The sequence below is a fragment of the Pelomonas caseinilytica genome (assembly GCF_021353235.1).
In the GTDB taxonomy this organism is placed as follows: domain Bacteria; phylum Pseudomonadota; class Gammaproteobacteria; order Burkholderiales; family Burkholderiaceae_C; genus Pelomonas; species Pelomonas caseinilytica.
In genome coordinates, this window is sequence record NZ_JAJTWT010000015.1 from 1 (window position 1) to 57,671 (window position 57,671).

The following is a 57,671-nucleotide window of genomic DNA, read 5'->3' on the forward strand; positions in this document are numbered from 1 at the left end:
TTCGACAGGCTGGGACTGCCTCGCCTCTCGTGACCTCAAGCTCTTGAACCGCCGGGTGCGGACCCGCATGCCCGGTGGTGTGGGAGGGGCTCGGCCAGGTAACCTGGCCGCCCCTATCCCGATCCCGGGCCACCCCTGCTTGTCGATTGCAATCGGCCCTGCGACGATGCCGCCGATGTCCAAGCCCAAAGATCCTTCCGGCGCGCCGGCCGGCAACGCCGAGCAGCGCCGCCTGCAGATGGTCGACATCGCGCGCCTGGCCGGCGTGTCCGTTTCGACCGTGTCGCGCGCCCTCAACGGCAGCGAACTCGTCAACGCCGAGACCCGCCAGCGGGTCGCCGAACTGGCCCGCTCGCTCAACTACTCCATCAACTTCGGCGCCCGCAACCTGCGGCTGCAGGAGAACAAGACGGTGGCCGTCGTCGTGCCCTACGACGCCCGCTCGCGCCAGCACATCTCCGACCCCTTCTTCCTGTCCATCGTCGGCTCCATCGCCGACGCTCTGACCGACCGCGGCTACGACATGCTGCTGTCGCGCGTGGATGCCGAGCGCCTGGACCTCGCCTCGCACTGGTTCGACTCCGGCAAGGCCATCGGCGTCATCCTCATCGGCCAGTGGCGCCACCACGACCAGCTCAACGAAATGGCCGCGCGCAAGCTGCCTCTCGTCGTCTGGGGCGGCGAGATGCCCCAGCAGCTCTACTGCAGCGTCGGCGGAGACAACGTGCTGGGCGGCACGCTGGCCGCGCGGCACCTGCTGCAGCTCGGCCGCCGCCGCATCGCCTTCGTCGGCGACGCCCGGCTGCCTGAGGTCTGGCTGCGCCGGCAGGGCTATGCCCAGGCCTTGCGCGAGGCGGGGCTCGACGTGGACCCCGCGCTGGAACTGGCGGCGCCCTTCGAGCCCGGCGTCGCCACCGGCGTCGTGCGCGACTTCTGCGTTTCGCGCCGCGACTTTGACGCCGTGGTCTGCTGCAGCGACGTGCTGGCCCTCCTCACCATCCAGGCGCTGCGCGGCGCCGGCCGCAGCGTGCCGGATGACGTGGCCTTGGTGGGTTATGACGACATGCCCCTGGCGGCCTACTGCGACCCGCCGCTCACGACGGTGCACCAGCCGGTGGCCGAAGCCGGCGCCGAGCTCGTCGAGGCGCTGCTGGGCCAGTTGCGCGGCGAACGCCCGGGGCCGCGCACCTTGCCGGTCTACCTGAAGCTGCGCGAAAGCGCCCCGGCCGCCGCCGCCTGAGCACTGTCCAACCGTCCACCCGGGCGTCCGGCCTCGCCGGGCTGACCATCGATATCAAAAGCAGATAGCAGTTTCGAAGAGATCAAAGCTATATAGGGCTTCTACTGAAATGCAATCGATTGCAAAAGTGGCGTGACCCGCGCAGAATCCGATGCCAGACAGACGCCCAAGGCGACCTGCCCATCCGCCTCGCAGAAGGCCCCGAACAACCATTCCGGAGACAACATGCCCAGCTCCCGCCTGCGCCGCGCGCGCCCCCACCTCCAGCCCCTGGCCGCCGCGGCCCTCGCCCTCGTCGGCGTCGCTGCCCAGGCCCAGACGCAGCCCGCCGCCGGCGCGGCGGACACCTCCGACGGCCTCAAGCTCGATGCCGTCGTCGTGACCGGCAGCTCCTCGGCCAAGTCCAAGATGCGCTCCAGCGTGGCCATCTCCACCATCGAGAGCGAGGGCGTCACCGCCGTGACGGCCGCCAGCGCCACCGACGTGCTGCGCGCCGTGCCGGGCATCCGCGCCGAGGCCAGCGGCGGCGAATCCAATGCGAACGTGGCCGTGCGTGGCATCCCGGTCTCGGCCGGCGGTGCCCGCTACATCCAGTTCCAGGAGGACGGGCTGCCCGTGCTGCAGTTCGGCGACATCGCCTTCGCGACGCCCGACACCTGGATGCGGGCCGACGCCGGCTTCGACCGGCTGGAGGTCGTGCGCGGCGGCTCGGCCTCGGTGCTCGCCACCGGCGCTCCGGGCGGCATCATCAACTTCATTACCAAGACCGGCGAGGAGGAGGGCGGCAGCCTGCAGCTCACCAAGGGCCTGGGCTACGACCAGACCCGGCTCGACTACGGCTATGGCGGCCGTCTCGCGCCCAAGACGCGCTTCTTCATCGGCGGCTTCTACCGCGTCGGCGACGGCGGCCGCAAGGGCGCCGACGGCACCGAGAACGGCGGCCAGATCCGCGGCAACGTGACCTTCGAGCTGGCGGGCAAGGACTTCGTGCGCTTCAGCTTCAAGCACCTGGACGACCACACGCCCACTTTCATGCCCACGCCGGTGCGCTACGTAAACGGCAGCATCCAGGAGATTCCCGGCCTCGACCCGCGGCGCACGGCCTTCTACAACGCCGGCTGGCCGTTGGACAACACCCTCACCAACACCAACGGGCGCGCGCTGAGCAACATCCGCGACGGCCTGGCCGCCAAGGGCGACGCCTTCGGCGCCGAGCTGAGCCTCGATGCCGGCGGGGGCTTTCGCCTGCAGGACAAGTTCTCATGGAGCAAGAACAGCGGACGCTTCATCGGCGTGTTCCCGGGTGACGACGTGGCCGCCGCGCCCGCCGGCACCACCATCGCCACCGGCCCGGACGCCGGCCAGGCCTACACCGGCAACAAGTTCACCGCCGTCGTCTTCAACACCCGCATCGACGACGCCGGCCTGATGGCCAACGACCTGAAGTTCTCGCGTGACTTCGTCCTTGGCGCCGGCAACCGCGTCAGCGCCGTGGCCGGCCTCTACACCTCGGTGCAGAAGCTCGACCTGACCTGGAACTTCAACCAATATTCCCTCTCCGCCGAGCAGAGCGGCGCCCGCGTCCTCAACGTGCCCGGCGTCACCAACGGCGCGCCGGGCTTCGGCGGCTGCTGCAGCAACTTCCAGGACAGCAAGTACACGACGACGGCGCCCTACCTCGTGCTCAACCTCGATGCCGGCGCCTTCTCGGGCGACATCGGCCTGCGCCGCGACAGGAACAAGGCCAGCGGCAACTACTTCCAGTCCAACGCCGGCGTCGCCTACGACCTGACCCAGCCCAACCTGATCGACTACGACTTCGGCCGGACTTCGTATTCGCTGGGCGGCAACTACCAGCTCAGCAAGGACCTCTCGGTCTTCGCCCGCTACTCCGACGGCGCGGCCTACAACGCCGACCGCATCACCTTCTTCAACAACCCCAACCTCGTCAACGGCAAGAGCTCGACCATCCCGGTCAACAAGGTCAAGCAGACCGAGGCCGGCGTGAAGCTGCGCGGCAGCGGCTACAGCCTCTTCGCCACGCTCTTCCATGCCAGCACCGACGAGATCAACGTCGACGTGACCACCACGCCCATCGTCGCCAAGGCCAACCGCTACCGCAGCAACGGCCTGGAGCTCGAAGGCTCGGCCCGCTTCGGCGTCGTCAGCCTGCTCGGCGGCCTGACCTACACCGACGCCAAGCAGGCCGACGGCCGCGCCCCCAAGCGCCAGGCCAAGTTCGTCTACCAGCTCACGCCGACGCTGAACTTCAGCGACGAGCTGACCGCCGGCGTCGGCATCGTGGGCACCACCAAGAGCCAGGACGACGGCCCCGCCGGCCCGCTGACCATCACGCTGCCGGCCTACACCGTCGTCAACGCCTTCGTCAGTTATGCCCTGACGCCCAAGGCCACGCTCTCGCTCGCGGCGAACAACCTCTTCAACGAGATCGCCTACACCGAGAGCAACGACGGCCGCGGCGCCGCGCGCGCCTACACGGGCCGCACGGTCAAGGCCAGCCTGCGCTACAGCTTCTGACCGGCCCCGCCATGCCCCGCCAAGTGCTGGTGATCGGCGAGGCCCTCGTGGACGAGTTCCACGACGGGCCGGTGGCCGGCGGCGCGCCCTTCAACGTGGCGCGCTCGCTGGCCGCCCTCGGCGCGCCGGTGCGCTTCGTCAGCCGCATCGGCGCAGGCGACGCCGCGGGCCGCGTCGTCGAGGCCAGCGCGGCGCGCTTCGGCCTCGATCCGCAGGGCCTGCAGCGGGATGCGCAGCGCGCGACGGGCCGCGTCACCGTCCACGAGGACGCCGCCGGGCACCGCTTCGAGATCCACGCCGACGCGGCCTGGGACCATCTCGACGCCGCCGACCCCGGCGACGCCGGCCTGGTCTATTTCGGCACGCTGGCCCAGCGCCATGCCGTCTCGCGCGCGGCGGTGCGCGCCACCGTCAAGCGCGCCCACGGCGTCAAGCTGCTCGACCTCAACCTGCGGCCCGGCACCGACACGCCCGAACTCGCGGCCGAGTCGCTGATGCTGGCCGACTGGGTCAAGCTCAACGAGGACGAACTGGCCCGCCTGCTCGCCTGGTTCGAGCCCGACCTGTCGGCGCTGATGGCCCGCTTCGGCCTGCGGCGCCTGGTGCTGACGCGCGGGGCGGCCGGCTATGCCCTTCACGGCATGGGCGGCGAGCTGCTGGCGCAGGGGCAGGGCGCCGCCCAACCCGCCCTGGTCGACAGCGTCGGCGCCGGCGACGCCTTCACGGCCCTGCTGCTCGCGGGCCTGGCCCTGGGGTGCGAGCTGGGCGCGACGCTGGAGCTGGCCAACCGCTATGCCGCAATGATCTGCGGCGTGCGCGGCCCGCTGCCGGCCGACCCGGTCAAGTTGTCGCCCTGGCGTGAGGCGCTGCACGCCCTGCCGCCCGGAGGACCGACATGAAACTCGAACTCGAACAAGGCCACAGAGGCACAGAGGCACAGAGAGGCCTCCATCCCGCAGCCTCTGTGCCTCTGTGCCTCTGTGGCTGTGTTCACCTGCTGCCGGTCGAGGCTGGACGATGAACAAGCCCCACCTCTCGGCCTCGCAGATCGTGAACATGAATGTCGGCTTCCTCGGCATCCAGTTCAGCTTCGGCCTGCAGCAGGCCAACATGAGTCCGATCTACCAGATGCTCGGCGCCGAGGGCAGGGACCTGCCTTACCTCTGGCTGGCCGGACCCATCACCGGCCTGCTGGTGCAGCCCTTGATCGGCGCGATGAGCGACCGCACGATCCACCGCTGGGGGCGGCGCACGCCTTACTTCCTCATCGGTGCGCTGATCTGTTCCCTGGGCCTGCTGGCCATGCCCTTCAGCCCGGCGCTGTGGTTCGCGGCGGGGCTGCTGTGGATCCTCGACGCCGCCAACAACGTGACCATGGAGCCCTACCGCGCCTACGTCAGCGACCGGCTGCGCGAGGAGCAGCATGCCGCCGGCTTCCTGACCCAGGCCTCCTTCACCGGCCTGGCCCAGACCCTGGCCTACCTCACGCCCAGCCTGCTGGTCGCCCTGGGCATGAACAAGGACGCGCTGGGGGCCAACGGCATCCCGGTCGTCACCACGCTGGCTTTCGCCGCTGGCGCCGTGTTGTCGTTCACGACCGTGTGGTGGTCGGTGCGCAAGGTGCCCGAGTTGCCGCTGCCGGCCGCGGAGGTCGCCCGGCTGCGCGCGCTGCCGCGCGGTGTCGGGCCGGCGCTGGCCGAGATCTGGAGCGCCGTGCGCGAGATGCCGCCGACGATGCGGCGGCTGTGGTGGATGGCGCTCTTCCAGTGGTACGGAATGATGTGCTACTGGATCTACGTCGTGCCCATGCTGGCCTCGACCGTCTTCGGCACGGACGACCCGCACGGCGCAGGCTTTCGCGACGCGGCCCTGCTCAACGGCCAGGTCGGCGGTTTCTACAACGCCGTGGCTTTCGTCGCCGCCTTTGCCATGGTGCCCTTCACGCGGCGCCTCGGCGCGAAATGGGTGCACGCCTTCGCGCTGCTCGCCGCTGCCGCCGGCATGTGGGCGCTGCCCGGCATCCACGGCCAGGGCTGGCTGCTCTTCCTGCCCATGGTGGGCATCGGCCTGGCCTGGGGTTCCATCATGGGCAACCCCTACGTGCTGCTCGCCGGCAGCATCCCGCCCCAGCGCGCCGGGGTCTACATGGGCATCTTCAACATGTTCATCGTCATCCCCATGCTCATCCAGGCGGTGTCCCTGCCGCTGATCTACGACGGGCTGCTGGGCGGCCGCCCCGAGAACGTCATCCGCCTGGCCGGCGTGCTGCTGGCCCTGGCTGCCCTGTGCGTGCTGCGCGTGCGCCCCGAGAAGACACCATGAAGAACCAGGTCCAGCTCATCACCTATGTCGACCGCCTCGGCGGCCAGCGCGACGGCGCCGACCTCGCCCGCCTGACCGCGCTGCTGAGCGAACCCGGCGCCCCGCTGGCGGGCGTCTTCGGCGGCGTGCACCTGCTGCCTTTCTTCCACGCCATCGACGGCGCCGATGCCGGCTTCGACCCCATCGACCACACCCGCGTCGACCCGCGCCTGGGTAGCTGGGCCGACGTCAAGGCCCTGACCGAACGTCTGGACGTCATGGCCGACGTCATCGTCAACCACATGTCCAGCGAGTCGCCGCAGTTCCTGGACTACTCCGAGAAGGGCGAGGCCTCCGCCCATGCCGGCCTCTTCCTGACCCTGGACGCCGTGTTCCCGAACGGCGCGACCGAGCGTGACCTGCTGACCGTCTACCGCCCGCGCCCCGGCCTGCCGCTGACCTACGCCACGCTTCGGTGCGGCGAGCGCCGCATCCTCTGGACCACCTTCACCGCCGCCCAGATCGACATCGCCGTGCGCCACCCGCAGGGCCGTGCCTACCTCAGCGGCATCCTGCGCACCTTCGCTGCCAACGGCATCCGCATGGTGAGGCTGGACGCCGTCGGCTACGCCATCAAGAAGGCCGGCGAGAGCTGCTTCATGATGCCCGAGACCTTCGACTTCATCGGCGAGTTCGCCCAGGAGGCGAGGGCGCTGGGCATCGAGGTGCTGGTCGAGATCCACGCCTACCACCAGCGCCAGATCGAGATCGCTGCACGTGTCGACTGGGTCTACGACTTCGCGCTGCCGCCGCTGGTGCTGCATGCCTTCGCCTTCCGCACCGCCGCGGCCCTCAAGCGCTGGATCGCCATCCGCCCGGCGAACGCCCTGACGGTGCTCGACACCCACGACGGCATCGGCATCATCGACATCGGCGCCGACGCGACCGACCGCGCCGCCTACCCGGGCCTGGTGCCGCCCGAGGAGCTGGATGCCCTCGTCGAGCGCATCCACGAGGCCAGCGGCGGCGAAAGCCGCAAGGCCACCGGCGCGGCGGCCAGCAACCTCGATCTCTACCAGGTCAACTGCAGCTTCTTCGACGCCATGGGCCGCGACGAGACGGCCTATCTGCTGGCCCGCGCCATCCAGTTCTTCCTGCCCGGCGTGCCCCAGGTCTACTACGTCGGCCTGCTGGCCGGGCACAACGACATGGCCCTGCTGGCGCGCACCCAGGTGGGCCGCGACATCAACCGCCACTTCTACGACGCCGACGAGATCGCCCGCGAGTGCCAGCGCCCCGTCGTGCGCCGCCTCATCGAGCTGATCCGCCTGCGCAACCGCCATCCGGCCTTCGGCGGCGACTTCAGCCTGCAGCCCGGCGGCGACACCGAGCTGCACCTGCGCTGGCAGAACGGCAGCGCCTGGGCCGCCCTGCGCGTCGACTTCGCCAGCCGCGACCACGCGCTCGAGTACAGCGGCGAGGCCGGCGAGGCGCAGCGCTTCGCCTTCAGTTGAGCGTCAGCCTGCCCCTCCAGAATCTCCGGCAGTTCAAGATCACCGGAGTGTGAGCATGTGGAAGTTGATCGTCGGTTTCATCGCCTTTGCCGCCCTGGCCCTGTTCATCCTGATGAAGAGCGGCGGCAACATCGACATGAGCGGCGAGAAGCACGACGTGTCCGCCGCCCACGAAGCCAGCCCCGCTGCATCGGCCGCCATCGAAGCCGCCTCGGCCGCGCTGCCCGCGGCCTCCGCCGCCTCTCAGTGAGCGCCTGATCCCTCGCCGGCGGCGCGCTGCGGCGCCACCAGGGGCAGCCTCATCAGCATCTGCGTGCCCTGGCCGGGCGTGGACCTGACCTCGATCTGGCCGCCCAGCACGTTGGTCACGATGCTGTGCACGATGTGCATGCCCAGGCCCGAGCCGCCGGTGCCGAGCTTGGTGGTGAAGAAGGGGTCGAAGATGCGCCGCCGCACCGACTCGTCCATGCCGCGGCCGTCGTCCGTCACGCTGAGCTCGACCTCGTCGTCGCTCAGCCGCGCGCAGTGCACCTTCACGTGGCCCTGCGGCACGCCGTCGAAGCCGTGCAGCAGGGCGTTCATCAGCAGGTTGGTCAGCACCTGGCCGAGGGCGCCGGGGTAGCTGTTCATGATGAGGCCGTGGCTCAGCTCGGTGTCGATGGCGTAGGGCGTGTGCTTGAAGCTGGGCTCCACCATCACCAGCACGTCCTCGATCACCTTGGCGAGGTCGAAGTCGCGGCGCAGGTCCGCCGTCTGGTCGATGGCCACCTGCTTGAAGTCGCGCACCAGGTCGGCCGCCTTCTGCACGTTGCGCTGCAGGATGTCCTGGCCCCGCCGTGTGTCGCGCGCCAGCTCCTCCAGCGTGCTGCGGCGCAGCTGCACGCTGCCGGCCAGCATGCCTTCGAGCTGCTTGTAGCGGTCCTCCAGGGCCGAGACCACCGTCAGCGCATTGCCCAGCGGCGTGTTCAGCTCATGGGCCACGCCGGCCACCAGCCGGCCGAGCGAGGCGAGCTTCTCGGACTCGACCAGCTCGCGCTGCGCCTTCTGCAGCGTCTGCAGCGCCTCTGACAGCTCGGCATTGCTGGCCGTGAGTTCGGCAGTGCGCTGGGTCACCGTCTCCTCGAGGTTGAGGTTGTGCTGGCGCAGCGCCTCGAAGGCCGACAGCAGCGCCTGGCGCATGCGCTCCATCGCCCCCCCCACGCGGGCGATCTCGTCCGCGCCGCCCACGCGCAGCGGCTGCTCCAGCCGCCCGGCCGCGAGGGCCTCGGCCGCGCCGGTCAGTTCGGTCATGGGCCGCAGCACGTAGCGCTGCAGCACCCAGAGCATCAGCACGAGGGACAGCGTCAGCGTGAGGCCGCTGCGCCAGACGGTGCGCCAGACCTCGGCCTGCTTGGCCTGCAGCAGCGGGGCGGCGCTCATGCTGACCGTGAGCTGCGCGATCTCGCGGCCGTCGCGCTGGATGGGGCGGGTCTGGCTCAGCGTCAGTGCCGCCTCGCCGGCCTCCTGCTTGCGCTCGAAGGACAGGAAGGGCGCCGACGCCGCCGGCTCCACCACCTTGACGGCGACGAAGCGCGGGTCGTCCACCTGCGCCTTGACCATGGGCTCGGCCAGGTCGGGCGAGACCTGCCAGACCGGCTCGGCCAGCGACAGCGACATGACCTCCGTGGTCCGCGCGAGGTCGCGCCTGAGGTCTTCCATCGCCGTCGCGCGGGTCTTCTGGCCGTCGTAGAGCAGCACCGCCGTCGTTGGCAGCAGCAGGCCCAACAGCAGCGCCAGCACGACGGCGAAGGTCAGCGAATTGCGCTGCCAGCCGAAAGCCTGCAAGGGCGCGCGGGGCGGGGCGGCGGGCGGTGGTGGGGCGGGTCGTTGCGGCATGGCGGCGCGGCGTGGCGCAAGGCGGCCCGAGTGTAGGTCCGGCCAAACCGGTGCAAATGCGCATCGGCGGGCCGCGGTGCCCGGGTTTTTACCGGGGCGGCGGGGCTGCTGCGGCCCGGGGGGCTGGCCCCACAATCCGCCGCCAGATTGGCCCGTCAGCACCGGGCCCCGGAGAAAGACAGTGAAGCGTTGGGTGGCCCTCGCGGCATGGTTCGTCGCCTGTTTCGGTATGGACGCTGCGCTCGCGCAGGGCGCCTTGCGCATCGGCATGGTGGCGGGGTTCTCGGGCCCCGTCGCGAGCGTGGTGCAGGAGAGCGCCGAAGGCGCGCGCCTGTACTTCGACGCGGTCAATGCCCAGGGCGGCATCAAGGGCCAGAACATCGAGCTGGTCACCCAGGACGACAAGTACGACCCCGCCACCGCCGCGGCCGCCGCCAAGTCCCTGGCCAGCCAGGGCGTGCTCGCCCTGATGCTCAGCCGTGGCACCGGCCCCACCGAATCCATGCTGCCGGTGCTCAAGGACAACCGCCTGCCGCTGATCGCGCCGGCCACGGGCGCCATCAGCCTGTACGAGCCCATCCAGCCCTACGTCTTCCACCTGCGTGCCAGCTATCAGCGCGAGGCGGAGCGCGCCGTGCGCCACCTGGCCGGCATCGGCGTCAAGCGCATCACCATCGTGCAGGTGAACGACCCGTTCGGGAACGACGCCGGCAAGGGCGCCATCAAGGGGCTGGACGAGATGAAGCTGCGGGCGATGTCGCACCTGCGCTTCGACCGCAACCGGCCCGACCTCGCGCCGACCATGCAGGCCATCGCCAAGGCCAACATCGAGGCGGTCGTGTTCATCGGCCCGGCCTATGCGGTCGTCGAAGGCGTGAACGCCCTGCGCGCGGCCGGCTCCACGGCCCACGTGGCCACGCTGTCCAACAATGCCTCGGCCGACTTCGTGAAGGCGCTGGGCGAGAACGCCCGCGGCATCATCGTGACGCAGCTCTTCCCCTACGAGCGGTCCACCTCCAACCCGCTGGTGCGCGAAGCCCTCGCCCTGGCCAAGGCGGCCGGCCGCCACGAACTGACGCCGGCCCAGCTCGAGGGCTTCGCCGCGGCCAGACTGGTCGTCGAGGCGATCAAGCGCGCCGGCAAGGACCTGAGCCGCGAGGGCCTGCTCAAGGCGCTCGACGGCGCGCGCATCGACCTGGGCGGCCTGCAGGTGCACTACACCGAGAAGGACCACACCGGCCTGGAGTTCACCGACGTGTCCATCGTCGGCCCCGACGGCAAGTTCTGGAGGTAGCTCTCCCACCCCCTACGGCCTTACGGCGCCTTGCAGGCCGCGCCGGGCCAGAGGCCCGACCCTTCGGCAGGCACAAATGGCACGCCATCTGTGTCCGGCCTCAGCCCCCTCAAGGGGGCACTGCCAGCGGCCTGGCAAAGCCAGTTCCGCGGCAGTCGCGCGATGATGCGGCGTGCTGCGCACGGCCGCAGTCTGCTTGAGGAGTCGTTATGGATCTGGGATTGAAAGGCCGCTGGGCGCTGGTTTGCGCGGCGAGCAAGGGCTTGGGGCGGGGCTGCGCCGAGGCGCTGGCGGGGGAGGGCGCGAACGTCGTCATCACGGCCCGCGGCGAGGCCGACCTGCTCGCCACGGCCGAGGCGCTGCGGGCCGCGAACCCAACGGTCGAGGTGCGCGCGGTGGCGGGCGACATCGCCACGCCCGAGGGGCGTGCCGCGGCGCTGTCTGCCTGTCCGCAGGTGGACATCCTCGTCAACAACGCCGGCGGCCCGCCGCCCGGCGACTTCCGCGACTGGGGCCGCGAGCAATGGATGGCCGCGCTGGAGGCCAACATGCTCGCGCCCATCGAGCTGATCAAGGCCACGGTCGATGCCATGGCCGCACGTGGCTTCGGCCGCATCGTCAACATCACCTCGGGCGCGGTGAAGGCGCCCATCGACGTGCTGGGCCTGTCCAACGGCGCCCGCTCGGGCCTGACCGGCTTCGTTGCCGGCGTGGCCCGCCAGCCGCGCCTGGCCGGCGCCAACGTCACCCTCAACAACCTGCTGCCCGGCGCCTTCGACACCGACCGGCTGAAGAAGACCTTCGCCGCGGGGGCCGCCAAGGCCGGCCTCAGCGCCGAGGACATGGCGGCGCGGCGGCGCGCCGCCATCCCGGCCCAGCGCTTCGGCACGGCCGCCGAGTTCGGCGCCATCTGCGCCATGCTCTGCAGCGCCCAGGCCGGCTATCTCACCGGACAGAACCTCCTGCTCGACGGCGGCAGCTACCCGGGGACCTTCTGATGGCCTGGCTCAGACGCCTTCTCCTCGCGCTGCTGGGCCTCCTGCTGCTGGCGGCCCTGGGTTTGTGGCTGGCCCTGCGCGCGAGCCTCGCGCCGCTCGACGGCGAGCGCAGCCTGCCGGCCCTGGGCGCACCGGCGGAGATCCAGCGCGACGCCCGCGGCTACGTGACCCTCGCGGCCGAGAACCGCCTGGACGTGGCGCGCGCCCTCGGCTACGTGCATGCCCAGGAGCGCTTCTTCCAGATGGACCTGATGCGCCGCAACGCCGCGGGCGAGCTGTCGGCCCTGGTCGGCCCCAAGGCGCTGCCGCTGGACCGGCAGCGGCGGCTGCACCGCTTCCGCCACCGGGCCGAAGCGGGCCTGGCCGCCATGCCGGCCGACGAGCGCGCGCTGCTGGATGCCTATGTGAGCGGCGTCAACGCCGGGCTGGCCGCGCTGTCGGCACGCCCGCCCGAGTACCTGCTGCTGCGCCAGCAGCCCAGCCCCTGGGTGGCGGCCGACACGGTGCTGGTGGCCTATGGCATGTACCTGGACCTGCAGGCCTCGCAGGGCAAGGACGACATCGCCACCGGCCTGCTGCGCGACGCCGTGCCGGCCGACTGGTATGCCTTCCTGACCCAGCACAGCGCCGACTGGCAGGCCGCCATGGACGACAGCCGCCTGCAGGCCGTGCCCGTGCCGGTGGGGCCGCTGCCGGAGGTGCTGCGCGCCGCCAGGGTGGCCTGCACCGACTGCGGCCTGCAGGACGCGCGCGACCTCGGCAGCAACAACTTCGCCGTCGCCGCCGCCCACGGCGCGGACGGGCGCGCCATCCTGGCGGACGACATGCACCTGGGCCTGCGCTCGCCCGGCATCTGGTTCAAGGCCCGCATGCAGTGGAAGGACGGCGCGGGAAGCCACGACATCGCCGGCGTGACCCTGCCTGGCGCGCCCCTGCTCGTCGTCGGCAGCAACGGCCGGGTGGCCTGGGGCTTCACCAACACGACGTCCGACTGGGCCGACGTCGTCGCGCTGCGCCTGGATGCGGCCGGCAGCCACTACCTGTCCGGCGGCCAGCTCAAGCCTTTGAACCGCGCCGTCGAGCGTATCCAGGTGGCCGGCGCGGCGCCAGTCGAGCTGGCCGTGCTGGAGAGCGAGTGGGGGCCGCTGCTGCCGCAGAAGGCGCCGGCCGGCCAGGCCTATGCCCTGCGCTGGGTGGCCCACGACGCCGAGGGCATGAACCTGCGGCTGATGCACATGGAGACGGCCGCCGACGTCGACGAGGCCGTGCGCTGGGCCGCCGGAGCCGGCATGCCGGCCCAGAACCTGCTCGTGGCCGACAGCACCGGCCGCATCGGCTGGACCGTCGCCGGGGCGATGCCGCGCCGCGCGGGCATGGGCTCGGGCGACATGGACCATCCGCAGGACTGGAGCGACGGCCGGCAGCGCTGGCAGGGCTACCTCTCCGCGGCGGAGCAGCCGCGCCTTGTCGACCCGGCCGACGGGCGGCTGTGGACGGCCAACTCGCGCATGGTCGGCGGCGAGGCCATGCAGCGCCTGGGCAACGGCGGCTGGGACCTCGGCGCCCGCGCCATGCAGATCCGCGACGACCTGCGGGCCGCGGAGCGTTTCGACGAGGCGGGCCTGCACGCCATCCAGCTCGACCATCGCGCCCTGTTCCTGCAGCACTGGCGCCAACTGCTGCTGGAGCGCGTGCTGACGCCGGAGTTCGTCGCCGCCCAGGGCCTGGCGGACTACCGCGCCGAGGTCGAGAAGAGCGCCGACGCCGCCAGGCCCGATGCCGTGGGCTATCTGCTGGTGCGGGCCTTCCGCGAGCAGGCGCTCAAGCAGGTCTTCGCGCCGCTGGCGGGCCTTGTCGAAGCCAACGGACTGACGCTGCGGGACGTGAAGATGGTGCCCGAGACGCCCGGCTGGGCGTTGATCCAGGCGGCCCGGCCCGACACCCTGCCGGCCGCCTACAGGAGCTGGCCCGAGCTGCTGCAGCAGGCGGTGCTCGCCAGCCGCAAGGAGCTGATCGCCAAGCACGGCAGCCTGGCCGGCTCGACCTGGGGCGCGGACAACCCCACCAGCATGCGCCACCCCCTGAGCCTGGCCGTGCCGGCCCTGTCGCGCTGGCTGGACCAGGCCTCGCAAGGCATGGCCGGGGACAGCCACATGCCGCGCGTGCACAACCACGGCCACGGCCAGAGCGAGCGCATGGTGGTGTCGCCCGGACACGAGGAGAAGGGCATCCTCGTCATCCCGGGCGGGCAGAGCGGCCATCCGCTCTCGCCCTTCTACCGCAGCGACCATGCGGCCTGGCTGGCGGGCGAGCCGCTGCCCTTCCTGCCTGCCGAAACGGCCCATCGGCTGGTGTTGCGCCCCTGACGACCCTGATTGAAGCGACCGCATCCGTGTGGATGCCGGTTCGCTTCGACATGGGCAAAATCGCCCCCTTACAAGATTTACCGGGGGCACCCTTGCAATGAAGAAGACGATCTACCCGCTGCTGGTGGCCGGCCTGGCCCTGTCCGCGACGGCCCGGGCCGACGACATCGGCTCCACGGTCGAGAAGTGCAACAAGAAGCTGGGCGTGCTCGCCGTCGCCGAGCCCCAGCACGGCTGGAACTACCTGTCGCAGTACGGCCTGGGCTCGCCCGCGGCCCTGCTGCGCATGATGGTGCAGCAGTCCGGCTGCTTCGACGTCGTCGAGCGCGGCCAGGCCATGCAGAACATCCAGCAGGAGCGCGCCCTTGCTGCCGCTGGCGAGATGCGCCAGGAGTCCAACATCGGCAAGGGCCAGATGCAGGCGGCCGACTTCGTCATGACCCCCAACGTCCAGATCGGTGGCAGCACCACGGGCGGCCTGGGCGGCTTCCTCGGCGGCAAGCTCGGCATCATCGGCGCCATCGCCGGCGGGTTGAAGTTCAAGGAGGCCTCCACCAGCCTGCTGCTGGCCGACGTGCGCTCCAGCATCCAGGTGGCGGGTGCCGAGGGCAAGGCCACCAAGACCGACTTCTCCATCGGCGGCTGGGGCTTCGGCGGCGGTGCCGTCGGTGGCTTGGGCGGTTACACCAGCACGCCCGAGGGCAAGCTCATCGCGGCCAGCTTCCTCGACAACTACAACAAGATCGTCCAGACCATTCGCGACCAGGACAGCCTCGTGCGCACCGGCAGCGCCTCCGGCGACGCCAATGCGGCCGCCTCGCTGCAGGCCGCCGCGCCCGTGCCTGCCGGCCAGATGCTGATGGCCAAGATCTCCAACGTGAAGGCCTATGCCGGCCCCTCGCGCGACAGCAAGGTCGTGGCCACGCTCAACCGCAGCGACGAGCTGGTCGCCACCGGCGAGGTCAAGGACGGCTTCGTCAAGGTCGATGCCGCCAACTTCAGCGGCTGGGTGCAGCGCACCCTGGTCATGCCGGTCGGCCGCTGATGGGCGGCGCGCGCATCGCCCTCGTCACGGGCGCCGGCTCGGGCATCGGCCGCGCGGTGGCGCGGGCCCTCGCGGCCGAGGGCTGGACGCTGGCCCTGATGGGCCGGCGCGAGGCGGCGCTGCGCGAGACGCTGGACGACGCCCTCGTCCTGCCCGCCGACGTGGCCGACGAGGCCCAGGTGGACGCCGCCTTCGCCCGCCTGCGCGAACGCTTCGGCCGCCTGGACCTGCTCTTCAACAACGCCGGCATCTCGGCGCCGCCGGTGCCGGTCGACGAACTGACGGTGGCGCAGTGGCGGGCGGTGGTGGACACCAACCTCACCGGCAGCTTCCTCTGCGCCCGCGCCGCCTTTGCGCTGATGAAGGCGCAGCAGCCGCGCGGCGGACGCATCATCAACAACGGCTCCATCTCGGCCCACGTGCCGCGGCCGTTCTCGGCGCCCTACACGGCCACCAAGCACGCCATCACCGGCCTGACCAAGTCGCTCAGCCTGGACGGCCGCGCCTTCGACATCGCCTGCGGGCAGATCGACATCGGCAACGCCGCGACCGACATGACGCTGCGCATGCGCCAGGGCGTGCCCCAGGCCAACGGCCAGGTCGCCGTGGAGCCGACCATGGACGTCGAGGACGTGGCCCGCGCCGTGGTCTACATGGCCTCGCTCCCCTTGTCGGCCAACGTGCTGAGCATGACCGTGATGGCGCGTGACATGCCTTTCGTCGGCCGTGGCTGAAGCGGTCCAGAATCACGGCATGAACCTGGTTCGTGTCGTGGTCCGTCTCCTGTTCGTCATCGCCGGCGCCGTCGTCGGCCTGGCCCTCTTCCTGTTCGCGGTGCTGGCCTTCGTGGCCTTCCTGATCGTCAGCCTGCTCACGGGCCGCAAGCCCGACCTGCGCTTTCGCGTCAACCAGAACCCATGGGCGCCGCGCCGGCAGCAGGCGGCCGAGGACGTGGTGGACATCGAGGCCCGCGAGGTCGACGAGCCCTCGAGGCCGGTGCAGCGGCTGGACGGGCCGCGCTGATCACCAGCTCTTGCGCTGCAGTTCCTCGAGGATCTCGCCGTAGATGCGGTAGCGGCTCGGGCTGATCAGCCCGGCGTCGAGCGCGGCGCGCACGCCGCAGCCCGGCTCGTGGATGTGGCTGCAGTTGGCGAAGCGGCACTCGGCATGCTCGCGCAGGTCGGGCATGTAGCGCCACAGCTCCGCGGCGTTGATCTGGCGCAGGCCGAATTCCTGGAAGCCCGGCGAGTCGATCAGCGCCGTCGTGCGCGCGGCATCCGTCCAGTACCACTGCGTCGTCGTGGTCGTGTGCCGGCCGGAGTTCAGCGCCTGGGAGATTTCGCCGACCTGGGCCTGGGCGTCCTGCACCAGCAGGTTGATGAGGGTGCTCTTGCCGGTGCCGCTCGGGCCGAGGACGAAGCTGCGCTGCCCGTCCAGCCAGGGCCCGAGCGTGGCGCGCGAGCCCTCGCGGTCGGCCTTGAGGGCGACCTCGAAGACGGTCAGCCCCATGGCGCGGTAAGGCGCCAGCCGCTCGCGTGCCGCGTCGGTGCCGGCCAGGTCGATCTTGTTGAGGGCGATGGCGGCACGGATGCCGGCGGATTCCGCCGCGATGAGGGCGCGCGCCAGCTGGCTTTCGCTGAAGACCGGCTCCACGGCGACCAGCACCAGCAACTGGTCGAGGTTGGCGGCAAAGCTCTTGGTCTTCCACTCGTCCTGGCGGAACAGCAGGTTGCGCCGCGGCTCGACGGCCTCGATGACGCCCTCGTCGGCGCTGGCCTCGGCGAAGCGCACCTGGTCGCCCACGACCGCATCGCTCTTCTTGCCGCGCGGATGGCAGACGAAGCGCTTGCCGTCGGCGTCTTCCACGATGTAGTGGCGGCCGTGGCCGCGCACCACCAATCCCAGGTCCAGCGCCTGGAACTTGCCCATCAGGCGGTCGCCTCGGGCAGGGCGCTCACCTGCGCCGCGCAGATCGCGTCGTTCAGCGTCAGGCCGCCGCGCGAATGGGTCGTGAAGCTGACCGTGCAGGCGTCGTAGCCGACCAGCATCTCGGGATGGTGGTCCTGGGCATGGGCGATCTCGGCCACCGCGTTCACGAAGGCCATGACCTGGTAGAAGTTGGCGAAGCCGAAGCGCCGCCCGATCAGCTTGTTCTCGGGGTCAGGGCTCCAGCCGGGCAGGGCGGCGAGCACGCGCTGGCGGGCGTCGGCGTCCAGCAGGGGCGCCTTGGGGTCGCACTGGGCGAGCAGCAGGTTCATGGGGCGAGTGCGGCCAGCCGTTCGGCGGCCGGCGGGTGGGAGTAGTAGAAGCGGGCGTAGACCGGGTCGGGCGTCAGGGTGCCGGCGTTGTCCTCATGCAGTTTGAGCAGGGCCGAGGAGAGGGCGGCGGCGCTGGCCTGCGCGCGGGCATAGGCATCGGCCTGGAACTCGTCGCGGCGCGAGAAATGGCTGGCCAGCGGCGTGACGAAGAAGCCGAACACCGGGCCCGCGAGCAGGAAGAGGATGAGGGCCAGCGCGTCGTTGGGCGCGCTCAGCGAGGGCTGCACGCCCAGGCCCAGGTAGAAAGCCGGCTGCTGGGCCAGCCAGCCCAGCAGCGCGAAGCCGGCCAGGCTCAGCGCGAACATCAGCACGATGCGCTTGGTGATGTGGCGGTGCTTGAAGTGGCCGAGCTCGTGGGCGAGCACGGCCTCCACCTCGCCGCCGTCGAGCTTGGCCAGCAGGGTGTCGAAGAAGACCACGCGCTTGGCCGGCCCGAAGCCGCTGAAGTAGGCATTGCCGTGGGCCGAGCGGCGGCTGCCGTCCATGACGAACAGGCCCTTGGCCGAGAAGCCGCAGCGCGCCATCAGCCGCTCGACCCGATCGCGCAGCGCCGTGTCGGTCAGCGGCTCGAACTTGTTGAACAGCGGCGCGATGACGCTGGGATAGATCACCATGACCAGCAGGTTGAAGCCCATCCAGGCGCCCCAGGCCCACAGCCACCAGCGCGGGCCCGCCGCGCCCATCAGCCACAGGATGAGAGCGACGATGGGCAGGCCCAGCAGCACGCCGACGGCCAGGCCCTTGAGCATGTCGCTGAAGTACAGGGCCAGCGTCGTGCGGTTGAAGCCGAAGGCCTGCTCGATGCGGAAGGTCGACCACATCTCCCAGGGCAGGTCGAGCAGGCCGCCCAAGAGGGCGAAGGCCGCGACCAGGCCGAGCTGGTAGCCCATGGCCTGCCAGCCGGCCGGCAGGCCATGGCTGGCCTCGAGTACGGCGCGGTTGAGGGCGTCCAGGCCGCCGAGCAGCGTCCAGCCCAGCAGCACGGCGGCGCTGAAGGCCAGGGACAGCAGGCCGAAGCGGGCCCGCGCGATGGTGTAGTCGGCCGCCTTCTGGTGGGCGGCCAGGCTGACGTTGCCGGCGAAGGCCGCCGGCACCTGCCCGCGGTGGATGGCGACATGGCGGATCTGTCGTGCGGACAGCCAGAACTTCAGCAGCGTGGAGGCGGCCAGCGCGATGGCGAAGGCCAGGGACAGGGGCGTGGGGGACATGGCGCGAGTGTAGGTAACCCCGGGGCTGCGAGAATCCCGCCTCTTCCGCGTGAGCCCACCATGTCCGACACCCTTGCCCCGAGCGAAAACAACCTGATCTGGATCGATCTCGAGATGACCGGCCTCTATCCCGACCGTGACCGCATCATCGAGATCGCCGTCGTCGTGACCGATGCCCACCTCGACAAGCGCGTCGAGGGCCCCGTCTTCGCCGTGCACCAGAGCGACGCGACGCTGGATGCGATGGACGCCTGGAACAAGGGCACTCACGGCAAGAGCGGCCTGATCGACCGCGTGAAGGCCTCGACCGTCGACGAGGCCGAGGCCTCCGCCCGCACCATCGAGTTCCTGAAGGCTTACGTCCCCAAGGGCAAGAGCCCGATGTGCGGCAACAGCATCTGCCAGGACCGGCGCTTCCTCGCCAACTACATGCCGGAGCTGGAGGCCTTCTTCCACTACCGCAACCTCGACGTGTCCACGCTCAAGGAACTGGCCAAGCGCTGGAAGCCGGCGGCGCTGGAGGGCTTCAAGAAGGCCCAGGCCCACACCGCCCTGGCCGACATCCACGAGTCCATCGAGGAGCTGGCCCACTACCGCACCACTTTCCTGAACCTCGCATGACCTCGCCGCGCCTGCTCGTGGCCGCGGCGCTGCTGTGCCTCCGGCCCGACGTGGGCGACGACAAGGCCTGCGAGCCCCTGACCCAGCTCGTCCCCCTCTGAAGGCTGGCGGGTGCTGCACGCCGCTTTCGACTTTCCCCGCCACCCGCTGGCCCGCGAGGACGGCGAGCGTTTGCGCGGCTGCTGGACGGCGCCGCCCGCGCGCTGGCTGCGTGCCCTGAGCCACGGCGAGGTGGCCGCCGTCGTCGGCGAGGCCGAGGCGGCGGCGCGGGCCGGCGCCTGGGTGCTGGGCGGCCTGCGCTACGAGGCCGCCGCGGCCTTCGACAAGGCCCTGGCCAGCCATCCGGCCACGGCGCCGCTGGCCGAGTTCGCCGTCTACGACACGCCGCCCGAGCCCTGGCCCGAGTCGCCGCCGGCCTTCACCGGCCTGCTGGGCTGGCAGGACGAGGCCGCGGTCGCGGACGCCGCCATCGAGCGCATCCGCGACTACATCCGTGCCGGCGACTGCTACCAGGTCAACCTGACGACGCGCCTGCGCGCCATGGCGCCAGACCTCGACCCGGCGCAGCTCTTCCTGGCCCTGCACGCCAGCCAGCCTGGCGGTTTCAGCCTCTTCCTGCGCGAGGCCGGCGCGGCCAGCGTCTCGCCCGAGCTGTTCTTCGACTGGCGGCCCGTGCCGGGCGCCAGGGCGAGCTGGCTGCTCGCCGCCCAGCCCATGAAGGGAACGGCGCCGCGTGGGCGCGACCGGGTCGAGGACGAGGCCGCCCAGGCCCACCTGCGCACCAGCGAGAAGGAGCGCGCCGAGAACCTGATGATCGTGGACCTGCTGCGCAACGACCTGAGCCGCGTGGCGGCCCTCGGCACGGTGCGGGTGCCGCGCCTGTTCGAGCTGCATGCGCTGCCGACCGTGTGGCAGATGACGTCCACGGTCACCGCCGTCAGCCGCCCGGGGCTGACGCTGGCAGACGCCTTCGCGGCCCTCTTCCCCTGCGGTTCGGTGACGGGGGCACCCAAGATCCGCGCCATGCAGGTCATCCGCGAGCTGGAGCCGGCGGCGCGGGGCTGGTACTGCGGCGCGCTCGGCCTCGTCCAGCCCGGCGGCGTCGCCACCTTCAACGTGCCCATCCGCACCGTCGAATTCCATGCCGGTCAGCTCGCCTGCGGTGTTGGCAGCGCGATCACGCTGGACAGCGAACCCGCCGCGGAGATTGCCGAATGGCAGGCGAAGGCCCGCTTCCTGGCTCGGGCCCAGGCCCCCGTGGAGGCGCTGGAGACCTTGCTGCTGCAGGACGGCGTGGCCGTCCGCGGCGAGGCCCACCTCGCGCGCATGCAGCGCACGGCGCGGCATTTCGGCCTGCGCTTCTCGCCGGCCCAGGCGCGTGAACACCTGCGGGCCGTGGCCGAGGCCCACCCGCAAGGCGCCTGGCGGCTGCGCCTGACCTGTGACGCCTCGGGCCGGTTCGCGCACACGCTGGCGCCCTTCACGCCCACGGCCGGGCCGGTGCGGCTGGCCCTGGCCGGCCGGCCCGTCGCGACGCGCGGCCCCGGCGCCGAGTTCCTGGCCCACAAGACCACGCGGCGCGAGGCCTACGCCCTCGACAAACCGGCCGAGGCCTTCGACCTCATCCTGTGGAACGAGGCGGGCGAGCTGACCGAGTGCAGCTTCGGCAACCTGGCCGTCCAACTGGACGGACAGTGGCTGACGCCGCCGCTGGCCTGCGGCCTGCTGCCGGGCGTGCTGCGAGCCGAGCTGCTGGCGCAGGGGCGCATCCGCGAGGGGCGGCTGACCGCCGACGACCTGGCCCGGGCGCAGGGCCTGGCCTTCTTCAACAGCCTGCGCGGCTGGCTGCCCGCGGTCCTGATGGCGTAGGCCGGCCCTCGCCGCCGGCGGGCCGGGGCTCGTACCGCCCGTTCGAGCGGAGATTTGGTGAAAACCCTGAGGCATGCTACAGTCGCGGCTTCGCCTGGAGGCAACTCCAGGTGTCACACGTCTCCTCTGACCTCGTTCGATCAAACCCGTCATCCGGGAGCATCGGACTCCGAACACGGATCGGTCGGCGGCGATGAAGCCGTCGCTTTGACTGACTGTTCCCCCGCGCCGCACCCGGGCTGAAGTAACGAGCCCGAGCCGCACGACGCGAGCTGATCTATCTCCCAGCGACTTTGACGATGACTCCGAAGGGCTTGCCATGCCCCTCGGCGCTGCGCGTTTGCCCGCGCGGCGTGAAGAACGAACGAAAGAACGACAGATGAGTTTCGAGACCCTGGGCCTGAGCCCCGCCGTGCTGCAGTCCATCAAGGATTCCGGTTACGAGAACGCCACCGACGTGCAGGCGCAAGCCATTCCCGCCGCCCTCGCCAACAAGGACCTGATGGTCTCGTCGCGCACGGGCTCGGGCAAGACGGCCGCCTTCATCCTGCCGGCGCTGGAGAAGATCCTCGCCGCCCGCGGCGACAACACCAAGCGCCGCGAGAAGGGCAAGATCTACGGCCCGCGCGTGCTCGTGCTGGCCCCGACCCGCGAGCTGGCCATGCAGGTGGCCAAGGCGGCCCAGACCTACGGCCGCCACATCCCCGGCCTGAAGGTCGCGACGGTGCTGGGCGGCATGCCCTATCCGCTGCAGATCCGCCAGCTCACCGGCCCGCTGGACATCCTCATCGCCACCCCGGGCCGCCTGCTGGACCACCTGGCCAGCGGCAAGTGCGTGCTCGAGAACGTCGAGATGCTGGTGCTGGACGAAGCCGACCGCATGCTGGACATGGGCTTCATCGACGACATCCACGTCGTGGCCGGCCACACGCCGCCGACCCGTCAGACGGTGATGTTCAGCGCCACCTTCGCCGGCCACGTCGGCCGCCTCGCGCAGGAGCTGCTCAAGGAGCCGATGCGCATCGAGGTCGCCAGCCACACCGACACCCACGAGAACATCACCCAGCGCCTGCACTGGGCCGACAATCCCCACCACAAGGACCAGCTGCTCGAGGCCATCCTGGCCGTGCCGGAGCTGGACCAGGCCGTCGTCTTCACCAGCACCCAGCGCGACGCCGACTGGCTCGCCGACCGCCTGGCCGAGATCGGCCATGCCGTGGCTCCGCTGCACGGCGCCATGCCCCAGGGCAAGCGCAACCGCGTGCTGCGCGCGCTGCGCGAGCGCCAGCTCAAGGTGCTGGTCGCCACCGACGTGGCGGCCCGCGGCATCGACGTGCCGACCATCAGCCACGTCATCAACTACGGCCTGCCCATGAAGGCCGAGGACTACGTGCACCGCATCGGCCGCACCGGCCGTGCCGGCCGCTCGGGCCTGGCCATCACGCTGGGCCTGCGCGACGACGTGTCGATGATCCGCCGCATCCAGCAGTTCACGACGCAGGAGATCCCGGTCGAGCGCATCGCCGGCCTGGAGCCGCGCACGCAGGAGCCGCGCATCTTCCCGCCGCGCCCGGCGGGCCAGGGCTTCGAGCGTGGCGAGCGCTTCGGCGCGGGCCGCCCGGCCTTCGGGAACAAGAACTTCCGCCGCGAGGACGGTGGCCGGCCGCAGGGCCAGGGCCATCCCGGTGGTGGCCGCTGGGAAGAGCGCCGGCCTTTCGACAACGCCGGCCCGCGCCGTGACGAGCGCGGCTTCCAGCCGCGCGACGACCGGGGCTTCGCGCCGCGTGGCGAGGGCCAGGGCTTCCAGCCCCGCCCGGACAACCGTGGCTTCCAGCCGCGCCATGACGAGCGCGCCGACCGTGGCTTCCAGCCGCGGGGCGACCGCCCCTTCCATGGCGGCGGCAAGCCGGCTTTCGGTGGCGACCGCCCGTCCTTCGGCGGTGAACGCCGCGGCCCGGGCGGCCCTCGCAAGGGCGGCTTCGGCCGCTGAAGCCGGCGCCCCTCGCCCAGTCTTGCGGCGCTGGACGCGCGCAAGCCTGGTCGGTCCCCCGAGGGGGCGGCGATGCTTGCGGCATTGAGCCGCAAGCACATCGCCAGCGGGCCGGCTCGGGAGCGGCCCAGCGCTCGGCCCGCAAATTCCCCGTTTCATCGGATGCGGGTGGCGCGCAGCACCATGAACAACTGAAATGGAAAGCGGGCCGCGGCCCGCTTTTTTACTTGTCGCCCAGAAATGGCTCCAGCCAGCGCATCTGCGGCTTGTCGCGTCCCGTGGCCTCGGGCTCCAGCGACATGAAGTAGTCGCCCCAGCTCGGGCCGCCCGCCCACCACAGCCAGCCGGCCCAGACGTCGGCATTGGCCTGCAGGTGGCGCAGGGCGCCTTGCACGGCCTGTTCGCAAACGGGATTGGAGCCGCCGCCGATCTCGCCCAGCAGGGCGCGGCGCTTGTGCTCGCGCAGCCAGGCCGTGAAGCGGCGCAGCCGCTCCTCGCCGATGTGCGGACTCAGGCAGTCGGGCGTGGTGCCTGAGCCGTCCTTGTCGAAGTACTGGTGCACCTCGAAAAGCATGCGGTCCAGCGGATCGTGCACGCGGTCCATCACGTCGGCGTTGGCGCTGCCGTACCAGGTGGTCTCGAACCAGCTCCAGGCGCCGGTGTAGCCGTTGCCCGGCACGGTCACGAGGTTCCTGGCGCCGGTGGCGCGGATGGCGTCGATGGCGGCCTGGGCGGCCTCGGCCCAGGTCTCGGTGGGCAGGCCGTGCGGTTCGTTGACGAGGCCGAACTGCACGCGCGGGTTGTTCTTGAAGGCCAGCGCCAGGCGCCGCCAGAAGTCGGCGAAGGCAGCGACGGGCACCTCCGTCGTGCCGATGCGCACCTCCTTGTAGGCGGCGTAGTTGTGCGGGTCCAGCAGCACGTGCAGGCCGCGCGCCGTCGTGCCGTCCACGAAGCCGCGCAGCCGGGCGAGTTCGGCTTCGTCCAGCTCGCCCATCAGGCGGGGCTGCAGCCGCTCCCAGCGGAAGCCGACGCGCATCAGGTTCATGCCCCTGGCCTGGTAGTAGGCCGTGCTGTCGACGCTGGGGTAGACGAAGTCCTTGCCGTGAACGCCGGGGAAGGGCAGCTTCTCGCCCCATTCGGCGCCGGACAGGCTGATGCCTCGCCATTCGAGCGGTGCGGCCTGGGCTGCGGCGGCGCAGGCCAGCAGGGCGATGCCAAGGCGTTTCTTCATGGGGTGGCCTCCCGAGCGGGCGGTTGCAAGCCGAGGGCCGCCAGCACGTCCTGGCAGGCCCCCATCGTGTGGTAGTCGGTCTTGCCGGCGGGGCTCTTCTCGTCGGTGAGCTTGCGGTTGTCGGGCCCGAGGATGCGGTACCAGGCGCCGTGCTCGTGGTCGACGAAGTGCGCCCAGGCGTAGGCCCAGAGCCGGTCGTACCACTGCCAGTAGCCCTCGTCGCCGGTGCGCACGGCCAGCCAGGCCGCGGCGGCCAGGCTTTCGGCCTGCACCCAGAAGTACTTGTCGCCGTCGCAGACGCCGCCGCCTTCGCGCTCGGGCGCAAAGCCGTAGACCAGACCGCCATGGGTGGCGTCCCAGCCCTCGCGCATGGCGGTGTCGAAGAAGTGGCGCGCGGTGGGCAGCAGCCACTGCGGCGCGCCTGCGCCCAGCCGGCGCTCCAGCATCAGCAGCAGCTTGGCCCACTCGGTGAGGTGGCCGGTCTGGAAGCCCCAGGGCCGGAAGATGTTGGTGCGGTCGTGGCGGTTGTAGTCCCAGTCGGGCGTCCAGTCAGGGTGGTAGTGCTCCCAGACCAGGCCGCCGGCCAGCGCCGCCTGACGCTGGGCGATGGCGGTCGCCAGGGTCAGCGCACGGTCGAGGTAGCGGGCCTCGCCGGTGGCGGCGTGGGCGGCCAGCATGGCCTCGCAGGCGTGCATGTTGGCGTTCTGACCGCGGTAGGCAGCCACCTGCCAGTCGGGCGTGGCCTCGTCGGCGTAGAGGCCGTGGGCCGCCTCCCAGAAGCGCGCTTCCATCAGCTCGAAGGTGGCGGCGATGCCCTCGCGGGCGCCGGGCACGCCGGCCTGCGTGGCATGGGCATGGGCCAGCAGCACGAAGGCCAGGCCGTAGCAGTGGTTGGTGCCGTCGATGACCGCGGCCCGGCCCTCGTGCCAATCCAGCACCCAGGCGTAGCCGCCCTGGGGTTGGGCATGGACCCGCTGCACGAAGGCCAGCGCATGGGCGACGTCGCCCACCGGCCCGCCGAACCAGCGCCAGGCCAGCGCGTGGTTGAAGACGAAGCGGGTACTGCTGACGAGGTGGCGGGTGCGGCGGTCGAAGACGCTGCCGTCGTCCTTGAAGAACTGGAAGCAGCCGCCGCTCGGGTCGATGACCCGCGGGGCGTAGAAGGCCAGCGTGTGACGCATGTGGGCGTACAGCGCCTCGGGGCGGCGCATGTCGGGCAGGGGGGGCGTCATTTCAGTTCTCCATGGCGCCGCGCAGTACCCGCGGCGGACGAAACGAATGCAGAAATGCAACCACAGAGGCACAGAGACACAGAGAAAGGTCTTGTCTGCATTTCCTCCGGGCCTCTGTGTCTCTGTGGTTGCCTTTGGTTTTCACTTGAGTACCTCGTCTTTCAAGAAACGGACCAGCTCGTCGGCCATCAGCTCGTGCACGTCGATGCGCGGGTGGGCCCAGGCGAAGGCCTCGAAGCGGTAGAGCCAGACCTTGTCGTCGCCCTCGGATCGCAACTGCTGCACCGCCTGCTGCACGGCGTGCGGGATGGCCGGCTGCTCGCGCGGGGCCGACATGCCGCCCATCAGCAGCACCAGCCGCGCCTTGGGGTAGCGGCCACGCAGCTGGCGCACGAAGGCGAGGTAGCGGGTACCGAAGTCCGGCGCGATGGACTGGCCCTTGGAGGCCGGGAAGCCGTGGTCGTTCTGGCCCAGGTTGAGCAGGACGACGTCCGGCGCGCGCCGGTCCGGCGGCGCGACGGCGGCGTTCTTGCGCGGGGCGACACGGTCCCAGACCTCGGGCATCAGCAGGTCGTGCCAGGTGGCGGTGATGCCGATGCCGCTGACGGCGATGCCGACGTAGTCGGCCCCCAGGCGCGCGGCGGTCAGGGCGCCGTAGGCCCGCGTGCCGTCGTGGGGATAGAGGTCCTCGTACTGGTCCTCGGCCACGTCGCCGTCGCAGGCGCCGGCGGTGATGGAGTCGCCGTAGAACTCCAGCCTCAGGGGGCGCGCGGGCGGCGGGTCCAGCAGCCGGCCGTTGGCGGCCAGGCGCAGGCTGGTGAAGACGGCCTCGGCCATGGAGCCCTCGGTGCGCTTGACCAGGCGCAGCTCGTGGGGGCCGTCGGAAAGAGGCTCGCGCAGCCGCCAGTCGCCGGCGCTGCCGGCGGGCACGGCCAGCACGTGGCGGCGGCCGTCGACTTCGACGGTGAAGTAGCTGGTGGCGCCGTGCGTGGACGCCAGGCCCAGGCCCAGCTCTCGGCCGCTGAAGCGGGCGCGCAGCTCGCTGCCGCTCCAGGCCAGCAGCTTGCCCGCGGGCAGCTCGCCGATGCGGCCGACCCAGCGCAGCCGCGGATCGCTGGGGGCGATGCGGTCCCCGGAGGCGGGTTCGGGAGCGAAGTCGTCGGGGCGCAGGGCCGGCGGGTAGAGGCCGGCCGACATGACCGCCAGCAGGCTGGCCGGCCGGCCGCTGCCGGCCCATTCGTCGCGCTTCACGCGCACGTGCAGCAGGTGGGCCGTGGGTTCCAGGTCGCGCCCCACGACGGTGTAGTGCCAGCCGAGATAGCCCTGGCGCTCCGGCACCTGGCCGCGCAGCGTCACCCAGGGGCCGTCGTCCACGCGGGCCTCGAGGTTGCGGTAGCGGTCGCTCTCGGCGTGGAAGACGGCGATCTCGCTGCCGTAGGCGAGGAAGCTGGCCTCGGCGTCGTCGGCCGTCGTGACCCAGCCGGGCTGCTGGCCGGTCCACTCGGGATGCACCTCGCCGCCGCGGGCGAAGCCGTGCTGCCGGTAGGGCTTGAGGGTGTCGCCGGCCAGCATGCGCGTGAATTCGTGGGCACGCCCGAAGCGCGGTTCCGGCAGGGGTGGCGGCACAGGCTGAGGCGAGCCGGCCGGCTGGCGCGTCGCGGCATGCAGGGCTTCGGCCACGGCCAGGGCGATGCGTTGGTGGCCGATGGCGTTCGGGTGCACGGGCTCGTCGTAGAGCGTGGCCCAGCGGTCGGCGCCGGACTCGACGCGGGCCTGCATCCAGCGGCCGAAGTCCACTGCCGTGAGGCCGTAGTGCGCGGCCAGCGCGAGCTGCAGGTCGACGGCGTCGCGCGGCTGGTTGCCTTGCTGGGTCAGGCCCAGCACGACGACGGCCGGTGGGCGCGGCGCCGTCAGCAGCCGGCGCAGCAAGGCCTCGTAGCTGCTGCCGCGCACGGCTGGGTCCAGCCACTGGTCGTTGACGCCGAACTCGACGACGACGAGGTCGGGCTGCGTGTCCAGCACCTGGGACTGCAGACGCTGCACCGCGGCGGCGGAGTCGGTGCCGCTGACGCCGGCGTTGACGAGCCTGACCTTCGGGCCGAGGGACTTGGCCAGCAGGGCCGCCCAGCCGCGTTCACGCGGCGGCTGCGCGGCATAGCCGGTGGTGATCGAGCCGCCGATCGTCGCCAGCGTGATGGACTGGCCCGCGGCCAGCTTCTGCATGACGGCCTGCAGCCGCTCGTCCGCCTGGGCCAGGCCCGGCAACATCATCGACAAGGCCAACGCAAATCCTTTCAACAACTTCATCTTCATCCCTTGGTGGCTCCGGCCTGAAGGCCCGCGACGAATTGGCGTTGCAGGCGCAGGAAGAGCAGCACGGCCGGGAGCGAGGCCAGCAGCGAACCGGCCATCAGCACGGCGGCCGACTGCGGGTTGAAGCTGAGGTCGCCGGCCATCTTGCCGAGCTGCAGCGGCAGGGTCAGCATGGCCGCGTCGTTGACGACGAGCAGCGGCCACAGGAAGTTGTTCCACTCGCCCACGGCCACCGGGATGGCGATGGCCGCCAGCGCGGGGCGCAGCAGGGGCAGCACCACACGCCACCAGATGGCCAGCGTGCCGGCGCCGTCCAGCGTCGCCGCGGCCACGAGTTCGTCCGGCACGGCGCGCATGGCCTGGTGGAAGTAGAAGACGACGAAGGGCTTGGCCAGGCCCGGCACCAGCAGGGCGGCGTAGTGGTTGATCCAGCCCAGCCGCGCGACGGTGACGAAGTTGGGCACGATGGTCACCTCCCAGGGCAGCATCATCGACAGAAGCAGGGCGCGGAACAGCCAGCGGCTGCCGGGGAAGGGGCGCTTGGTCAGCACGAAGGCGACGAAGGAGGCGGCCAGCAGGCTCGCCGCCGTGACGACCAGGGTGACCAGCAGGCTGTTGGCGTAGAAGCGCAGGAAGCCATGGCCTTCGACCTGCAACTGCAGGATGCCGGCCAGGCGATCGGGGTCGGCCGTGGTGCCGGCCCAGTCGGGGTTGAAGAAGTTGCGGCCCGTGGGTGCCTGTGGCCACAGGGTGGGCGGCTGGCGCAGCAGCTCACCCACCGTCTTGAAGGCGCCGATGGCCATCCAGTAGTAGGGCAGCAGCATGGCCGGCACCAGCAGCCACAGCGGGGCGCGCAGCCAGGCTGTCCACCTCATCGTCCGCTTCATGGCCGCGCCTCCCGGCCCACCAGCCTGAGGTTGAGCCAGGTCAGGCCGAAGAGCAGCGTCGTCAGCACCCACGCGGCGGCCGAGGCCAGGCCCAGGTCGAGCTGGCGAAAGCCCCGGTCGAAGAGGTAGGTCACCAGCATCAACGCCGAGTCCAGCGGGCCCCCGAGCGTGTCCACCGCGCCGTAGAGCAGGTAAGGCTCGTAGAAGACCTGGAAGCTGGCGACCATGCCGGTGACGCTGACGTAGGCCAGCGTCGGGCGCAGCTGGGGCAGGGTCACGTGCCACAGCTGCTGCATGGGCGAGGCGCCGTCCAGCCGCGCGGCCTGGTAGAGCTCCTCGGGAATGGCGCGCAGCGCGGCGACGAAGACGACGAGGTTGTAGCCCAGCACCGACCACACCCCCACCAGCACCAGCACCGGCAGCGTCCATTGCGGGTCGCCGAGGAAGCGTGCCGGCTCGAGGCCCAGGGCGGCGCGCAGGCTGTTGAACAGGCCGTAGGGCTCGGAGTTGGCCAGCCATTTCCAGGCCGAGATGGCGCCCACGCCGCCGGCCACCGAGGGCAGGAAGAAGGCGACCCGTGTCCACCGGTGCAGCCGCGTCTCGCCGCCGAAGTTCAGCGCCAGCACCAGGCCGAGCACCACGGCGATGCTCGATACCGAGGCCATGTAGGCGGTCGTGTTGCCGAGCGCCGTCCAGAAGCGCTCGTCGGCGGCGAGTTCGGCGTAGTTGCGCAGGCCGACCCAGCGAGGGGCTTCGGTGGCGTGGTCGTCGGTGAAGCTCATCCAGGCCGAGCGCAGCACCGGCCAGAGTCCGAACAGGCCGAAGAGGGCGAAGAAGGGCGAGACGAGCAGCATGTCCCGGCCATGGCGGCGCCACGAGGTCATTGCTGGGCCTCCAGGGCGCGGTTCATGACGGCGGCGGCATGGCCCAGCTCGGTGCGGGGGTCGCCACCGGCCAGCACGACGCGCTGCACGGCGCGCGTGACGAGGTAGTCCTGGCGCATCCACGCGGGGCAGGGCGGCGGGCCTTCCGCGTCGGCGAGCTGGGCGAGCAGGGCGTCGCGGAAGGGCAGGGACAGGTGGGCGATCTGGTCCTGCCGACCCGAGGGCAGCCACATGCCGCCGTAGGCCAGGGCCGCCTCGGCCATGCGCCGGCTGACCTCGGGGCTGTAGACGGTGCGCATGAAGTCCAGGGCCAGCTCGCGCCGCGGCGAGAAATGCATGACGGCCAGCACCGTGCCGCCGAGCACGGCGGTGCGCCGGCCCGTCGGCCCGGCCGGCAGGGGCGCGGCGGCCCATTTGCCCGCCAGGCCCTTGTGCACCATGTCCATGCGGGAGAGCAGCCAGGTGCCGGACTGCATCAGCCCGTAGGCGCCGCTCTCCAGGCCGCCGTCGGCATCGGGCCAGCCGTCGGTGGGGGCCTGCAGTTCGCGGTAGAGGCGGGCGTAGTAGGCCAGGGCCTGCACGGCCTCGGGGCTGTCGATCACGGCGCGGCGGCAGCTCGCGTCGTACACCGCGCCGCCCGCCTGCCGCAGGTAGGGATAGAAGCCCAGCCAGCTCGTGTTGCCCCACTGCTGGGCGATGCCATGGCCCCGGGCCCGCAGCGCGCGGGCGGTAACGATGAAGCCGTCCCAATCGGCCGGGGCCTTGTCCAGCAGGTCGCTGCGGTAGTACTGCAGCTGCACGTGCATGTCGAAGGGCGCGCCGTAGAGCCGCCCGTCGGCGCGGCGGATGGCCTGCAGGGCACCGGGGTTGGCGTGCCGCTGCAGCTCGGCGGCGAGGTCGGGCGCCGCCTCGGCCAGGTCGACGAGGGCCCCCTTGGCGCCCAGGGCGATGGCGTAGGAGGTGCTGCCGGTGACGAGGTCCGGCCCGCGCCGGCTGGCCAGCGCGGCGGAGTACTTGGTCATCGCGTCGGCCCAGGGCACGTCGCGCACTTCGATGTCGACGTCGGGATGCCGGGCGCGGTAGGCGTCGACGGCCGGCTGCATCACGCGGGGCGTCTTGTCGTCGCCCACCATCCACACCACGAGTCGCGCCCGCTGGGCGAGCGCCGCCGACGCGGCCAGGCCCAGGGCCAGCGCCACGGCGGCGAGCCGGCGGGTGCTGGCGGTGGGAGAGGGCATCGCGTTCTGGATCTTGTTTACTAAACGATGTGGATTATGTTCGCAAGAAGAATCCATCCGCCGGTTGTATCGCCGTTCAAACATCGGGACTATCCCCGAGTGCCGGCTGAAATCGAGAGAAACAGAATGCGCAACAAATAAATGTTTAGCGCTGCTTCGAACGGCGCCGCGACGTGACTCCTGAACGACTGATCGACCTGCACGACGGCTGGCAGCTGGCCGAAGTCCCCCCGGGGCTGGACGGCCCGGCGCTGGCGGACCTGCCCGATTCCGCCTGGCTGAGTGCCAGCGTGCCCGGCTCGGCCCATGGCGCGCTGCTGGCCACGGGGCGCATTCCCGACCCCTTCTACGCCTGCAACGAAGCCGGCGTGGCCTGGGTGGCCGAGCGCCGCTGGGCCTGGCGGCTGCGCTTCGACGCCGACGAATTAGCGCCGCGCGAGGATCTCGTCTTCGAGGGCCTGGACACCTATTGCACCGTCTGGCTCAACGGCGAGCGGCTGCTGGCGTCCGACAACATGTTCGTGCCGCGCCGGGCCGACGTGCGCGAGCGGCTGCGCCCCCAGGGCAACGAGCTGCTGCTGTGCTTCGACCCGCCGCTGGCCCGCGCGCGCGCCGTGGAGGCGGTGCACGGCAAGCGGGCGCTCTGGAACGGCGACAGCGCCCGGCTGCACGCCCGCAAGGCCCAGTACCACTTCGGCTGGGACTGGGGCCCGGAGCTGCTGGTCAGCGGCCCGTGGCGTGCGGTGCGGCGGCATGGCTGGTCCGCCCGCGTGGCCGATCTCGAGGTCCGCACCCGGCTCGACGTGGCGGCGCGGCGCGCCACGCTGCAGGTCTCGGCCTGCATCGAGGGCGCGGGCGCCGGCCTGGGATGCGACTTCGAGCTGCTGGACCCCGAGGGCCGCGCCGTGGCCCGCGCCGCGGTGGCGGCCGGCGCCCGCGCCGAAGCCACGCTGACCCTGGACGATGCGCGCCTGTGGTGGCCGCGCGGCCTGGGCGACCAGCCGCTCTACACCGTGGTCGCCCGTGTCGTGGACGGTGACCGCTCCCTGGCCGAGGACCGCCGCCGCGTGGGCCTGCGCGACCTGCGCCTGGTGCAGGCCGAAGTCGCCGGGGAGGCCGGCAGCAGCTTCCACTTCGAGGTCAACGGGCGGGAGTTCTTCGCCGGCGGCGCCAACTGGATTCCCGACGACAGCCTGCTCGAACGCATCACGCCGGCGCGCTACCGCCAGCGCGTGGCCCAGGCCGCGGCGGCCAACATGAACATGCTGCGCGTCTGGGGCGGCGGCATCTACGAGCACGAGGCCTTCTACGAGGCCTGCGACGAGATGGGCCTGCTGGTCTGGCAGGACTTCATGTTCGCCTGCGGCCTGTACCCGGCCAATGATGCCTTCCTGGCCAGCGTGCGGGCCGAGGCCGAAGCCGCCGTGAAGCGCCTGCGCCACCACGCCTGCCTGGCGCTCTGGTGCGGCAACAACGAGGACTACATGCTGGCCGAGTCGGTCGGCCTGGCCGGCCCCGGCGTGCCCGCGGAGCGCTTCGAGGCGCGGGCGATCTACGAAGGCCTGCTGCCCGAGGTCTGCGCCGCGCTGGACCCGGGCCGGCCCTACTGGCCCGGCAGCCCGTTCACGCCGGGAGACGCCAAGTCCTCCGACGCGACCGTGGGCGACCGCCACAGCTGGGAGGTCTGGCACCAGCAGATGCTGCCCTACCAGCGCTACGGCGACGTGCAGGCCCGCTTCGTCAGCGAGTTCGGCATGCAGTCGCACCCGTCGCTGGCGCTGTTCGAATCGGTGCTGCCCGAGGACGAGCGCTTCCCGGGCAGCCGCACGGTGCAGTGGCACAACAAGGCCGGCTCGCCCGCCGGGCCCGACGGGCATCGCCGCCTGGCCGTCTACCTGGCCGACAACCTGCGCGTGGGCCCGACGCTGGCCGAGCATGTCTATGCGACGCAGTTCGTGCAGGCCGAGGCCATGCGCGTGGCCTACCAGGACTTCCGCCGCCGCTGGCAGCGCCCCGGCGCCCGCGCGGTGGGCGGTGCCCTGGTCTGGCAGCTCAACGACTGTTGGCCGGTCACGAGCTGGGCCCTCATCGATGCCGCCGGCACCGTCAAGCCGGCCTGGCATGCGGTGCGGCGGGCCTTGGCCCCCGTCGCCGTCGCCGTGCGCCTGGAGGCGGGTCAGGCGAGGCTGGCCGTCATGAACGGCACCACCGAGGCGCTCACGCCGACGCTGCAGCTGCGCGTCTTCGCGCTCGACGGCCGCCAGCTCGCCAGCAGCCGGCTGGCGCTGGACGTGCCGGCCTCGGCGAGCGCCGAGACGACGCAGGCGCTGCCGCTGCTGGGCGGGCCCGTCGTCGCGGAACTGTGCGCCCTCGACGCCGAGGGCCGCGAGCTGGCCCGCGACTGTGCCTGGACCGAACCCTTCCGGTTCTACCAGCTGGGCGGCGCCTGCATCGACATCGTGCGCGCGGGCTCGGCCCTGGCCCTGAGCTGCGACCGCCCGGTCAAGGGCCTGTGGCTGCAGGGCGCCGACCTCGACGACAACTTCATCGACCTGGTGCCGGGTCCGGCCCGGCGCATCGGAGTGGCCGGCGCGCTGCCGGCCACGCTGCAGGCCGTGGCCCTGGACCACGCCGGCCGCACCGTCCCCGTCCTGGACCGGGGAGGCTAGCCGCACCCGGATGCATTCCCCAACCCACGAGGGGTGACCGCCCGCCAGACGCGGCGGTACCCCGGCACAGATTCCAACAAAGACCGCAGGTCGTGGAGCGGCGGTCGCCACGCGAGGCCCGCAGAAGGCCTGTATCCAACCAAGAGGAGTAACGAGGATGAGACATCGATTCAAACGGACAACGTTGTCCGTGGCAGCGGCCCAGGCCCTGGTCGTCTGGGCGGCACCCGCCATCGCGCAGACCGCGGCCGCCCCGGCGGCCGACAAGAAGGAGTCGCAACAGCTGGAGACCGTGGTCGTGTCGGGGCGGCGCGCCGCGCTGGCGTCGGCACAGAAGATCAAGCAGGAGTCGGACGAGATCGTCGATTCGGTCAATGCCGAAGACATCGGCAAGCTGCCGGACCGCTCGGTGACCGAGGTGCTGCAACGCATGGTCGGCGTCGCCATGGACCGCACCCAGGCGCGCAGCGACCCGGTCCACTACTCGGTGGAAGGCTCGGGCGTCGTGATCCGTGGCCTCACCTACGTGGCGGCCCAGCTCAATGGCCGTGAAACCTTCAGCGCCAACCAAGGGCGCAACCTGGGCTTCGAGGACGTGCCGCCGGAACTGATGGGCGGCGTCGACGTCTACAAGAACCCGTCCGCCGAGCAGATCGAGGGCGCGATCGCCGGCCTGGTGAACCTGCGCACGGCGCTGCCGTTCGACTACGGCGGCTTCAAGGCGTCGGGCAACCTCGCCATGACCTACACGCAGCTCAACGGCAAGCGGTCGCCTCAGGGGTCCTTCCTGGTCAGCAACACCTGGCAGACGGACCTGGGCAAGTTCGGCGCGCTGATCGACGTGGCGCACTCCAAGAGCAAGCTGCGCACCGACACCACCACCGTCGACCCCTACTACCCGACGACCACCACCACCAACAGCGTCACCACGGTGAACCCCGACCACCGCTGGTACTCGCGCGACCTGGCCTGGCGCGAGCAGGACTACGACCGCACGCGCAACGGCGTGTACGCGGCGCTGCAGTGGAGGAAGGACAACGTCGAGTCCGCGCTGACCTTCTTCCGCTCGAAGTTCCGCTCCGCGATGAGCGAGTACGCCGTCAAGGCCGAGGTCGATCCCTACACCATCAACATCACCGATGCCGAGTGGGGCGACAACGGCTTGCTGCGCAAGGGCACGCTCAACAGCACCACCGGCGGCATCGAGATGGAGAACAACGCGCGGCTGTCGCAGCGCGACTCCCGCACGGACGACCTGTCGTGGAACGTGCGCTGGCGCGCCACGCCGGCCTGGACGCTCACGGCCGACGCCCAGCTGGTGAAGTCCAAGACCCAGAGCTTCGACTCCAACGTCGCGACCGGCATCCAGCTGCCCAAGCAGACGGTGGACTTCACGGGCTCGATGCCGCGCATCGTCTACGACGCCGCCGACATCGCCTTCCTCGACAAGCCCTCCAACTACTACTGGGCCACGACGATGGAGGCGCTGGACCACGGCAAGGCCCAGCAGAAGGCGCTGCGCCTGGACGCGCGCTACCAGTTCCAGGACCATCCCTTCCTGAACGACCTGCGCTTCGGCCTGCGCATCGCCGACCGCGACGCCCAGACCTACAAGGCCATGCCCTACTACAACTGGGCCGCAGTCACCAAGGCCTGGGAGACCGGCTGGTACATCCCCGACACGGCCCGGGTCACGAACTACTCGGTGCCGACCGTCGTCAAGAGCTTCAACAAGTTCATGGGTGGCAAGACCACGGTGCCGACGATGCTCTTCCCGGATGCGTCGGTGGTGCAGGGCTTCCCGAACAGCTATGTGCAGCTGCATGACCTCGTCAAGCCGCTGTGCGACGGCATGCCGGGCGGCAGCACCTGCGGCTGGCAGGGCTCCAACGTGAACCCGTACAGCTGGGCCCCCGCCAGCTATGGCGACCCGTCCGGCGTGAACGACCAGCACGAGCGCACGACGGCCGCCTTCGCCCAGCTGCGCTTCGCCTTCGACGACCTGCCGATGCCGGTGGACGGCAACGTCGGCCTGCGCGTCGTGAACACCAAGGACCGTGCCAACGGCTACACCGTCATCGACCAGGATGCGGTACCTCCCGGTGCAGGCGGGGTCGTGGTGCATCCGGTCAAGGTCGACAAGGTCGCCGGCCGCTTTGACCAGAGCTTCACCGACTACCTGCCCAGCCTGAACCTGCGCCTGAAGGCCCAGCCGGACCTGCAGTTCCGCTTCGCGCTTGCCAAGGGCCTCTCGCGTCCCAGCACCGGCGACATGCAGGCCACGTCGAAGCTGAAGCAGTCCGTCCAGATCGAACAGAACACGGGCAACGTCAAGTCGGTGAGCGCCTCGGGCACGTCGGACGGCAACCCCATGCTCAAGCCGATCAAGTCCACGCAGGCCGACGTGACGGGGGAGTGGTACTTCAGCAAGACGGGCGCCATCACCGTGGCGGCCTTCGACAAGGAGCTGAAGGACATCATCATCAACCAGACCTACACGACGCGCCTGACGGCCATCGACGGCACGCCGGTCGACTTCGTCGTCACCGGCCCGACCAACGGTGCCAAGGGCCATGCCCGCGGCGTCGAGTTCGCGTTCCGGCGCTACTTCGACATGCTGCCGGGCTGGCTGTCGGGCCTGGGTGTCGAGATGAACTGGACCTACGTCGACAGCAAGCTCAAGCGCTACAACGGCGTGCAGACCTCCTTCTGCTCGGCAGGCGCAGGCCAGGACAACCTGAACCTGTACGTCAACGGCTGCGACACCGACGGAAGCTCCTTCGGTGGCATGCCGCTGCCCAACCTGTCGCGCAACACGCTGAACTTCACGCTGATGTACGACCAGGGTCCGCTGTCCGCACGCGTGGCCTACTCGTGGCGCCAGCGCTACCTGCAGGGCGTGGCCTTGAACTCCGACAACACCGGGCCCAACCAGCAGAACGCGCTGGACACCAACCCGGCAAGCCCCACCTACGGCAAGCACACGCTGCCGCTGGGCCTGCCGCTGTGGGGTGACAGCTACGGCCAGCTGGACGTCGGCATGCAGTACAAGTTCGGCAACGGCCTGACGGTGAGCCTGGACGCGTTGAACCTGACCAACGCCACCAGCCGCCAGCTGATGCAGCAGAACATCGGCACCTTCGTGCACAACTACTTCACCTCCGGCCGCCAGTACAAGCTCGGGATGAGCTACACGTTCTGAAGCCGCTGAAGCGCATGCAAAAAGGCCGCCCCTCGGGGCGGCCTTTTTTGTGGTGCGCCCAGCATGGGCGCACTCTACGGGTGCAAGTCCCGTCGTAAGCTGATCACGGCGAACGAAGCGAAGCGCAACAGCCGGCGCTGGTGGCGCAACAGTACGGCGGGACTCAACGGCGTGCTCACCATTGCCTGGTTCGACCGGCTCGGCCTGCCCCCACTCTCCTGACCTCAAGCGCTCGAACCGCCCGGTGCAGACCCGCATGCCGGGTGGTGTGGGAGGGGCTCAGCCAACAATGGCTGACCCCAATCCTGATCGAGCCGGCGCAGTACGCGGTCTCGCGGTTAGGTGCCTGGCGTCCGGGCTCAAAGGGCGAGGGGAATCATGCGCTGCAAAGGGTATTCGTCCGGCAAAGCCGTCATCGCTAGGCGGTACTGGTCGATGGGAACCTGACGACAACGAATGTAGCGATGACAACCAACGCCGCAAGCGGAATTGCGTTCTTCACCCATGTGTGGAGACGGCGCACGGGTGGCGTGAACCGCGCAGCTCGCGTCCACTGCCTGCGGCAGATCCCCTCAGTCGCCGATCCCGGCCATGAACGGCGGGCGGGCGAGCCCGCCACCCCAGGCACTGCCGAGCAAGGCGAGCGAGCATCCCACTCTTGCGGACGCACCGCAGGTACGTGACGACGGCCTGGGTGGTGGCCGGCCTGACGCTCGGGTTGAGCGACAATCAACGGGTCATTGGGGAGTAGCCGCTCTTCGTTCGAAGAGGCTGATGTCAACACACTTGGCCCGCAGGCCATGGCGTCAGCAGTTTCTCGACCTGGCAAGACCTTTGACCACTTCGCCTCCGCATTGGCCGGGGAAGCGCTGTGGTCATTTGTTTTGGAACCGGCCGTGGAACGTTCGTGGAAGCACTCTTCGTCTCAACTGGTGTCGTCGCTCTCGCCGAGATTGGCGACAAAACTCAACTTCTCGCCTTCATCCTGGCCGCAAGGTTCAAGAAGCCGTGGCCCATCATTGCCGGCATCGTGTGCGCCACCATCGTGAATCACGGTGTCGCCGGGGCCTTGGGTGCCTGGATCACCGCGGCGGTCTCCCCTGAAATCCTCCGCTGGGTGCTGGGGGCGTCGTTCATCGGCATGGCCATCTGGACCCTGATTCCCGACAAGATCGAGGAAGAGGAGACGCAGGTCGCGAAGCGATTCGGCGTCTTCGGGGCCACGCTAATCACGTTCTTCCTCGCCGAGATGGGAGACAAGACGCAGATCGCTACCGTGGCCATGGCGGCTCACTATGCCAGCCCGATCTTGGTGGTCATCGGAACCACGATGGGGATGCTCTTGGCAGACGTGCCAGCCGTGTTCATTGGCGAAAGGCTCGCCAACAGGATTCCAATGAAGCTCGTGCACTCCATCGCTGCGGTGATCTTCGCTGTGCTTGGGGTCGCAACGCTGCTAGGCGCGGGAGCGGGACTCGGCTTCTGACGCCCCATCGCAATGGGTCGGATGTGGTTCTCCACCCAGTTGTTGTCAACCGGCAGTTCGCCACCGGCGAGGTAACGCTTCAGCGCCGCCCGGCGCTTGAGGCTCTCTAGGTTGGTTCGTCAAGCGCCAGCGAGCCGTTGCGGGGGGTGATGCTCGTCGTCCTCCATCCAGGGGCCTCAACGCGCGGCTCAACTCGAATGGCGGCGCATCCGTGAGGCCAGCAGGAGCGTCGCCACGCAAGTCACCCCCCCGACGGCGGCGACCAGGCCCCAGTCGATGAGATGCAGCGGTCGAAGGTTCATCCAGCGGCTGAGAACCGGCATCTGCACCAGCAGGCCCAGCGATGCAAGGGTGCCTGCCACCAACCACCGGGCCGTGGCCCGGCGCATGCTGGTCAGGCCGATGGTGACACCCGCGCTGGCCATGAGCAACACGCTCAGCGCCATCCCACGTGCGTGGTCGACGTTGCGGTCAATGCCCAGTGCATGGAGATAGCTCCATACCACCGCCACGCTCAGCATCGCACCGAACAGGCCGATTGCTAGCCACGCGCCGGTCGAGAAGAAGCGAGCCCGGCCCTTGCGCGAGACGGGCGACAGCGGCCCCGTGCGCGGCAGATCCTGGAAGGCCAGCATCGCCGTCGGGTGGATCACGAGTTCCAGCCACACCACGTGAATGGGCTGGAACAGCAGAGGCAGGTTCATCAAAGGGATGGCGGCCGCCCCGATCACCAGCGGAATGTGCACGAGCAGCAGGTACACGAAGGAGAGCCTGAGGTTCTCGAAGAGCTGGCGCCCCTCCGCGATGGCATCGACGATGGTTCTGAAGTTGTCGTCCAGCAGTACCACCGGCGCCACCTCGCGGGCGCTGCGCGTGCCGCGCTCGCCCATGGCGACGCCGATGTCGGCCAGGCGAAGCGCCGGCACATCGTTCACGCCGTCTCCAGTCACGGCGACGAGTTCGCCCTCGGCCTGAAGCGCCTGCACGAGAGCAAGTTTCTGGGGTGGCGTGGCGCGCGCGACCACATGGGTTCCATCGTGAGGGCCGAGAGCCCTGGCGGCATCGTCGTCGGGCGCGAGAACCACGACCCGGGGCGCCTCGCCGCCCAGGCCGATCTCACGGGCAATCGCCTCGGCGGTGGCGGGGTGGTCTCCGGTGACCATGATGACGCGTATGCCCGCGGCCATGCAGTCGCCGATGGCCTCCCGCACGCCCTCACGCACCGGATCCTCGAAGGCGAGCAGGCCTGCGAACCTGAATCCTCCATCGGGCTCGACGTCGAACGGCTCGCCTACACGCACTTCACGGTGCGCACATCCAATGACCTTGTGGCCCGACCTGGCGTACTCCTCGACACGGTCCAGCCACGCGGCGCGTTCCGCGCCCGTCAGTTCACATGTGGACAACACCGTCTCCGGGGCCCCCTTGGTGAAGGCCATCGGATCACCGTCAGCCAGGCGCCAGATCACCGTCTCGCGACGCCGGGCTTCGGTGAAAGGGAACTGGGACAAGCGCGTCGCAGGAGGCAGCCGCCCCAGCGCGGAATGCAAGGCCTGGTCGAGCGGATCGCCGCTGTCCGGTCTGGCGGCCAAGGTGGCCACCCGGAGCACCGAATCGTCATCCTCTCCGTGCGCGGGCGTGCGGTGCGCGAGAACGAGGGTGCCGGCGGTGATCGTCCCGGTCTTGTCCGACACGATGCAGGTGACGCGGCCGATGTTCTCCACCGCCACCGCGCGCCGCACCAGGGCCTTCCTGCGCGCCAGCCGAAAGACGCCAACACCGAGAAAGAATGTGTAGACGACGGGAAACTCTTCCGGCAGGGCGGCCACCGCCAGTGTCACGGCGCTGAGCAGGGCGTCGATCCAGCCGTGCCCTTGCCACAGCCGTGTCCCGGCCAGGACGATGCACATCACGATCGCCATCCCGAGCAGGGTCGCCACGAGTTGGCCGATGGCCTTTTGCAGTGGCGTGCTCGTGTGACCGCCTTCTGTGGCCGACCGCACGATCTCGCCATAGCGGGTGTCTGTGCCGATGCAGATGATGCGCAGCCTGGCTTGGCCTGTGAGCAGGCGGGTGCCCGCGGTGCCCCATTGCGCCTCGGCTGCACTCTCAGGCAGTGCTGCCTCAGGCGGTTCGAGCGCCTGCTTCGGCACGGGTAGCGACTCGCCGGTCAGGGTCGACTCGTCCGCCTGCAGCTCGCTCCCCCCCACCAGCAGGCCGTCGGCTGGGAAGTACTCGCCCGCTTTCACCTCAACCAGGTCGCCGGGGACCAACTCGCGCGACGGGATGTCCAGCCACTTGCCGTCGCGCAGCACGCGGGCCGAGCTGGCCAGCCGGCTCGCCAGCCCTGCGGACGACGCCGTCGTGCGTCGGTGCAGGTAGGCGTCCATGCCCAGCAACGGCACCATCGCCACCAGCAGGGTGAGCGACTCCGTGACCTGCCCCAGCAGCCCGAACAGGCCAGCCGTCAGTACCAGGAACCACAGCATCGGGTCGCGCGCCGTGTCGCGCGCAACCACGAACCAGCCGCTGGTGGCGTCGGCCACGATGTCATTGAAGCCATGGCGGCGCTGAGCCTCGACTTCTAAGGCGCTCAGGCCGGCATCGCCGATCCGCATGGTGGGTAGTTTGTCGAGCGGGACGCGGCGGTGGCTCATGGCTCGCAGTCTCGTCCTCTCGGTCTGTCTTCCTTTGATCGGGATCAAGCGATGGAAGGCCGGCTGGGCTGAAAGTCCTGCGGGATGTCGGCTCATCGAGAGGCGCGAAGCCGACGGCAACCGGAGAGCTCGACATGCAGGTCCTTCTCCCCATCGACGGGTCCGCTGCGTCAGCGCGAGCGGTGGAGTTCCTTTGCGCGAGCAAGCGCGGTGGCCCGGGGACCGTGATGCCCACGCTGCTCCACGTCCATCAGCCTCGGATGAAGGCGGTGCCGGACCCCGCGGCCGAGTGGCAGGAAATGTCGGACCGCGAGCAGGCCCACGCGCAGGCGCTGCTGGCGGTGCACCAGCGGACCCTGTCAGAGGCAGGGTTCACCGCGCACACGCTCGTGCGCTCCGGGGCCCCGGCCTCCACCATCCTTGAAGTGGCGGCAGAGTGTGGTGCTTCGCTGGTGGTGATGGGCACGCGCGGTGCGGGGATGCTGGGTGGCTTCGCGCTGGGGTCGGTCGCGCTGCGCGTCGCGCCGGCGGCACCGTGTCCCGTGGTTCTGGTGAAGCCCGATGCCAAGCTGCCCAGCATAAGCCGGGAGTTCACCCAGGTCGTGGCACCGCTGGACGGGTCTGCGGTTTCCGATTCGGCGGTGCAGCGGCTGGTCGCGTTGCGCGACTTCTTCGGCCCGCTGCACGTCAACCTCGTCCACTTCGAACCCGCATTGACTCTGCTCGAAAGCATCATGCCGCCACATGACGACGTGCTGCGCCGCTGGTGCGGCGAGCAAAGCCGCCGGGCCGTGGCCGCCGCGGCCCACTTGCTGACCGAAGCCGGCATCTCACACGAGGTGTCGCTCCTGGCGGGAGATGCCGCGCCCAGCGTCGCCGAGCTGGCCCTTCGCCAGGGAGCGGACCTGATCGCGATGGCGACCCACGGAACGGGGGCTCTGCATCACGCGACCTTCGGGTCGGTCGCCTTGAAGACCGTGGTCCTCGCGTCCGTTCCTGTCCTGTTGACGCATTGAGCGCATGAGTGCGGCCCAGTTGCTCGCCTGGATCTCTGTAGCGCTGCTGCTGCAATTGTCGACCGGCATCGCCTGGACGCTGTGGCGACGATCGACGGCGCGGGCTGCCGGAGAAGGTGCGATGCCGGCGCCGCACGCGCGGGCCGATGCCGCGTGGAGCGGGTGGCGCGAGTTCCGCGTCAGCAGGCGTGAATACGAGGATCCGGCGTGCACTCAATGCTCGTTCTACCTGCAGCCGGTGGACGCACAGCCGCTTCCGGCGTTCAAGCCCGGCCAGTTCCTGACCTTCTCGCTCGACCTGCCCGGCGGCCTTCGCACCATCACGCGGTGCTACTCGCTGTCCGATCGTCCCGAACCGACGCACTACAGGGTGACGATCAAGCGAGTGCCGCCGCCGACGGATCATCCCGAGTTCGAATCGGGCCTTTCGTCCAACCACTTCCATGATCGCGTGCAGGTCGGGGACCTGCTCCGCGTGAAAGCGCCATCCGGGCATTTCTTCATCGACCCGGACGCTGCGGTGCCGGCCGTGCTCATCGCAGGTGGCATCGGCGTGACACCGATGATCAGCATGCTGCGCTGGAGCCTGGTACATCAGCCGCAGCGGGTGCTGCATTTCTACTACGGCATGCGCAACGGACGCGAGCACGCCTTCAAGCCGCAACTGGAAGCCCTGGCGGCCGCCCATCCCTTGCTGCGGCTTCACGTCGCCTACAGCCGCCCCGATGCCTCCGACCGCGAGGGGCTCGACTTCCAGCACAAGGGACATGTGGACGTGGAACTGCTGCGCCGCACGCTGCCGCACGGCCGGCACCAGTTCTACGTGTGCGGCCCGCCGGCCATGATGCAGACCCTCGTGCCCGCACTCGCCGAATGGGGTGTGCCGCTCACCGACCTCCACTACGAGGCTTTCGGTCCCGCGTCGATCCGCCAGCCCGGCTCCAACGACGCGGTGGAAGCGGCTGTGGCAGTCGAGGTGCAGTTCCGACGTTCTGGCCGAACCCTGGCCTGGGATGGTCGTGATGCCTCCCTGCTCGACTTCGCCGAGCGCCACGGCATCGCCGTTGAATCCGGCTGCCGTTCAGGCGGCTGCGGCAGTTGCGAGACACGCGTGCTCGAAGGCTCGGTCCAGTATGAGCACACGCCCGACCACGACTTGGCGCCGGGGCATTGCCTGCTCTGCGTCGGGCGGCCCGCGTCCGCCTTGGTGTTGGAGGCCTGATGCCGCTCAAGGCCCGACTCTTCCGGCGCGATGTGCTGCCCTTTGTGGGGAGCCTCGCTTTGCTGGCGCTGGTGGCGCTGTCGCTCGATGGCCTGCTGCACCTGCTGAATCTCCTGTGGGTCGGGCGGTGGCTCGGCATACCGGGCATCTTGCTCATCGTCGCCTCCACCGCCGCCTACTCGCTGCGCAAGCACAAGTTGCTCCACAGCGGACGACCGGCCTTGCTGCTGCGCTGGCACGAACTGCTCGCGTGGCTGGGATCGTTGCTGGTGCTGGTACACGCCGGCGTGCACTTCAATGCGATCCTTGGGTGGCTGGCGGTGTGGGCGATGCTCCTCAACGTCGGCAGTGGACTCACCGGCAAGTTCCTGCTGGATCGCGCGCGGCGCCGTCTGGAGGAGGCCCGCCTGCGGATGCGGGCGCGCGGCCTGCCGGAGCCGGCACTCGAGGACGAGCTCTACTGGGACAGCCTGACCTTCGATGCCGTCAAGCAGTGGCGCGTGGTGCACTTCCCCATCACGTTGGCCTTCGGCGTGCTGGCCTCGGCGCACATCGTGGCGGTATTCCTGTTCTGGGGCTGGAAGTGAAGAAGCGCCCGGTCCTGCTGATCGTCATCGCGCTCAACCTGGTGGTATTGGTCGCGCTGGCGTTCGCGTACCCGCATCTCATGGTGAGCCCTGGGCCGCTGGTGAAGGGGCACGCCGAACTGGCGACCGACTGCTTCGCCTGCCACGCCGCCTGGCGTGGCGCGGCAAGCGAGCGCTGCACCGAGTGCCACGCCGTAGCCGACATCGGCCTGAAAACCACCAAAGGCGTGCCGATCCCCGCCCGCAGCGTCAAGGTCTCGTTCCACCAGGAACTGACCGAGCAGGATTGCATGGCCTGCCACAGCGACCACCAAGGCCCCAAGCTCACCAAGAGCAGCCGCAAGCCGTTTTCCCACGGGCTGCTGAAGGCCTCGGTGCAAGACCAGTGCTCGTCATGTCATCGGGCGCCCAAGGACACTGTGCACCGTGACGTCAAGCTGGAGTGCAGGCAATGCCACGGGAGCAAGGCGTGGAAGCCGGCACATTTCGATCACGAGCTACTCGCCCCGGCCGTCCTCGACCGCTGCCAGAGTTGCCACAACGCCCCCACCGACCGGCTGCATCGGCAGATCCGAGGTAGTTGCACGTCTTGCCACAAGACCGGCGCGTGGAAGCCGGCCACCTTCGACCATGCCAAGTACTTCGTGCTGGACGGTGACCACGACGCGCGCTGCGACACCTGTCACACGAACAACGACTACAGCCGGTATACCTGCTACGGCTGCCACGAGCACTCGCAGGCCAAAGTCCGTGCAGAACACCTTGAGGAGGGCATTCGGAGCTTCGAGAACTGCGTGGAATGCCATCGCGATCCGCGCGCGGAACCGGAGAAGGACGGCGAAGGTCGCGAGCGCGATTAGGGATGTTTAGGGACGTTGGGCCTTCACTTGCAGGGCGTGCGTCATGAGCAGCGAGATTCCCAGCGGAATGGCGGTGCCGGCGAGCGCGGCCACCAACACGTCCGTGGGCCAGTGCACGCCGAGCACGAGCCGCGAGATGGCCACCAACACGGTCCACAGCGAGGCGATCGTCAGCAAGGCCGTGCGAGCGGCCGGCTTCATCCCCGACAAGGCAAGGGCCATCGACATCGAGAATGCGGCCACGACAAGCGTGTGACCGCTGGGAAAGCTGGCTCCCCAGTACCGAGCCGTCTCCCACAATGCCGGCCGCTGCCGGCCGACGACCAGCTTCACGACATAGACGAGCACCGCTGCGGAAATCACTGACGTGCCGACCAGCGCTGCTTCCTGGCGCCGTCTGCTGAGCGCCAAGGCAAGGCAGGTTCCAAGCGTGAGCGGGGTCAGTACCTCGGCTGACCCGGACAACGTCACCGCTTCGAAGATCGGCTGCGCACCCGCCAGATGGGCTCGAAGGAAGATGAGCAGAGCCCGGTCGATCGTGCCAGAGTCGCCGGTCACGACGTCCTCCACGATCTTGATGGAGAGGCTGGTGAGGACCAGCAGCCAGAGGACGTGAATCCGCCGCGCCCGAAGGGTGTCGACCCACGCAGGCTGGCGATGCTGGGCGTAGAGCAACGCGACCAGGTACAGGCCGCCGACGCTCGCGATCAGCTTGACGATGTTGCCGAGAGTTTCGAGCAGGACCATGGTGCGTCTGGGCTGTGCACGGCATGAGCGCCGCCAATCGAGTGTTCAGGCGTGATGATCACGCTGATCGGCGCGCCTCTTTCTCGATCTTCAGCGGGCGATTCAACGAACTCGACGGAAATCGCGGGACGCGCCGGTTGAGTCATGTCAACGCTGAACGGTCGGGGCCATCGAGAATGAAGCGGCACTGCGCTCTTGCTGTCGATGCCGTCAAAGTCTTCTACCGCCGCCGCGACACGCCCTCCCGACTGGCACCTGCTCGAGGCGGAAGACATCGCACGCCATCACGAGGTGTCGCTCCACCACGGCCTGCACGAGGATGACGCCGCCACACGCCGCCAGCGCCACGGCAGCAATGCGATTGCCGGCACTGACAAGGTCAGCGCCTGGCGCCTGCTGCTGAGGCAGTTCACCGATTTCATGATCCTGGTGCTCATCGCTGCGGCCGGGGTGTCGGCTCTGCTGGGCGACTGGTCCGACTCGCTTGCCATCGTGGTCGTCGTCCTGTTGAACGGGTTGGTTGGCTTCGGGCAGGCGTGGAGGGCCGATCGGGCGTTAGAGGCATTGAAGAAGCTCGCGCCGCAGAAGGCGACGGTCGTCCGGCAGGGCCGGGCGCGCAAGGTGGATGCGCATGAGCTCGTGCCGGGCGATGTGGTCTTGATCGAGGCGGGAGACCAGGTGCCGGCCGACCTGCGCCTCGCGCACGTGGCGCGTCTGCAGGTCGATGAATCGGCATTGACCGGTGAATCGGTCGCCGTGGAGAAGCATGCCGATGCGCTGCGCCAGCCGGTTCCCGCACTCGGCGACCGCCGCAACATGGCCTACAAGGGGACGTTGGTGTCCAACGGAAGCGCCCGCGCCCTGGTCGTCGCCACGGGCATGAGCACAGAGCTTGGCAAGATCGCGCAGCTGATGACCGGCAGCGACGGCCAGCAGACGCCGTTGCAGCGCCGTCTGGCTGACTTCGGCAAGCGGCTCGCCCTGGCGGTGCTGGCTGTCTGCGCGGTCGTCTTCGTCGCTGGCTTGCTGCGGGGGGAGCCTGTCGTCCCGATGGTGCTCACGGCGATCAGCTTGGCGGTGGCGGCCATCCCCGAGGCCCTGCCGGCCGTGGTGACCGTGCTGCTGGCCCTTGGGGCGCGGCGGATGGCCTCGCTGAACGCGCTGGTGCGCCGGCTGCCTTCGGTCGAGACGCTGGGATCGGTGACGTTCATCTGCTCTGACAAGACCGGCACGCTGACCCAGAACCGGATGCACGTCGAAGAACTGCGGTCCGACGCGCAGGAGGGGCTGTTGCTGCTCGCGCTGGCGCTGTGCAACGACGCCGAGCCGTCCGCGACCGGCTTCTTGGGAGACCCAACGGAGACGGCGCTCCTGTCCGCCGCGCAGGCCAAGGGCCTCGACATCGACGAGGCGAGGCGCCGGCACCCACGGTTGATCGAAGTGCCCTTCGACTCGCAGCGCAAGCGCATGACGACACTGCATGCCTTCGACGCTGGCGTCGTCGCTTACACCAAGGGCGCGCCCGAAGTGGTGGTGCCTCTGTGCGTGTCGCGAGTGGCACTCGGGGGCAGCGCGCCGATCGACGTTCGCGCCGTGCTGGCCGAGGCCGAGGCCATGGCATCGCGCGGGCTGCGGGTGCTTGCGGTAGCTCGGCGCGCGCATGCCTCGATGCCGGCTGCGCAGACCGATGCGCTGGAGACCGAGCTTCAGTTCATCGGGCTGGTGGGGCTGATCGACCCGCCTCGCGCGGAGGCCGCGGAGGCGGTGCGCAGTTGCCGCTCGGCCGGCATCACCGCGGTCATGATCACCGGGGACCATCCGGGGACTGCGCTTGCCATCGCACGCCGCATCGGCATCGTTCCGGCCGAACCGGCATCGGGGGTGCGCCTCCTCACCGGCGCGGACCTCGAGGCGCTTTCCGATGAGGCGCTGCGCGAGACGGTTCGTGCGTGCAGGGTGTACGCGCGCGTGGATCCCACACAGAAGATCCGTCTCGTGCGTGCGCTGCAGGCGCAGGGCGAGTTCGTCGCCATGACGGGCGATGGGGTCAACGATGCGCCGGCTTTGAAACAGGCCGACGTGGGTGTGGCCATGGGCCGAACGGGTACCGACGTGGCAAGAGAGTCGGCCAGCCTCGTCCTGTTGGACGACAACTTCGCCACCATCGTCGGGGCGGTGCGCGAGGGACGCCGCATCTACGACAACATCCGCAAGTTCGTGCGCTACGCCATGACGGGCAATTCCGGGGAGATCTGGACGATCTTCCTGGCCCCGCTGGTGGGCTTGCCCATCCCGCTGCTGCCGATCCACATTCTCTGGGTCAACCTGGTCACCGACGGCTTGCCGGGCATTGCGCTCGCAGGTGAGGCGGCGGAGCGCGGCGTGATGCAGCGGCCACCCCGTCCGCCGCAGGAGAACTTCTTCGATGGGGGGCTGTGGCAGCACGTGCTGTTCGTCGGGCTGCTGATCGGCGGGCTCAGCCTTGCGCTGCAGGCTTGGGCGCTCAGCCATTCGCCGCAGCATGCGCAGACCATCGTCTTCACCGCCCTCACGCTGATGCAGATGGCCCATGTCCTTGGCATCCGCAGTGAGATCGACAGCCTGTGGCGCATCGGGCTTGGCTCGAACCTGCCGCTGCTTGGCGCGGTCTTCTTGACCCTTGTGCTTCAGCTCGTGATCGTATATGCGCCGTTCGCCCAGCCGTGGTTCAAAACCGTTCCCCTGACGGCATACGAGTTCGGCCTGTGCATTGCCGCCTCGCTGATCGTGCTGGTCGCTGTTGAAGGCGAGAAGGGGTGGCGCCGCGCACGGCAGACGGGCACTGAGAAGATGGCAGGAGCATGAGGGCGGCGGCCTCCCTCATGTAGGTCCTGTTCCCCATCTGCGCGGGCCTGGTGGGCCTGGCGGGTCATCGCCTCGTCAGGTCCGGCGAAGTGAGCGCGGAACAGACCCGCATGTCCCGGTCGTGATAGGCCTTGTCCTCGTGGTGACCGTCATCGCATTTCGGAACCCGTCACGGGCCTGCGTCAATCCTGACGACGAAGCCCGGCCCCGGATTGCGTCTCAGGACATCGGCGATGCGCGAGCGCTCGTCAGCTGCGCCTGACCCCACGCCCGGGCATCCGCTTCCAGAGCGCGATGGCTTGGTCATGGCGCTTGATCCGGCGCTCCTGGAGCACTCCCCGCATAGCCAACGCATGGCTTATCGAGACGACATCTTCGCAGGGTGGGCTCGCAGTCGCAGCATGATTGCCTGCTACTCCCTCAGCCGAGGTAGCGGCGCAAAAACTCGTCGTGCGGCGGCACGCGCTGCACGGTCTCGGCGATGGCGTTGCGCCGCGACTGCATGTAGTGCATCGCGAAGGACGGCGGCACCTCATCGAGCCAGGGGCTCTGGTGCTCGGGCCAGTGGTCCATGCCGGCGTGGATGGACAGCCAGCTGTTGGCGTCGAAGCCTTCATGGTCGTAGACGACCAGCATGCCGAGTTGGCGCCAGGCGCGGATCTTGTAGGCGAGGGAATCCGGCAGCTTCATCTCGGCCATGTGGCGCCACAGCGCGCTGTCGCGCCGCTGCGTGAGGCAGTAATGCAGCACGATGAAGTCGCGGATGCGCTGGTACTGGCGCAGCTGCACGTTGTTGAAGCCCTCCACCGCCGCCGGCGTGGGCGGCGTGGCGGCATCCAGCAGCGGCATCACGCGGGCCAGCGTCGCCTGGACGAGATAGATGGCGGTGGATTCCAGCGGCTCCAGGAAGCCGCCGGCCAGGCCCACGGCAGCCACGTTGTGCAGCCAGTGCGTCTGGCGATAGCCCGTGGTGAAGCGCAGCAGCCGGGGCTCGGCCAGTGGCTCGCCGTCCACCTGGGCGAGCAGCTGTTCGCGCGCGCGCTCCTCGCCGATGAAATGACTGCTGAAGACGTGGCCGTAGCCGGTGCGGTCCTGCAGCGGGATGCGCCATGACCAGCCGCCTTCGAGCGCCGTGGAGCGCGTGTAGGGCGTCAGCTCGCCGGGCATGCGCTGCACCGGCACGGCCCAGGCCCGGTCCACCGGCAGCCACTGGCTTTCGTCGACGAAGGGCACGCCCAGCGCCTTGCCGATCAGCAGCGAGGAAAAGCCCGAGCAGTCGAGGTAGAAGTCGCCCTCGACCAGGCGGCCGTCGGCCAGGCGGAGCTGGGCGACGCCGCCGTCCGGGCGCCGCAGCACCTCGACGATGCGGCCCTCCACCCGGCGGGCGCCGCGCTGCTCGGCCAGCCTGCGCAGGTAGGCGGCGTAGAGCTGGGCGTCGAAGTGGTAGGCGTAGTTGAAGGGGGCTTCCTGGCCGGGCGGGACCTGCGGCACCGCGAAGCGGCCCTGGCGGGCCATCAGCGAGGCGATGTTGAGTTCGTCGAAATGCCAGTCCACGCTCTCGCGCTGGCGCCGGTACTGGCCCCACAGCGCCATCGAGCCTTCCATCGGAAAGAAGTCGCCGAAGGTGTGGAAGTAGCTGTGCCCGGGGTGCAGCCAGTCGCGGAACTGGATGCCGAGCTTGAAGCTGCCCCGCGTGGCGCGCAGGAAGTCGGCCTCGCTGATGCGCAGCAGTTCGTTGAAGGCGCGGATCGACGGGAACGCCGCCTCGCCGACGCCGATGATGCCGATCTCCTCGGATTCGACGACGGTCACCTCGACGCCGCGCAGCGTGGTGGCCGCTGCCGCGGCGGCCATCCAGCCGGACGAACCACCGCCGACGATGACGAGACGTTTGAACGCAGCCATGGGATGTCTTTCAAGTCGCTGGAGTGCCCAGCTGCCGGTGGATGTAGGCGGCGTGCTCGGGCAGGCTGTCGGCCGAGGCGACGACGGTGGCACGCACGCGGCGCGCGTACTCGGCCAGCACGTTGGGCGGCAGGGCATCGGCCTGCGGGTCGTGGTGCGCCGGCACGGCGCCCAGGCCCATGAAGAGGGAGATCCACGAGGACTCGCGGAAGCTTTCGGGGTCGTAGATGGCGACGCGGCCGGAGCTGCGGAAGAGATCGATCTGGTGGGCCAGCGTATCCGGGATGGGCATGGCCGCGCAGTGGCGCCAGAAGGGCGTGTCGTCGCGCTGCGTCAGCTTGTAGTGCAGCACGATGAAGTCGCGGATGGACTCGTACTGCCGGTGCATACGCCGGTTGTACTCGGCCGCCAGCGCGGGCGCGAAGGAGGTGTCGGGGAAGAGCTCGATGAGCCGGCCGACGCCGTCGATGATGAGCTGGATGGCGGTGGACTCCAGCGGCTCCAGGAAGCCCGACGACAGGCCGATGGCCACCACGTTGCGCTCCCAGACGCGGTGCCGGCGGCCCGTGGTGAAGTTGATCAGCCGCGGGTCGGCGAGAGCCGGCGTGTCCAGGCCCTGCAGCAGTTCCTCGCGGGCGGCCTCCTTGCCGATGAAATCGCTTGCGAAGACCATGCCGTTGCCGATGCGGTGCTGCAGCGGGATGCGCCACTGCCAGCCCGCGCTGCGTGCCGTGGAGCGAGTGAACGGCGTCAGCTGCGCGGCGGACTCGCTGGGCACGGCCCAGGCGCCGTTGCAGGGCAGCTGGGCGCTCCAGTCCTCGTAGCCGACCCGCAGCGTCTGCCCGATCAGCAGGGCGCGTTGGCCGGAGCAATCGACGAACAGGTCGCCCTCGATGCGCCGGCCGTCCGACAGCGTGACGGCCGAGACGAAGCCGTCCGCCGGCCGCAGCGCGACCTCGGTGACGGTGCCCTCGACGCGGGTGACGCCGGCCTGCTCCGCCTGCTCGCGCAGGAAGGCGGCGTACAGCCCCGCGTCGAAGTGAAAGGCGTAGGAGTAGGCGCCCAGCGGCGAGCGGGGGTCGCTGTCCGGCGGGGCGAAGCGGTTGCGGCGCGCGACCTCGGTCGCCATGGACCAGTCCTCGTAGGAGCTGGTGTCGTCGGGCGCGCGATGGCGCAGCCAGCAGCTGAAGGCGTCGACCTGGCCCAGCGGCGGGCCGAAGTCGCCGAAGCCGTGGAAGAAGCGATGGCCCGGGCGGCGCCAGTCGCAGAACTCGATGCCCAGCTTGAAGGTCGCGCGCGTCTTGCGCAGGAACTCCACGGGGTCCAGGCCGAGCGTGGCGTTGTAGGCGCGGATGGGCGGCAACGTCGCTTCGCCGACGCCGATGGTGCCGATCTCGGCCGACTCCACCAGCGTGACCTCCAACCCCGCGCCGCCCACGGTTCGCAGCTTGGCCAGTGGCAGGGCGGCCATCCAGCCCGCCGTGCCCCCGCCGATGACGACGACCTTGCGGACAGGTCCGGCCGTCATGTCGTCGCGGGCCGGCCTTGGCGGTCTGTGTAGCCGGTCAGGCACCAGGATTTCTTCATGTTTGTCTCCTCTCGGACATGAGTCTAGGCATGCGCCGGCGCCTCGGGCATGGGCGCTATCCCGCAGCCCGCTCCCGCAGGAAATCGGCATAGGCCAGGGCGCTGCGCTTGAGCGTGCGGCGCTGGCTTTCGAAGTCCACGTGCACGAGGCCGAAGCGGCGCTCGTAGCCGAAGGCCCATTCGAAGTTGTCCAGCAGCGACCAGATGAAATAACCCCGCACGTCCACGCCATTGGCCATGGCCCGCGAGCAGGCGGCGAAGTGGGCCTTCAGGTAGGCCTGGCGCTGCACGTCGTCAACCTCGCCGCCCTGGACGCTGTCGTGGCTGGACATGCCGTTCTCGGTCACGTACAGCGGCGGCAGGTTGGGGTAGTCGCGCTTCAGGGCTTCGAAGAGGTCCTGCATGCCCTGGGGGTAGACCTCCCAGTCCATGGTGGTGCGCTCGACGTCGGGGCGGCGCACCCAGTCGATGGTGTCGGGGCCAGCCGAGCGCAGCACGGCGCGGCTGTAGAAGTTCAGGCCGAGGTAGTCGATGGGCCGGCGGATGAGGTCCATGTCGCCGTCCAGCACCAGCGGCTCGCAGCCCTTCCACAGCCGCCACAGGTCGGCCGGGTATTCGCCCTTGAGCAGCGGGTCCAGCACCCAGCGGTTCTGGAAGGTCTCGAAGAGCTGGGCGGCGTCGCGGTCCTCGGCCGTGTCGGTGTCGGCATAGCCCGGCGCCACGTTGGCGACGATGCCGTGCATGGCCTGCGGTGCGTTGGCGTGCAGGGCCGGCAGGGCCAGGCCGTGGCCCAGCAGCAGGTGGTGCATGGCCTGGGCCGCCCAGCGGTTGGACTTGAGGCCCGGGGCGTGGTGGCCGTCGCCGTAGCCGAGGTAGGCGGAGCACCAGGGCTCGTTGTGCGTGGTCCAGGCGGCCACGTCGCCGTGGCCGGCCAGCTCGCGGCTCATCAGGTCGGCGTAGTCGGCGAAGCGCCAGGCCGTCTCGCGGTTGAGCCAGCCGCCGCGGTCCTCGAGGTGCTGGGGCAGGTCCCAGTGGTAGAGGGTCACGAAGGCGCGGATGCCGCGTTCGCCCAGGCCGTCGAGCAGCCGCTTGTAGAAGTCGATGCCGCGGGGGGTGGGCCGGCCGGCCTCGTTCATCACGCGCGGCCAGGCGATGGAGAAGCGGTAGGCGTCCACGCCCAGGCGCTGCAGCAGGTCCAGGTCCTGCTGCCAGCGGTGGTAGTGGTCGCAGGCGACGGCGCCGGTCTCGCCCCGCAGCACCTTGCCTGGCGTGGCGCAGAAGCGGTCCCAGATGGATTCAAGCCGGCCGTCCTCCTGCACGGCGCCCTCGATCTGGTAGGACGAGGTGCCGGCCCCGAAGACGAAGTCGCGCCGCCGCATGGGCGAATCGGCCGGCGGGGCGACGAGGTGGGCGAGGGAGGCGGGCGAGGCGATGGGGTCCATGTCGTGAGGTCAGGAAGCGGAGGAGGGCGGCAGCGCCTGCAGGGCGTCGCGCCAGGGAGCGAGGGCTTGCGGATGGGCCGGCAGCGGCCCGCGCAGGCCGCAGATGAAGGCGGCGTAGCGGTTGGCGAGGGCGAGCGTGGCGGGCAGATCGCGGCCCAGCGCCAGACCGGCCAGCAGCAGGGCGGTGAAGGCATCGCCAGCGCCGACGGTGTCGACGAGCTGGGGCTGGGCCTGGCCCGCGCCTTCGGCCAGCACCACGCCGCCCTGGCCGTAGAGGCGCCAGCCCTCGGCGCCGCGGGTCAGCACCAGGCGCTGCAGGGCGAAGCGGTCCATCAGCGCGGCGGCCTGGGCGGCTTCGCCCTCGGCGGCATGCCCGAACCAGCCGGCCAGCCGGGCCAGTTCCTCGTCGTTGACCTTGACCCAGTCGGCCAGCATCAGGGATTCGGCCGCCAGTTCGGCCGTGTCGGTGCCGGGGCGCAGGTTGAGGTCGAGCAGGCGCGGGCCGGCGAAGCCCTTGGCGGCGGCCCGCACCGTCGCGCGCGAGACGGGATGGCGCTGGGCCAGGCTGCCGAAGTAGAGCAGGCCGGGGCGGGCCTCGGCCAGGGCCGCGCGGGTGGCGGCGGCGTCGAGATGGTCCCAGGCGGCGTCGGGATGGATGACGAAGTCGTGGCCGCCTCCGGGCCGCTCGTTCACGCTGACGCGGCCGGTGGCGCGGACCGGGTCGCGCTGCAGGCCGTGCAGGGCCAGGCCGTAGCGCTGCGCACTCTGCATCACCAGGCGGCCGTTGTAGTCGTCGGCGCCGATGCGGCTGACGAAGAGGGCAGGCACGCCGAGCGCGGCCAGCGAGCGCGCCACGTTGAAGGGGGCGCCGCCGGCCACCTGGCCGTCATGGAATTCGTCCACCAGGGCTTCGCCCAGGACGGCGATGGAAGTCGGAGTCATCGGAAGAGCAAGTCGAGTCGGAAATATTCTAGGCAACACGAAATGTTTAGTGAACAATCGATAACCAGGAGACGCCGGCCGGCCCGGGCAGGTGGGCGCCGGATGCCGGTCCAAAGCCTTGCTCCTGGGGAGAGTGCGGGCGGCAGTGCACAATCGCGACCGCATTTGCGAGCTAAACAACAGCTGGAGTCCTGGCCATGGCCGAGAAGCGGGGGGTGACGATTCGGGAACTGGCCGAGGCGGCTGGCGTGTCCATCGGGACGGTCTCGCGCGCGCTCAAGGGCCAGCCCGGCTTGTCAGAGCAGACTCGCGCCCAGGTGCTCGGCGTCGCCCAGCGGATGGGCTACGACGTGGGCAAGCTGCGCACCGGCAAGCCGCGCCGCATGCTCTTCCTCTACAACCGCAGCATCGGCTCGCTGGCGACCAATCCCTTTTACTCCTACGTGCTGCACGGCGCGGAGACGGCCTGCCGTGAAGCGGGCGTGCCGCTGAGCATGATGTCGGTGCTGGGTGGGGAGGACATCGCCGTGCAGGTGCGGCGCCACGAGGCCGAGGCCCTGCTGGGCGCCGGCTACTTCGACCCGGAGGCCATGGAGGCCATCCGCCGCTGCGAGCTGCCGCTGGTGCTGGTCGACCATTTCTACCCCGGCGTGCGCTGCGTCAATGACGACAACCAGCTCGGCGCCTGGCTGGCCACGCGCCACCTGCTGGAGGGCGGCGCCAAGCGTGTGGCGGCCATCTTCGGCCCGCTGGCCCACCATTCCGTGTCGCTGCGGGCCAAGGGCTTTCGCCGCGCCCTCTACGAGGCCGGTCGCCTGTTCGACCCCGACTACGAAGTGACGCTGGATCCCTCCCTCGAGTACCGGGACGCGGGGCGCGATGCCATGCGCCGCCTGCTGGAGCTGCCCGAGCCGCCGGACGCCGTCTTCGCCTACAACGACTCGACGGCCATCTTCGCGATGGAGGTCTGCCACGAGCACGGCCTGCGCGTGCCGCAGGACATCCGCTTCATCGGCTACGACGACATCGAGGAGGCCGCCCACAGCAAGCCGCCGCTGTCCACCGTGAAGATGGACAAGGAGGCCCTGGGCCATGTGGCCGCCCGCGCCCTCATCGAGGGCGACACGGCGCCCAACGACGCCTCGCTGCCGGTGGAACTGGTGGTGCGCGAGAGTTCCCGCGCGCCCGAGCCGCAGCAGGAGGCGGCTGCACCGCGCAAAGGCCGGCGCCAGCCAGCCGCTGCCGAGCGGTGAGGTGGACGGCCCCCGGCCCAACCCCGCGCGCTGAACGCGGCGCGTGTCTGGTCCGCCCCCCGAGGGGGCGGCGATGCTTGCGGCATCGAGCCGCAAGCACATCGCCAGCGCGGGCCGGCTCGGGGGCGGCCCAGCGCTCGGCCCGCAATACCATGGCAACTGCGGGCAGTGGCGCAGGCCGGCGGGTAGGTGTTTGCACGGCCTACCTTTCGTTCGTTCGTCGAACGAAAATCACTCTGTTTACTAAAATACAGCGTCGCCTCGTGCGGCCGAGGAGACAGACGTGCTTGCCGATGCCGATGGCGCTGCCACGCCCACGATGCCCCGCCCCGCCGCGCCGCCCGCGGCGATGGTCACCGCCGCCGCCGACCGCGTGCCCCTGCCGCAGAAGGTGGGCTTCGGCCTCGGTTCCTTCCTCGACATGTGGGGCCACTGGCTCTACCAGTCGCTGGCCTTCCACGTCTTCAACGTCTTCCTGGGCGTCGCGCCGGGGCTGATCTCCACCGCCCTGGGCCTGAAGATCTTCGTCGACGCCGTCTCCGACGCGCTGTTCGGCTGGATCTCCGACAACACCCGCTCGCGCTGGGGGCGGCGGCGCCCCTTCATCCTCGTCGGGGGCGTGCTGGCGGGCATCGGCCTGCCGCTCATGTTCGCCGTCGGCCGCGGCTGGAGCGACTCGGAGTACTTCGTCTTCATGCTGGTCTCGACCTGCCTGTATGTGCCGGTCATGAGCTGCTTCAACATGCCCTGGAGCAGCCTGGGCGCGGAGATGACGCCCGACTACCACGAGCGCACGCGGGTGATGTCGGTCAAGAACGCCATCCAGAAGATCCCCGAGCTGGCCATGTTCGTCGCGGCCCAGTTCACCACGCTGGCGATCTTCAACGACGCCTCCGGCAAGCCCGACATCCTGCGCGGCGCCCAGGTCTACACCAGCATCCTGGGCGGCATCATGGTGGTGGTGTCGGTGCTCATCTTCCTGCTGACCCGGGAGCGCTACTACGAGGCCGTCGTCAAGCGCAGCACCCAGCGCGTGCCCTTCAAGGACACCCTCTACCGCACGCTGAAGAACCGCCCCTTCCGCCAGATGCTGGGCACCATGCTGGCCTACAACATGGCCACGGCCATGGTGGGCCTGCTCGGCTATTACGCCACCGTCTACTACGTCTGCGGCGGCAATGTGGTCGAGGCCACCAAGTGGAACTCCATGATGGGCGTGGCGGGGTTGGTCTGCGGCCTGGCGGGCATCAGCTTCGCCGGCTGGGTCGCCCGGCACCAGGGCAAGCGCAACGCGCTGATGACGGTGCTGGCCCTGGGCGTCGTCGCCTTCATCGGCGACTGGTTCTTCTACAACCCGGCGCTGCCCGTGCTGCAGCTTTTCGCCAGCGGCGGCGTGGCCTTCATCGGCGCGGGCTTCTGGACCATCTACGGCTCGGCCATGGCCGACGTCATCGACCACGACGAACTCGGCAGCGGCCAGCGCCGCGAGGGCTCGTTCGCGGCCTGCGGCTCGTGGATCTCCAAGGTCGGCCTGGCGCTGGGCAACAGCGCCTCGGGTTGGGTGCTGCAGTTCACCGGCTTCGACGCCAAGCTGCCCGTGCAGGGCGAGAACGCCATCTTCCTGATCCGCATCTTCCTGTCGGGCATTCCCATCTGCGGCCTGCTCGTCGCGCTGTTCATCGTCTCGCGCTACTTCCTGACCGAGCAGCGCATGCACGAGATCCGTGCCGAGCTGGAAGCCCGCCGCGGTACTGTCTGAACTGAAACCTCAAAGGCAACCACAGAGCCACGCAGGCACAGAGGAAACGCAGAGCACTTTTCTCTGTGGCTCTGTGCCTCCGTGGTTGCATTTCCGTATTCATTTCATGCGTCGCGGGTGCTGCGAACGCCGCATGGACAACTGATATGCAGGCTCAGCCAGACCGCGCCCGGCCCGCAAGTCCCCAGCTTCAATAGCCGGCCGTGAAGCGGCCACGGCGGTGCTGCGGCCGATCCAGCTCGTCGGCGATGGCGACGGCGAGGTCGGCCACGGTGATGCGGCTCTCGCCCTGGGCGTCGAACACCGGCTGCTCGCCGCCGAGGCGGAACACGCCGGTGCGCTCGCCGGGCTCCAGGTGCATGGCGGGGGAGACGAAGGTCCAGTCCAGCGCGGTCGTGTCGGCGCGCAGGCGATTCAGGGCCTCGCGGGCCGCCAGGGCGCCCGATTTCCACTCGGCCGGGAAGGCCGGCGAGTCGACGAGTTGCTGGCCCGGCGCGATGAAGAGGCTGCCCGCCCCGCCCACCACGATGA

At 70.1% G+C, this 57,671-nt stretch carries 43 protein-coding genes, 1 pseudogene and 1 riboswitch (1 of these 45 running past the window's edge); of the genes and pseudogenes, 26 read left to right on the forward strand and 18 right to left on the reverse strand.

What is annotated here, in order from left to right; genetic code table 11:
* Positions 1-175: 175 nt before the first annotated feature.
* The 6 genes from LXT12_RS23690 (at position 176) to LXT12_RS23715 (ending at position 7,843) form a co-directional block, all read left to right on the forward strand.
* On the forward strand, positions 176-1,240 hold the full coding sequence (locus tag LXT12_RS23690) for a LacI family DNA-binding transcriptional regulator (RefSeq protein ID WP_233394775.1): 1,065 nt from the start codon (positions 176-178) through the stop codon (positions 1,238-1,240).
* 225 nt (positions 1,241-1,465) lie between these two features.
* Positions 1,466-3,778 carry a TonB-dependent receptor gene (locus tag LXT12_RS23695; protein WP_233394776.1) on the forward strand — a complete coding sequence of 771 codons (2,313 nt, stop codon included), beginning with the start codon at positions 1,466-1,468 and terminating at the stop codon, positions 3,776-3,778.
* A gap of 11 nt (positions 3,779-3,789) precedes the next feature.
* Entirely contained in the window at positions 3,790-4,677 is an 888-nt protein-coding gene (locus LXT12_RS23700) for a PfkB family carbohydrate kinase (protein WP_233394777.1), read from the forward strand.
* Between the two features lie 118 nt (positions 4,678-4,795).
* Positions 4,796-6,100, forward strand: coding sequence for an MFS transporter (locus LXT12_RS23705; RefSeq protein ID WP_233394778.1), 1,305 nt, complete (start codon positions 4,796-4,798; stop codon positions 6,098-6,100).
* Complete coding sequence (gtfA, locus tag LXT12_RS23710; RefSeq protein ID WP_233394779.1) at positions 6,097-7,593, forward strand: sucrose phosphorylase; 1,497 nt, start codon at positions 6,097-6,099, stop codon at positions 7,591-7,593. The genes LXT12_RS23705 and gtfA overlap by 4 nt, the downstream gene beginning before the upstream one ends.
* Before the next feature lie 55 nt (positions 7,594-7,648).
* Positions 7,649-7,843 carry a hypothetical protein gene (locus tag LXT12_RS23715; protein WP_233394780.1) on the forward strand — a complete coding sequence of 65 codons (195 nt, stop codon included), beginning with the start codon at positions 7,649-7,651 and terminating at the stop codon, positions 7,841-7,843.
* On the opposite strand, the gene LXT12_RS23720 is transcribed toward LXT12_RS23715, so the two are convergent.
* A complete protein-coding gene (locus LXT12_RS23720; protein WP_233394781.1) occupies positions 7,837-9,468 on the reverse strand; it encodes a sensor histidine kinase in 1,632 nt (543 codons plus the stop codon). The two genes, LXT12_RS23715 and LXT12_RS23720, sit on opposite strands and share 7 nt — an antisense overlap.
* Before the next feature lie 229 nt (positions 9,469-9,697).
* Here LXT12_RS23720 and LXT12_RS23725 point away from each other — a divergent pair, with 229 nt between their 5' ends.
* From LXT12_RS23725 to LXT12_RS23750, 6 genes are all read left to right on the forward strand, one after another.
* On the forward strand, positions 9,698-10,762 hold the full coding sequence (locus LXT12_RS23725) for an ABC transporter substrate-binding protein (RefSeq protein WP_233394782.1): 1,065 nt from the start codon (positions 9,698-9,700) through the stop codon (positions 10,760-10,762).
* 209 nt (positions 10,763-10,971) lie between these two features.
* Positions 10,972-11,760, forward strand: a complete 789-nt coding sequence (locus LXT12_RS23730) for an SDR family oxidoreductase (RefSeq protein ID WP_233394783.1) — start codon at positions 10,972-10,974, stop codon at positions 11,758-11,760.
* The gene (locus LXT12_RS23735) at positions 11,760-14,126 is read left to right on the forward strand and encodes a penicillin acylase family protein (RefSeq protein WP_233394784.1); all 2,367 of its coding nucleotides are present in this window, start codon (positions 11,760-11,762) and stop codon (positions 14,124-14,126) included. Before LXT12_RS23730 ends, LXT12_RS23735 begins: the two co-directional genes overlap by 1 nt.
* Before the next feature lie 97 nt (positions 14,127-14,223).
* Positions 14,224-15,171, forward strand: coding sequence for a CsgG/HfaB family protein (locus tag LXT12_RS23740; protein ID WP_233394785.1), 948 nt, complete (start codon positions 14,224-14,226; stop codon positions 15,169-15,171).
* Positions 15,171-15,905, forward strand: coding sequence for an SDR family oxidoreductase (locus LXT12_RS23745; protein WP_233394786.1), 735 nt, complete (start codon positions 15,171-15,173; stop codon positions 15,903-15,905). The genes LXT12_RS23740 and LXT12_RS23745 overlap by 1 nt, the downstream gene beginning before the upstream one ends.
* A 19-nt stretch (positions 15,906-15,924) precedes the next feature.
* Positions 15,925-16,194, forward strand: a complete 270-nt coding sequence (locus LXT12_RS23750) for a hypothetical protein (RefSeq protein WP_233394787.1) — start codon at positions 15,925-15,927, stop codon at positions 16,192-16,194.
* On the opposite strand, the gene rsgA is transcribed toward LXT12_RS23750, so the two are convergent.
* Genes rsgA through LXT12_RS23765 form a run of 3 tightly spaced genes read right to left on the reverse strand, consistent with a single transcriptional unit; the run spans position 16,195 to position 18,697 of the window.
* Positions 16,195-17,142: a ribosome small subunit-dependent GTPase A gene (gene rsgA / locus LXT12_RS23755; protein ID WP_419964792.1), complete on the reverse strand. Its 948-nt coding sequence runs from the start codon at positions 17,140-17,142 to the stop codon at positions 16,195-16,197. It abuts the gene before it with no gap.
* Entirely contained in the window at positions 17,100-17,429 is a 330-nt protein-coding gene (locus LXT12_RS23760; protein ID WP_233394789.1) for a 4a-hydroxytetrahydrobiopterin dehydratase, read from the reverse strand. The genes rsgA and LXT12_RS23760 overlap by 43 nt, the downstream gene beginning before the upstream one ends.
* Positions 17,426-18,697, reverse strand: a complete 1,272-nt coding sequence (locus LXT12_RS23765) for a M48 family metallopeptidase (protein ID WP_233394790.1) — start codon at positions 18,695-18,697, stop codon at positions 17,426-17,428. The genes LXT12_RS23760 and LXT12_RS23765 overlap by 4 nt, the downstream gene beginning before the upstream one ends.
* A gap of 60 nt (positions 18,698-18,757) precedes the next feature.
* On the opposite strand from LXT12_RS23765, the gene orn reads away from it, so the two are divergent.
* The 3 genes from orn (at position 18,758) to LXT12_RS23780 (ending at position 23,177) form a co-directional block, all read left to right on the forward strand.
* Entirely contained in the window at positions 18,758-19,318 is a 561-nt protein-coding gene (gene orn / locus LXT12_RS23770; RefSeq protein WP_233394791.1) for an oligoribonuclease, read from the forward strand.
* A 111-nt stretch (positions 19,319-19,429) separates the two neighbouring features.
* Complete coding sequence (locus LXT12_RS23775; RefSeq protein WP_233394792.1) at positions 19,430-21,187, forward strand: bifunctional chorismate-binding protein/class IV aminotransferase; 1,758 nt, start codon at positions 19,430-19,432, stop codon at positions 21,185-21,187.
* A 379-nt stretch (positions 21,188-21,566) separates the two neighbouring features.
* The gene (locus LXT12_RS23780) at positions 21,567-23,177 is read left to right on the forward strand and encodes a DEAD/DEAH box helicase (protein WP_233394793.1); all 1,611 of its coding nucleotides are present in this window, start codon (positions 21,567-21,569) and stop codon (positions 23,175-23,177) included.
* Positions 23,178-23,400: 223 nt separating this feature from the next.
* Here the strand turns inward: LXT12_RS23780 and LXT12_RS23785 are convergent, their stop codons facing one another.
* The 6 genes from LXT12_RS23785 to LXT12_RS23810 all read right to left on the reverse strand — a co-directional run bounded on the left by LXT12_RS23785 (position 23,401) and on the right by LXT12_RS23810 (position 30,962).
* Entirely contained in the window at positions 23,401-24,408 is a 1,008-nt protein-coding gene (locus tag LXT12_RS23785) for a glycoside hydrolase family 5 protein (protein WP_233394794.1), read from the reverse strand.
* Positions 24,405-25,640, reverse strand: coding sequence for an AGE family epimerase/isomerase (locus LXT12_RS23790; RefSeq protein WP_233394795.1), 1,236 nt, complete (start codon positions 25,638-25,640; stop codon positions 24,405-24,407). Before LXT12_RS23790 ends, LXT12_RS23785 begins: the two co-directional genes overlap by 4 nt.
* A 141-nt stretch (positions 25,641-25,781) precedes the next feature.
* Positions 25,782-27,953 carry a GDSL-type esterase/lipase family protein gene (locus LXT12_RS23795; RefSeq protein WP_233394796.1) on the reverse strand — a complete coding sequence of 724 codons (2,172 nt, stop codon included), beginning with the start codon at positions 27,951-27,953 and terminating at the stop codon, positions 25,782-25,784.
* Entirely contained in the window at positions 27,950-28,828 is an 879-nt protein-coding gene (locus LXT12_RS23800; protein ID WP_233394797.1) for a carbohydrate ABC transporter permease, read from the reverse strand. The genes LXT12_RS23795 and LXT12_RS23800 overlap by 4 nt, the downstream gene beginning before the upstream one ends.
* Positions 28,829-28,836: 8 nt before the next feature.
* Positions 28,837-29,724, reverse strand: coding sequence for a carbohydrate ABC transporter permease (locus LXT12_RS23805; RefSeq protein WP_233394798.1), 888 nt, complete (start codon positions 29,722-29,724; stop codon positions 28,837-28,839).
* The gene (locus LXT12_RS23810; protein ID WP_233394799.1) at positions 29,721-30,962 is read right to left on the reverse strand and encodes an extracellular solute-binding protein; all 1,242 of its coding nucleotides are present in this window, start codon (positions 30,960-30,962) and stop codon (positions 29,721-29,723) included. Before LXT12_RS23810 ends, LXT12_RS23805 begins: the two co-directional genes overlap by 4 nt.
* A 173-nt stretch (positions 30,963-31,135) precedes the next feature.
* Here LXT12_RS23810 and LXT12_RS23815 point away from each other — a divergent pair, with 173 nt between their 5' ends.
* From LXT12_RS23815 to LXT12_RS23830, 4 genes are all read left to right on the forward strand, one after another.
* A complete protein-coding gene (locus tag LXT12_RS23815) occupies positions 31,136-33,631 on the forward strand; it encodes a glycoside hydrolase family 2 protein (RefSeq protein WP_233394800.1) in 2,496 nt (831 codons plus the stop codon).
* A 157-nt stretch (positions 33,632-33,788) separates the two neighbouring features.
* A complete protein-coding gene (locus LXT12_RS23820; RefSeq protein ID WP_233394801.1) occupies positions 33,789-36,833 on the forward strand; it encodes a TonB-dependent receptor in 3,045 nt (1,014 codons plus the stop codon).
* A gap of 63 nt (positions 36,834-36,896) precedes the next feature.
* Entirely contained in the window at positions 36,897-37,055 is a 159-nt protein-coding gene (locus LXT12_RS27160; RefSeq protein ID WP_419964791.1) for a hypothetical protein, read from the forward strand.
* 508 nt (positions 37,056-37,563) lie between these two features.
* A riboswitch (yybP-ykoY riboswitch) is annotated at positions 37,564-37,736 on the forward strand.
* Between the two features lie 4 nt (positions 37,737-37,740).
* Complete coding sequence (locus LXT12_RS23830) at positions 37,741-38,319, forward strand: TMEM165/GDT1 family protein (protein ID WP_233394802.1); 579 nt, start codon at positions 37,741-37,743, stop codon at positions 38,317-38,319.
* Here the strand turns inward: LXT12_RS23830 and LXT12_RS23835 are convergent.
* Both LXT12_RS23835 and LXT12_RS23840 read right to left on the reverse strand, forming a co-directional pair.
* A pseudogene (locus LXT12_RS23835) lies at positions 38,319-38,423 on the reverse strand (IS66 family transposase); the annotation flags it as partial. The gene LXT12_RS23830 and the pseudogene LXT12_RS23835 sit on opposite strands and share 1 nt — an antisense overlap.
* A gap of 84 nt (positions 38,424-38,507) precedes the next feature.
* Entirely contained in the window at positions 38,508-40,976 is a 2,469-nt protein-coding gene (locus LXT12_RS23840) for a cation-translocating P-type ATPase (protein WP_233394803.1), read from the reverse strand.
* A gap of 134 nt (positions 40,977-41,110) precedes the next feature.
* On the opposite strand from LXT12_RS23840, the gene LXT12_RS23845 reads away from it, so the two are divergent.
* The 4 genes from LXT12_RS23845 to LXT12_RS23860 are packed head-to-tail and all read left to right on the forward strand — an operon-like array spanning position 41,111 to position 44,661.
* A complete protein-coding gene (locus tag LXT12_RS23845; RefSeq protein ID WP_233394804.1) occupies positions 41,111-41,992 on the forward strand; it encodes a universal stress protein in 882 nt (293 codons plus the stop codon).
* 4 nt (positions 41,993-41,996) lie between these two features.
* Positions 41,997-43,214 carry a 2Fe-2S iron-sulfur cluster-binding protein gene (locus LXT12_RS23850; RefSeq protein ID WP_233394805.1) on the forward strand — a complete coding sequence of 406 codons (1,218 nt, stop codon included), beginning with the start codon at positions 41,997-41,999 and terminating at the stop codon, positions 43,212-43,214.
* Positions 43,214-43,801, forward strand: coding sequence for a hypothetical protein (locus tag LXT12_RS23855; protein ID WP_233394806.1), 588 nt, complete (start codon positions 43,214-43,216; stop codon positions 43,799-43,801). Before LXT12_RS23850 ends, LXT12_RS23855 begins: the two co-directional genes overlap by 1 nt.
* Positions 43,798-44,661 carry a cytochrome c3 family protein gene (locus tag LXT12_RS23860; protein WP_233394807.1) on the forward strand — a complete coding sequence of 288 codons (864 nt, stop codon included), beginning with the start codon at positions 43,798-43,800 and terminating at the stop codon, positions 44,659-44,661. The genes LXT12_RS23855 and LXT12_RS23860 overlap by 4 nt, the downstream gene beginning before the upstream one ends.
* 6 nt (positions 44,662-44,667) lie before the next feature.
* Here the strand turns inward: LXT12_RS23860 and LXT12_RS23865 are convergent, their stop codons facing one another.
* Entirely contained in the window at positions 44,668-45,408 is a 741-nt protein-coding gene (locus LXT12_RS23865; protein ID WP_233394808.1) for a phosphatase PAP2 family protein, read from the reverse strand.
* 204 nt (positions 45,409-45,612) lie between these two features.
* Between LXT12_RS23865 and LXT12_RS23870 the strand changes: the two genes are divergently transcribed.
* Entirely contained in the window at positions 45,613-48,252 is a 2,640-nt protein-coding gene (locus LXT12_RS23870) for a cation-translocating P-type ATPase (protein ID WP_233394860.1), read from the forward strand.
* A 420-nt stretch (positions 48,253-48,672) separates the two neighbouring features.
* Here the strand turns inward: LXT12_RS23870 and LXT12_RS23875 are convergent, their stop codons facing one another.
* The 4 genes from LXT12_RS23875 to LXT12_RS23890 all read right to left on the reverse strand — a co-directional run bounded on the left by LXT12_RS23875 (position 48,673) and on the right by LXT12_RS23890 (position 54,128).
* Positions 48,673-50,157 carry a tryptophan halogenase family protein gene (locus tag LXT12_RS23875; RefSeq protein ID WP_233394809.1) on the reverse strand — a complete coding sequence of 495 codons (1,485 nt, stop codon included), beginning with the start codon at positions 50,155-50,157 and terminating at the stop codon, positions 48,673-48,675.
* Between the two features lie 10 nt (positions 50,158-50,167).
* Entirely contained in the window at positions 50,168-51,685 is a 1,518-nt protein-coding gene (locus LXT12_RS23880; RefSeq protein ID WP_233394810.1) for a tryptophan halogenase family protein, read from the reverse strand.
* Between the two features lie 115 nt (positions 51,686-51,800).
* Positions 51,801-53,186: a GH1 family beta-glucosidase gene (locus tag LXT12_RS23885; protein ID WP_233394811.1), complete on the reverse strand. Its 1,386-nt coding sequence runs from the start codon at positions 53,184-53,186 to the stop codon at positions 51,801-51,803.
* Positions 53,187-53,195: 9 nt separating this feature from the next.
* Positions 53,196-54,128 carry a PfkB family carbohydrate kinase gene (locus tag LXT12_RS23890; protein WP_233394812.1) on the reverse strand — a complete coding sequence of 311 codons (933 nt, stop codon included), beginning with the start codon at positions 54,126-54,128 and terminating at the stop codon, positions 53,196-53,198.
* A gap of 197 nt (positions 54,129-54,325) precedes the next feature.
* Here LXT12_RS23890 and LXT12_RS23895 point away from each other — a divergent pair, with 197 nt between their 5' ends.
* Both LXT12_RS23895 and LXT12_RS23900 read left to right on the forward strand, forming a co-directional pair.
* Positions 54,326-55,381: a LacI family DNA-binding transcriptional regulator gene (locus tag LXT12_RS23895; protein WP_233394813.1), complete on the forward strand. Its 1,056-nt coding sequence runs from the start codon at positions 54,326-54,328 to the stop codon at positions 55,379-55,381.
* A 283-nt stretch (positions 55,382-55,664) separates the two neighbouring features.
* On the forward strand, positions 55,665-57,140 hold the full coding sequence (locus LXT12_RS23900) for an MFS transporter (RefSeq protein ID WP_233394814.1): 1,476 nt from the start codon (positions 55,665-55,667) through the stop codon (positions 57,138-57,140).
* A gap of 190 nt (positions 57,141-57,330) precedes the next feature.
* On the opposite strand, the gene LXT12_RS23905 is transcribed toward LXT12_RS23900, so the two are convergent.
* Positions 57,331-57,671, reverse strand: partial view of an NAD(P)-dependent oxidoreductase gene (locus LXT12_RS23905; protein ID WP_233394815.1) — the 3' portion only. Its footprint extends 301 nt past the window's final position; the window shows 341 of its 642 coding nt (coding positions 302-642); its start codon lies off the right edge, out of view — the gene reads right to left on this strand; it ends in the stop codon at positions 57,331-57,333.

Excerpts from the sequence above, each read along its gene's own strand:
- LXT12_RS23690 (WP_233394775.1), top strand. The coding sequence starts at position 176 with ATGTCCAAGCCCAAAGATCCTTCCGGCGCGCCGGCCGGCAACGCCGAG.
- LXT12_RS23695 (WP_233394776.1), top strand. The coding sequence starts at position 1,466 with ATGCCCAGCTCCCGCCTGCGCCGCGCGCGCCCCCACCTCCAGCCCCTG.
- LXT12_RS23700 (WP_233394777.1), top strand. The coding sequence starts at position 3,790 with ATGCCCCGCCAAGTGCTGGTGATCGGCGAGGCCCTCGTGGACGAGTTC.
- LXT12_RS23705 (WP_233394778.1), top strand. The coding sequence starts at position 4,796 with ATGAACAAGCCCCACCTCTCGGCCTCGCAGATCGTGAACATGAATGTC.
- gtfA (WP_233394779.1), top strand. The coding sequence starts at position 6,097 with ATGAAGAACCAGGTCCAGCTCATCACCTATGTCGACCGCCTCGGCGGC.
- LXT12_RS23715 (WP_233394780.1), top strand. The coding sequence starts at position 7,649 with ATGTGGAAGTTGATCGTCGGTTTCATCGCCTTTGCCGCCCTGGCCCTG.
- LXT12_RS23720 (WP_233394781.1), bottom strand. The coding sequence starts at position 9,468 with ATGCCGCAACGACCCGCCCCACCACCGCCCGCCGCCCCGCCCCGCGCG.
- LXT12_RS23725 (WP_233394782.1), top strand. The coding sequence starts at position 9,698 with ATGGACGCTGCGCTCGCGCAGGGCGCCTTGCGCATCGGCATGGTGGCG.
- LXT12_RS23730 (WP_233394783.1), top strand. The coding sequence starts at position 10,972 with ATGGATCTGGGATTGAAAGGCCGCTGGGCGCTGGTTTGCGCGGCGAGC.
- LXT12_RS23735 (WP_233394784.1), top strand. The coding sequence starts at position 11,760 with ATGGCCTGGCTCAGACGCCTTCTCCTCGCGCTGCTGGGCCTCCTGCTG.
- LXT12_RS23740 (WP_233394785.1), top strand. The coding sequence starts at position 14,224 with ATGAAGAAGACGATCTACCCGCTGCTGGTGGCCGGCCTGGCCCTGTCC.
- LXT12_RS23745 (WP_233394786.1), top strand. The coding sequence starts at position 15,171 with ATGGGCGGCGCGCGCATCGCCCTCGTCACGGGCGCCGGCTCGGGCATC.
- LXT12_RS23750 (WP_233394787.1), top strand. The coding sequence starts at position 15,925 with ATGAACCTGGTTCGTGTCGTGGTCCGTCTCCTGTTCGTCATCGCCGGC.
- LXT12_RS23760 (WP_233394789.1), bottom strand. The coding sequence starts at position 17,429 with ATGAACCTGCTGCTCGCCCAGTGCGACCCCAAGGCGCCCCTGCTGGAC.
- LXT12_RS23765 (WP_233394790.1), bottom strand. The coding sequence starts at position 18,697 with ATGTCCCCCACGCCCCTGTCCCTGGCCTTCGCCATCGCGCTGGCCGCC.
- orn (WP_233394791.1), top strand. The coding sequence starts at position 18,758 with ATGTCCGACACCCTTGCCCCGAGCGAAAACAACCTGATCTGGATCGAT.
- LXT12_RS23780 (WP_233394793.1), top strand. The coding sequence starts at position 21,567 with ATGAGTTTCGAGACCCTGGGCCTGAGCCCCGCCGTGCTGCAGTCCATC.
- LXT12_RS23785 (WP_233394794.1), bottom strand. The coding sequence starts at position 24,408 with ATGAAGAAACGCCTTGGCATCGCCCTGCTGGCCTGCGCCGCCGCAGCC.
- LXT12_RS23790 (WP_233394795.1), bottom strand. The coding sequence starts at position 25,640 with ATGACGCCCCCCCTGCCCGACATGCGCCGCCCCGAGGCGCTGTACGCC.
- LXT12_RS23795 (WP_233394796.1), bottom strand. The coding sequence starts at position 27,953 with ATGAAGATGAAGTTGTTGAAAGGATTTGCGTTGGCCTTGTCGATGATG.
- LXT12_RS23800 (WP_233394797.1), bottom strand. The coding sequence starts at position 28,828 with ATGAGGTGGACAGCCTGGCTGCGCGCCCCGCTGTGGCTGCTGGTGCCG.
- LXT12_RS23805 (WP_233394798.1), bottom strand. The coding sequence starts at position 29,724 with ATGACCTCGTGGCGCCGCCATGGCCGGGACATGCTGCTCGTCTCGCCC.
- LXT12_RS23810 (WP_233394799.1), bottom strand. The coding sequence starts at position 30,962 with ATGCCCTCTCCCACCGCCAGCACCCGCCGGCTCGCCGCCGTGGCGCTG.
- LXT12_RS23820 (WP_233394801.1), top strand. The coding sequence starts at position 33,789 with ATGAGACATCGATTCAAACGGACAACGTTGTCCGTGGCAGCGGCCCAG.
- LXT12_RS27160 (WP_419964791.1), top strand. The coding sequence starts at position 36,897 with ATGGGCGCACTCTACGGGTGCAAGTCCCGTCGTAAGCTGATCACGGCG.
- LXT12_RS23840 (WP_233394803.1), bottom strand. The coding sequence starts at position 40,976 with ATGAGCCACCGCCGCGTCCCGCTCGACAAACTACCCACCATGCGGATC.
- LXT12_RS23845 (WP_233394804.1), top strand. The coding sequence starts at position 41,111 with ATGCAGGTCCTTCTCCCCATCGACGGGTCCGCTGCGTCAGCGCGAGCG.
- LXT12_RS23850 (WP_233394805.1), top strand. The coding sequence starts at position 41,997 with ATGAGTGCGGCCCAGTTGCTCGCCTGGATCTCTGTAGCGCTGCTGCTG.
- LXT12_RS23855 (WP_233394806.1), top strand. The coding sequence starts at position 43,214 with ATGCCGCTCAAGGCCCGACTCTTCCGGCGCGATGTGCTGCCCTTTGTG.
- LXT12_RS23865 (WP_233394808.1), bottom strand. The coding sequence starts at position 45,408 with ATGGTCCTGCTCGAAACTCTCGGCAACATCGTCAAGCTGATCGCGAGC.
- LXT12_RS23870 (WP_233394860.1), top strand. The coding sequence starts at position 45,613 with ATGCCGTCAAAGTCTTCTACCGCCGCCGCGACACGCCCTCCCGACTGG.
- LXT12_RS23875 (WP_233394809.1), bottom strand. The coding sequence starts at position 50,157 with ATGGCTGCGTTCAAACGTCTCGTCATCGTCGGCGGTGGTTCGTCCGGC.
- LXT12_RS23880 (WP_233394810.1), bottom strand. The coding sequence starts at position 51,685 with ATGACGGCCGGACCTGTCCGCAAGGTCGTCGTCATCGGCGGGGGCACG.
- LXT12_RS23885 (WP_233394811.1), bottom strand. The coding sequence starts at position 53,186 with ATGGACCCCATCGCCTCGCCCGCCTCCCTCGCCCACCTCGTCGCCCCG.
- LXT12_RS23890 (WP_233394812.1), bottom strand. The coding sequence starts at position 54,128 with ATGACTCCGACTTCCATCGCCGTCCTGGGCGAAGCCCTGGTGGACGAA.
- LXT12_RS23895 (WP_233394813.1), top strand. The coding sequence starts at position 54,326 with ATGGCCGAGAAGCGGGGGGTGACGATTCGGGAACTGGCCGAGGCGGCT.